We start from the raw sequence: 47153 nt of genomic DNA on the forward strand, positions 1-47153 counted from the left end.
ACCTCATCACCAATGGCGGGGTTTCCAGCCTGCCCGACATCCACGGCCTGGCCGACGACCGCCTCAAGATCCTGGTGGACGGCATGGAGATCACGTCGGCCTGCTCCAACCACATGAACCCGGCCCTGTCCTACATGGATTCCTCCAAGGTGGAGCGGGTCGAGGTGTGGAGCGGCATCACGCCCGTCAGCGCCGGCGGCGACAACATCGGCGGCGTCATTTCGGTGAAGTCGGCTCCGCCGGTCTTCGCCAAGGCGGGCGACGGGTATGTGGTGGGCGGCCGCGCCTCGACGTTCTTCAAGAGCGTCAACACCGGCCTCGGCGGCTCGCTGGCCGTGCACGGCGCCGACGACACCTACAGCCTGGGCTATGACGGGTCGTGGGTGCGCGGCCTCAATTACCAGGCGGGCGGCGACGGCCGCACGGTCCATTCCACCCGCTACGAATCCCGCAACCACGAAGTGACGCTGGGCGTCAAAGGCAATGCGGGGCTTTTGGTGCTGAAGGCCGGGCAGCAGGACATTCCTTTCCAGGGTTTCGCCAACCAACGCATGGATATGACCGGCAACAAGGGCTACCACGGCAACGGCCGCTACGAGGGCGAGTTCGACTGGGGAAAGCTGGAGGCCCGCGTCTACTGGCAGCAGGTCAAGCACTCCATGGACCAGGCCGCCAACGAGAAGGGCGGCCGGATGCCCATGCGCACCGACGCCACCGACCTGGGCTATGCGGTCAAGGGCGACATCCGGCTGTCGGATGCCAGGACCATCCGGGTCGGCCAGGAATTCCACCGCTTCATGCTCGACGACTGGTGGCCGCCGGTGTCGGGCAGCATGATGATGTCGCCCCTGACCTTCAAGTCCATCAACAACGGCACCCGCGACGTGATCAGCGCCTTTGCCGAATGGGAGGAGAAGTGGGCGCCGCAATGGACCACCCTGCTGGGCCTGCGCAGCGACACGGTATTGATGGATACGGGAGCGGTCCACGGCTACGCGACCACGGGCACCGAAGCGACCAATTCCGCCGCCTTCAACGCCCGCAATCATTCCAAGGTGGACGCCAATTTCGACCTGACCGCCTTGCTCCGCTACGAGCCCGGCAACACCAACACCAATGAACTGGGCTACGCCCGCAAGTCGCGTTCGCCCAATCTTTACGAGCGCTATTCCTGGTCGACCTCGTCCATGGACAGCCAGATGATCAACTGGTTCGGCGACGCCAACGGCTATGTGGGCAACCTGGACCTCAAGCCCGAGGTGGCGCACACCCTGAGCACCTCGGTGGCCCTGCACGATTCGTCTCGCCGGGAATGGGGCATCAAGGCCACTCCCTACGCCACTTACATCGTCGATTACATCGGCATCGACAAGGTGAGCAACAACGTGTCGGGTGGAACCAATTACCCGCTGCTGAAATTCGCCAACCACGACGCCATGATGTACGGCGTCGATGTCTCGGGCAGCACGTTCGTGGCCCGCGATACCGGCTGGGGCGACTTCAAGGTCACGGGCCGGCTGGGCTGGCTGCGCGGCGAGATGGTCAACACCGGCAAGGCCATGTACCACGTCATGCCCATCAACGGTAAGGCCGCCCTCGAACAGAGCCTGGGTGGCTGGACGTCGGCCATCGAGGCGGAACTGGTGGGAACCAAGGCCGGCGTGGACACGCTTCGCCAGGAGCCCAAGACCCCGGGCTATGCCCTGCTCAACCTGCGCGGCGGCTATGAATGGGAGGCGGTGCAGATCAGCCTCGGCATCGATAACCTGTTCGACAAGCGTTACTACCATCCGCTGAGTGGTGTGGATTACACCGAAATGAAGCGGACCGGCCGTGGCAGTACCAACCAGGCGGGCGCCCTGCCGGCCCCCGGCCGCTCGCTCAACGCGGGGGTGACGGTGAAGTTCTAGTATTGGAACCGAGGGGGAGCGATCCCCCCTCGGTCTCACTCGTAGGGCTGGGCGTTGACCGTCTCGACCCGCCAGCCGGCGGAAGTGGAGTCGAGCCGGGTCAGCGACAGCGGCTTGACCGCGAAACGCAGCGCCTGCTCGGGCTCGAGGTCCAGCGCCACCGCCAGGGCGGCCCGCACCGTTCCCGCATGCACCACCGCCAGGATGTCGCGGCCCGCCTGGGCGGCGGTGATCTGTTCCAGCGCGGCGCGCACCCGCCCGACCATGGCGGCGAAGCTTTCGCCCCCCGGGGGCGTCGCTCCGGCGGGATCGGCCCAGAAGGCGGCGAGGTCCGGGTCCTTGGCCGCTTCCAGTTCCATCCACGAGCGCCCCTGCCAGCGGCCGAAATCCTGTTCGGCCAGGTCGGGCTCGACCATGGGCGGCGGCAGCAGCAGGCCGGCGGCCTCCAGCGCCCCGGCGGTCTGGCGGCAGCGGATCAGGCCGCTTTCCACCAGCACCGGATTGACCGGCAGGGTGCGGGCCAGGGATCGGAACACCTCGTCCTCCGAGGTGTCGCAGGCCACGTCCAGGCGGCCGGTGATGCGGCCGTGGGGACAGGGAACGGGAGCGTGGCGCAGCAGCCACCAGCGCGTGGCGTTCTGACTCATGCAAGACCTCCGGCGGCGGCGAGCAGAATGGCGATCTCCGCCGCCTGCTGCACGGCGCCCAGCACGTCGCCGGTATAGCCGCCCAGCGCGCGCCGCGCCATCCAGATGACGGCTCCGCCGGCGGCCAGGGCGGCCAGCAGCGCCGCCAGGGTGCCGGGCAGGCCCAGCCCGGCCAGGCAGGCCAGCAGACCCAGGCCGGCGGCGGTGGCGGCGATGGTGGCGTCGGGGCTGCCGGCGCCGGCTCCCAGCCCGTCGGGACGGGCGGGCCCCATCACCTGCATGGCGGCGGGGATCAGGGCGCGCGACAGGGCCGAGGCCGCCACCAGGGCGGCGCATTGGCCCCAGCCCAAGGGAATGGCGGCCAGGGCGGCGGCCCTGAGGCCCACCGAGAAGACCAGGGCCAGCACACCGAAGGCGCCGGTGCGCGAATCGCGCATCACCTCGAGCCGCCGCTCGCGGCCGCCGCGCGCGCCCAGCCCGTCGGCCAGATCGGCCAGCCCGTCCTCGTGCAGCGCTCCGGTAACCAGCACCAGGGCCAGCACCGCCAGCAGGGCGGCGGCCAGGGGGGGGAGGACGCTTCCCGCCGCCCAGGCGATGGCGGCGGCACCCAATCCCAGCCCCAGCCCCACCAGGGGGAAGGCGCGCATGGAGCGCGCCAGATCGCCGATTCCGGCATGGGGCAGCGGCAGGCGGGTCAGGAACACCGCGGCCAGATGGGCATCGCCCAGCCAGGATCGCGGCGGCGGATTCTCGTCGATGACAGGTGACTCGCTCATGGTGATGGGTTATAGGACGACCGAGGCCGAGCCGCAATATGTTGGGGAGAAATTCCTTGAATTCGTCTATTTCTAGCGTTGCTCACATCCGCTCCCTGCTGGCCGGACTGCCCGGCCCCGACGCGGCCGCCTCCGCCGCCTGGGCGGCGCGCGAGCCCCAGCTGACCAAGCCGGCCGGCTCGCTGGGCCGCCTGGAAGAGGTGTCGGCCTGGCTGTCGGCCTGGCAGGGACGCCATCCGCCCCGCATGGAAAGCCCGGCGGCCCGGGTATTCGCCGGCAATCACGGCGTGGCGGCGCTGGGCGTCTCGGCCTTTCCGCCCGAGGTGACGGTGCAGATGGTGGCCAATTTCCGCCATGGCGGCGCGGCCATCAACCAGCTGTGCCAGACCTTCGGCATCGCGCTCGACGTGCTGGCCCTCGATCTCGACCGGCCCACCGCAGACTTCACGCATGGACCCGCCCTGGACGAGGCGGAGTTCTGCGCCGCCTTCCGGGCGGGCATGGATTCGGTGCCCGACGGCGCCGACGTGCTGGTGATCGGCGAGATGGGCATCGGCAACACCACGCCGGCGGCGGCGGTGTCGGCGGCGCTGTTCGGCGGCGAGGCCGCCGACTGGACCGGGCGCGGCACCGGCGTGGAAGGCGGCGCGCTGGCCCGCAAGATCGAGGTGGTGGGCCAGGGCGTGGTGCGGCACACGGGCCTGTCGCCGCTGGACACCCTGCGCTGCCTGGGCGGGCGCGAGCTGGCGGCCATGGCCGGCGCGGTGCTGGCGGCGCGGCAGAAGCGGGTGCCGGTGCTGCTGGACGGCTACGTCACCACGGCGGCGGTGGCCGCCCTGGAGGTGGAGGTCAAGGGGGCGCTGGACCATTGCATGGTCGGCCACGTCTCGGTGGAGCCGGGGCACAGGCGCCTGCTGGCGGCGCTGGGCAAGGTCGCCCTGTTCGACCTGGGCATGCGCCTGGGCGAAGGGTCGGGCGCCGCCCTGGCGGTGGGGGTGCTGAAGGCCGCCTGCGCCTGCCATGCCGGCATGGCCACCTTCGCCGAGGCGGGAGTGAGTGACAAGGGCGAGGCTTAGGGCCATAATAAAGCCCCGTTTTTCCAAGAGGCCGCCATGCAAAGCCAGAAGCCGTTCTTCGATGATATCGCCCGTGTCGCCTCCGGGGCGCTCGGCGCGTTGTCCGGCCTGCGCGCCGAGATGGAGGCGATGATGCGCCAGCAGTTCGAGCGCTTCACCTCCAGCCTCGACCTCGTCCCGCGCGAGGAGTTCGAGGTGGTCCGCGCCATGGCCATCAAGGCCCGCGAGGACAACGAGGCCCAGGCCGCCCGCATCGGTGAGCTGGAGGCCAAGCTGGCCGCCCTGGCGGCGGCTCCCGCCCCCGCCAAGCCCAAGGCGGCGCCCAAGCCGAAAGCCGCGCCCGGCGATTGAGGGGCATGACGGCCCCCGGGTTATCCACATAAATTCATAAATAGTCCGTAAATAAAGCCTTGCGCCGCCGCTTGGCGTTTGGGTAGGCTACCCCTTGTGCGAATACCGCAGGCGCGAACACAATCTTTTGATTCGCGTCGTCGGAATCGACGGTAGCCATGCCAAGGGAGGGCGCGGGCATGACCTTGACCGCCACGTATCAGGAAGAGCCCCAGATCAATCCCGTCGATCTTGTCGAGCAAGTGGTCGCCGCCAATGATTGGGCGTTCGACCGCCGCAACGACGAGGAACTGGCGGCCGAGGCTCCCGGGCAATGGTGCAATTACAGCCTTTATTTCGCCTGGCGCGAAGACATGGGCGCCATGCACTTCACCTGCGCCTTCGACATGAAGATTCCGCCGTCGCGCCGGGCCATGGTCCACGAATTGCTGGCCACCTTGAACGAGAAGCTGTGGCTCGGCCATTTCGGCCTGTGGGAGGACGAGGGCGTGCCCATGTTCCGCCACACCTCGCTGCTGCGCGGCGGGGCCGGGTTCTCGCCCGAGCAGGTGGAGGATCTGGTGGACATCGCCGTCACCGAGTGCGAGCGCTTCTACCCCGCCTTCCAGTTCGTCATCTGGGGCGGCAAGACGGCCGCCGAGGCCATCGCCGCCTCGCTGCTGGAGACCGTGGGAGAGGCTTGACACCATCCATGACGCATCTGTCGCATCGCTGGATTCGCGCCTGAATCCGGCGATGTTTGTTTCGACGGGGCAATGTGGTTTGATTCTCCCCCTGTCATGCTGAGCGCAGGCGAAGCATCTTTCAGCCACAGGCTGCCGCCGCACCTGCCTGAAAGGTCCTTCGCTTCGCTCAGGATGACACTGCCGGAATATCTGAGTGGAGGGTGCGATGACCAAGATTCTGCTGGTCGGGTGCGGCAAGATGGGGTCGGCCATGCTGGCCGGCTGGCTCGAACGCGGCATCGTTCCCGCCGACGTGGTGGTGGTCGAGCCCGCGGGTCCCCACCTGGGGGCGGTGCGGGTGGTGGCCTCCGACGCCGCCATTCCCCCGGATTTCGTTCCCGACGTGGTGATCCTCGCGGTCAAGCCCCAGGTCATGGCCGAGGTGGTGCCGCCCTATGCCCGCTTCGGCTCCGCCGTCTTCCTGTCCATCGCCGCCGGCAAGACCATCGCCTTTTTCCGCGACGCCCTGGGGGCGGAGGCCGCCATCGTGCGCGCCATGCCCAACACCCCGGCGGCGGTGCGGCGCGGCATCACGGTCTGTTGCGCCCCGGCCTCGGTGCCGGCCGAGGCGCGCCGGCTCTGCCAGTCGCTGCTGGAGGCGGTGGGCGAGGTGGGCTGGGTCGAGGACGAAAGCCTGATGGACGTGGTCACCGCCGTGTCGGGCTCGGGGCCGGCTTACATCTTCCTGCTGTCCGAAGCCATGGAGGCCGCCGGCCTGGCCCAGGGGCTGCCGCCCGATCTGGCGCAGCGGCTGGCGCGGGCCACCGTGGCCGGGGCCGGCGAGCTGTTGCGTCTATCGGCTGAAAGCGCGGCCCAGCTGCGCAAGAACGTCACCTCGCCTGGTGGTACCACGGCCGCCGCGCTGTCCGTATTGATGGCGGAAAACCGCGGGCTTCCCAGCCTGATGACCGAAGCGGTCGCCGCCGCCACCCATCGCGGGAGAGAGTTGGCGGGCTAACCAATCCGCCGGTGCGAATTAGGCATTTTGATATTATGCGCTGAGTCGGGTGTGACTCCGTTTGACTCGAAGATGCTCTCGCGATTATGTTCGCTGCACCGCAACATAAAAAACCGGGTTGGAGATTTCATCATGGCCGGCAAGCAGACTGAGCAGTTCTTTGATTTCGACGTCGCCAAGTACCTGGGCGACTTCAAGGTTCCCGGCGTGGACGTCGAGACCATCGTCGCCAACCAGCGCAAGAACATCGAGGCCCTGACCCAGGCGAACAAGCTGGCCTTCGAGGGCCTGCAGAACGTCGTGAAGCGTCAGGTCGAGATCCTGCGCCAGACCATGGACGAGGTGGCCCAGGTCTCCAAGGACTTCGCCGAGCCCGGCACCGCCCAGGACAAGGCCGCCAAGCAGGCCGAATTCGCCAAGGACGCCTTCGAGCGCGCCCTGGCCAATGCCCGCGAGCTGGCCGAGATGATCGCCAAGGCCAATTCCGAGGCCTTCGATCTGCTGAACAAGCGCTTCACCCAGAGCCTGGACGAGGCCCGCGAGGTCTTCGCCAAGGCCGGCAAGAAGTAATTCATCCGCCCTTCCGGGACGGATGATGCGATGGCCGCTCCCGCAAGGGGGCGGCCGTTACGTTTTGGCGTGCTCGATGGTGGGAGGCGGCGACAGCGGGATGGTGACGGTGACCGTGGTGCCGCGTCCCGGAATGCTGGCGATGGAAAGCGACCCGCCGTGCATCTCGGCCAGCCGCTTGGACAGGGGCAGGCCCAGGCCGGTGCCCGGCTCGGATTTCGCCACCTCCGACGGGTTCTGTCCGAATGGCGTCAGGGCGACGGCGACTTCCTCGGCGGTCATGCCCGTGCCGGTGTCGTTGACCGCGAAGACCATCTGGCTGCCGTCACTGTCCATCTCCAGGATGATCCGCCCCCCTTCGGGGGTGAACTTGACGGCGTTGGACAGCAGGTTGAGCAGGATCTGGCGCAGCCGGCGCGAATCGACCATGGCGGCGAGGTCGCGCTCGGTCCCGGTGACGGTGAGCGTGATGCTCTTGAGTTCGGCGCGCTGGCGGATGATCTCCGCGCACTCCTCCACCAGGGGAGGGATGGAGGTTGGGGCGATGTCGATCTCCGACCGGCCGGCCTCGATCTTGGACAGGTCCAGGATGTCGTTGATCAGCCCCAGCAGCAGGCGCCCGGACGCCTGCACGTGGCCGAGATAGTCGTGGCAGCGGGTCTGGCAGGCATGGCCGGGAATTCCGGTCATCAGCGCGTCGGAAAAGCCGATGATGGCGTTGAGCGGCGTGCGCAGCTCGTGGCTCATATTGGCCAGGAAGGCCGACTTGGCGCGGCTGGCGGCATCGGCGGCGAGGCGCGAGCGGGCCAGTTCGGCCAGGATGGCGTCCATGCGCGCCAGCTGCCGGACCAGAACCAGGGCCAGGGTGGCGATCACGGCTCCGACCAGCAGGGCGGCCGCCGCGATCATCAGGCCGTTCCGCCGCCAATCCTTCAGGACCGCTTCCTGTTCGATGGAGGCGACCGCGATCACCGGATGGCGGGGGGCGGCATGAAAGGCGTAAAGCCGCAGGCGCCCATCCAGGGGGGAAACGACCTCGCCGGTTCCGCTTTGCTCGGTCCTGGTCCGTCCGAAGGCCGGCAGATCGGCGAGGGACTTGCCCGTGAACCGGTCATGATCGGGGGTCCGGGCCAGGATGGTGCCGTCCGGCATGGCCAGCAGGGCGGAATCGCCGGCGGAACGGGCGGTGGCCTTGAGCAGCGACGACAGGTGTTCCAGGTTGATGGTGGCGGCGGCCACCCCGGCGAACCGGCCGTCCGGCGTCTCGATCCGCCGGCTCAGCACCATGATCCAGCGATTGTCGTTGCGGCTCTGGATCACGCCGCTGACGAACAGGGGCGAGGCCGCGTCGTCCAGGTGATGGCGGAAATAGGGGCGGTCGGACAGATCCACCGGCTTGTAGGGATCGGGCAGGTTGGTGGCCACGCGGGACATGCCGTCGGGGCCGATCACCAGCAGGGCGCGGGCCACCGGGGTTTCCACCAGCTGGCGCCGGAGAAAGGGCAGCAATCCGGTGGCCGCCTCCTGGTGCGCCGCCACCTCGCTGGCACCGAGCAGGACCTTGTCGATGGCCATGAAGTTGGTGGCGGCCGTCTCGGCCAGCAGGTGGGCGGTGTGGCGCAGATTGGTGTCGGCGTCGAACAGGGCCTCGCTGCGCAGCGCCGTGACCCAGAAGATGGTGCCGCCGGCCAGCATGGCCATCGCCGCCCCGAGCAGGGCGACCACCAGGAAGCGGATGCGGCGTGAGGTCGGGCGGCTCTGATCTGCAACGGGAATCGGCTGGGCCGCCTCGGGATACACCTGCAGCGCTCCGTCATTCTGACTGTCGCGGCGAGTTTAGCGCATCAGGGGGGGGAGAGGGAAACGGCGAAAGTCAGCTTCCGCCGATCAGGTCCAGCAAGGGCGCCCATTCGGCGGCGTAGGAACGGGCGCGGCGGTCGCCGGCCTCCAGCACCGTCGCGCCGGCGGCGGCGACGGCGGTGTAGATCTGGCTGTCGCGCAGGCGGGCCACCACGGGAAAGCCCAGGCCGCCGAAGAAGCCGTCCAGGTGGTCGCTGGCCTTGGTGCCCGGCCGCAGCCGGTTGCCCACCACCGCCACCACCCGCTTGTTCTTGCGCACCGCCTTGACCTTGGCGAGGCGCTCGAGGAAATGGGCGGTGGCGTCCTCGTCGAAGGCGCCGGGCAGCACCGGCACGACGACGATCTCGGAAATGTCGATCAGGTCCTCGACGTCCTTGTGGTGCATGGCGGCCGGCGCGTCGATCACCAGGCGGTCGAGGCCCTTGGGCGGCGAGCCCACGTCCTTGGACCAGTCCAGCCCGGCGATGGCCGGCAGGGTGGCGGGGCGGCGGCGCAGCCAGTTCAGGCTGGAGCGCTGGCGGTCGCAGTCGCCGATGGCGGTGGCCAGCCCCTGGCCGGCGAAGGCGGCGGCGATGTGGGTGGCCAGCGTGGTCTTGCCGCAGCCGCCCTTGATGTTTCCCACCAGCACCGTGCGCATGATTCGCTTCCCCTCCGTCGTGCCCGGAAAGCCTATCACAGCGGCAACCGCACGCGCGCCCGCAATCCGCCCAGCGGCGAGTCCTCCAGGACCACGTCGCCGCCGTGGGTGCGCACGATGTCCCGCGCGATGGTCAGGCCCAGCCCCACGCCGCCGGTGGCCAGATTGCGCGAGGATTCCAGGCGGGTGAAAGCCTTGAACACCTCCTCGCGCCGGTCGGCGGGGATGCCGGGGCCGTCATCGTCGATCAGCACCTCGGCCACCTCGCCGCGCAGGCCCACCCGGACCCACACATGGCCGCCATAGCGGATGGCGTTGCCCACCAGGTTGCCCAGCGCCCGGGACAGGGAATCGGGGCGCAACGGCATGACGATCTCGCCTTCGTGATGCAGGTCGATGACGGCGCCCTGGCGGCGGAAGCGGGAGACCACGTCGTCCACCAGGGCGGGCAGGTCGGTGGGCTCGGATTGCTCGCTGCCCTCGCCGCGGGCGAAGGCCAGATAGCCCTCGACCATGCGCTCCATCTCGGCGATGTCCTCCTCCAGATCGGCGCGGCCGTCCACCTCGCCCATGATGGCCAGCTGCAGCTTCATGCGGGTCAGCGGGGTCCTCAAGTCGTGGGACACTCCGGCCAGCATCTCGGTGCGCTGCTGGATCTGGCGCTGGATGCGGCTTTTCATCAGGTTGAAGGCCTGGGCCGCCTGACGCACCTCGCGGGCGCCTTCCGGCTTGAAGTCGGCGACATCCTGACCCTTGCCGAAGCGGTCGGCGGCCAGGGCCAGCTTGCGGACGCTGCGCACCTGGTTGCGCATGAACACCGTGGCGATGCCGAACAGCAGCATGGCGGTGCCCAGCATCCACAGGATGAAGACGTAGGTGGTGGAGGAGAACAGGCGCTTCTTGGGGGCGAAGACCTCCAGCATGCCGTCGGACAGCTGGACGCGGATCACCACCTCGCGCTCCAGCGTTTCGGTGTCGATGCGGTAGGGGCGCTGGACCCGCTCCTCCATGGCTTCGGCCAGGGCGCGCTCGAGCAGGCCGGAGGGGGCGGCGTCCGGCTGGTTGGGCAGGATGGCCCCGGGCAGGAAGCGGACGTCCAGCTCCATCCGGCCGGCGGCGATGGACAGGATGAGGCTGCGCTCGTCGTCGCCGGGAAAGGCGCGCATGGATTCGATGACGGAACCGATGTCGCCGGCCAGCCCCTTGGCGAGGCGCTTGGCCACCGTCTCCCAGTGGCTGCCGTAGAACACGTAGGTGGACACCAGCTGCAGCATCACCAGCGGCAGGATGATGATCAGCAGCGAACGCCCCAGCAGGCCCTGGGGGGCCAGACGCTTCAGAAGAAGACCCATATGGGACATGGAGCGTGTCCTCAGTCGGGGCGCAGCATGTAGCCCATGCCGCGCACCGTCTGAAGATAGCGCGGCATCTTGGGGTCGTCCTCGATCTTCTTGCGCAGCCGCGTCACCTGGACATCGACGGTGCGGGGATTGGCGGAGTTGCCGGTCCTGGCCGCCAGGTCGTCGCGCGACACCCCCTGGCCCGCCGCCTCGGCCAGGATGGCCAGCAGGTCGCGTTCGGCCTGGGTCAGGTGGACCGGCTGGCCGTCCTGGCGCAGTTCGGCGCGGTCCACGTCCCAGACGAAGGCGCCGAGGCGCAGTTCGCGGGCGGGCTCGGGTTCGTCGCGGGGGGAGCGGCGCAGGATGGAGGCGACGCGCAGCAGCAATTCCCTCGGCTCGAACGGCTTGGACAGGTAATCGTCGGCCCCGGCCTCCAGCCCCCTGATGCGGTCGTCCACCTCGCCCCTGGCGGTCAGCAGCAGGATGGGCAGGGTCCGTCCCTCGGCGCGCAGCGAACGGGTGAGCGCCATGCCGTCCTCGCCCGGCATCATGACGTCCAGGATCATCAGGTCGAAGGCGAGGCCGGCCATGCTCTGGCGCGCCTCGGCGGCATCGGCGGCGGTGGCGACCAGATAGCCGTTGTCGGCCAGATACTTGCGCAGCAATTCCCGCAATCGCCGGTCGTCGTCCACCACCAGGATGTGGGCGTCGTCCACCGCTCAGGCCCCCCGGCGCAGTCCGATGGTGCGGGCGGGAAAGCGGCCGCGGTCGCCTTCGTCCACCAGGCCCAGCATCACCTTGCGGAAGCCCTCCACCGCCTCGGCCCCGGCCTCGCGGTAGGCGCGGGCGATGCGGGCGCGCTGGCGCTCGGTCAGCAGCCGTTCCAGTTCGACGCCCTTTTCCGTCAGTTCCAGCAGGCGCTGGCGGCGGTCGCGCACCCCGGGACGCTGGACGATGAACTTCTCCGCCACCAATTGGCCGAGGACGCGCGACAGGCTCTGCTTGGTGATGCGCAGGATCTCCAGCAGGTCGCTGACCGTGATGCCGGGATGGCGGCCGACGAAATAGATGACGCGGTGATGGGCGCGGCCGAATCCGTACTCGCCCAGGATGGCGTCGGGCTCGGCCGTGAAGTCGCGATAGGCGAAGAACAGCAGCTCGATCCCCTGGCGCAGTTCCTCCTCGCGCAGGAACAGCGGATTGATGCCGGTCTTGATGTCGCTCATGGCGTGGTTAAGTCAGTCATGTTGACATATATGACCTATAAATGTTACGCCATGCAAGAGAGATTGGTAATTTTCCAACCTCCAGAGCCCCTGCCACCACCCAAATGGAACGCAACCACCATGTCAGTCCTTCCCTTCGACGATCGCGACGGCTTTCTCTGGCTCGACGGCAAGCTGGTCCCCTGGCGTGATGCCAAGATCCACGTGCTGACCCACGGCCTGCATTACGGGTCCTGCGTGTTCGAAGGCGAGCGGGTGTATGGCGGCAAGGTATTCAAGCTGCGCGAGCATTCTCAGCGCCTGATCGATTCGGGCCGTATTCTCGGCTTCGAGGTGCCGTGGACGGTGGAGGAGATCGACGAGGCCACCCTGGCCACCGTCAAGGCCAACAACATCGTCGACGGCTATGTCCGTCCGGTGGCGTGGCGCGGCTCCGAGATGATGGGCGTCGCCGCCCAGGCGACCACCATCCGTTTCGCCGTGGCCACCTGGTCGTGGCCCAGCTACTGGAGCCCCGAGGCCCGCATGAAGGGCATCCGCCTCAACGTCTCCACCTGGAAGCGGCCCCATCCCGAGACGGCGCCGACCGCGTCCAAGGCGGCGGGCCTCTACATGATCTGCACCATGAGCAAGCACAAGGCCGAGGGTGACGGATACGAAGATTCCCTTATGCTCGACTGGCGCGGTCAGGTGGCCGAGGCCACCGGCGCCAACATCTTCTTCGTGTTCGGCGACGAGTTGCACACGCCCACCCCCGATTGTTTCCTGAACGGCATCACCCGCCAGACGGTCATCGACCTGGCCAGGAAGCGCGGCATCAAGGTGGTGGAACGGGCCATTTTCCCCGAGGACATGGCCAAGGCGTCCGAATGCTTCCTCACCGGCACCGCCGCCGAGGTGACCCCGGTGCGCGAGATCGGGACCTATACGTTCACGCCCGGTGATATTACCCGCCAATTGATTACGGATTATGACGCTCTGGTGCGCGCGTAATAAAAAACGGTCGCAACGCCCTCCCATTTTCTGCTGAAAGTCAAATCCCGGTATTTGCATTTCGGGCCTTTCGTAATAGGCTCCGCAAGGGAAGTGGAATGGGCGTTGCGACCGGGTCGGGCCGGTCGCGTTTGAACGGGTGGGAGTCTCCGTGACGCACGCGTGGCAGAATCTTCGGCTTTCCAGCCGTTTCATGCTCATCGTCGGAGCCGGTGTCGTTATCCTGATCGCCGGCGTGGTCCTCACCATAGCCAGATTCGAGCGCGCCGAGTTGGAGCGCCAGTTGCAGCAGCTCTCGGCCAACGAGATGACCTCGCTGCACGCGCTGATTCAGAACGTGATGGCGAAGCGGCCGGAAGACGGCGACAACATCGGCATCGCCGTCTTCAACAACTGGTTCGATTCCCGCAACATCCACTATCCCGGCAAGGTGTGGAGCGCCTGGGGGCCCAAGGTGGCCGCCTACATGAAGGACGTCGAGCCCGACAAGCCGGCCAAGCTGCCCAAGGACGACGTCGATCGCGAGGCGTTCGAGACCAAGGTGCCGGTCGGGCGGTTCCAGGACGGCTTCTATCGCTATTCCCTGCCCATCGTGCTGGGGGTGACCGAGGGCGCCAAGGACGAGGTCTGTCACGCCTGCCACGGCGGCATGGGCATGCAGGACGGCGACGTCATCGCCGTGCTGTCCTCGTCGCTGTCCACCGCCGAATCCGAGGCCCGGCTGAACCAGGTGCTGACCTGGCTGGTGGTGGGCGGCGTCATCGCCACCGTGCTGGCGGTGTTCGGCGTGCGCCTGATCCTGAAGCGCATCATCGCCGATCCCATCGAGGACATGACCGTGCGCATGGAGCAGCTGGCGCGCGGCGACGTCTCGGTCGGCGTGCCGGCGCTGGACCGCCGCGACGAGGTGGGCGACATCGCCCGCGCCGTGCAGGTGTTCAAGGACAACACCATCGCCAAGCAGCAGATGGAGGCCGAGGCCCAGGCCGCCGCCGCCGCGCGCGAGCAGCGCATGCACCGGCTGGAGGACCTGATCGCCGCCTTCGACAAGGCGGTGACCGCCGTGCTCGATTCCGTGGCGTCCTCGGCGCAGCAGATGATCCAGACCGCCCGCAGCATGGTGAGTTCCGCCGATCAGGCGCTGGAAAAGGCGAATTCCGCCGCCCAGCAGGCCAGCGAGGCCAACCAGAACGTCAGCACCGTGGCCGCCGCCGCCGAGGAACTGTCGTCGTCCATCAGCGAGATCGCCCAGCAGGTGGGCATGTCCAACCAGGTGGCGGTCTCCGCCACCAAGGAGGCGGATTCGGTCAACACCAGGGTCCAGGGACTGGCCGGGGCCGCCGACAAGATCGGCGAGATCGTCGAGATGATCACCGGCATCGCCGAGCAGACCAACCTGCTGGCCCTGAACGCCACCGTCGAGGCCGCCAGGGCCGGCGAGGCGGGCAAGGGCTTCAACGTGGTCGCCTCGGAGGTGAAGAATCTCGCCCGCCAGACGGTGGGCGCCACCGAGGACATCGCCTCCCAGGTCGGCACCATCCAGAAGGAAACCGACAAGACGGTCCGCGCCATCCGCGGCATCAACACCACCATCTCCTCCATGGACGGCATCACCACCGCCATCGCCTCGGCCATCGAGGAACAGGGCGCCGCCACCCAGGAGATCGCCCGCAACATCGACCATGCCGCCTCGGGCACCCGCTATGTCTACGACAACATCACGGCGGTGACCCAGACCATCCACGAGACGGATCAGGCGGCCAAGGACGTGCTGGGGGCGGTGGAAACCCTGCAGCGCCAGGCCATGACGCTCCGGGCCGAGGTCGACCGCTTCCTGAACGGCATCCGCGAGGTGTGAGCGGGCCGTCGTTTGAACCGACGCGTCATCCCGACGGCCGCGGGGCGGAAGGATCTTTCAGCCGTGAGCCGCCGCCGCCATGGCGTGAAAGATCCCTCGGCTTCGCTCGGGATGGCCGGGCGGGTCAGTTTCATGGGTGCAAGGCCCTGAATGGGACGCAGGTCAGGGTGGCGGTGTTTCACCTTCCATTTCGGAGCGATTCCAGGTAACTCTGTGGGCTTCGAACAGGGGGTGTCCGTTCCATGAGCCTGCCCAAGACCGTGCTCGAATGTCCGCATTGCCAGCAGAGCAGCGATCACCGTGTTCATTCCTATGGGGACGGAACCGCCATCGTGTGGTGCGGTTCGTGCCATAACCCGCGTGAGCTGCTGATGGCGCAACTGCGCCGCATGGCCCGGCGCGACGGACAATCCCCGGCCATCGCCGCGGAATAGGCGGGTATCACATTGGAGGGGGCGCGTCCTCGTCGAGGATGCTGACTCCCTTTTCCTCCACCACCTCGATGCAGGCCTGGACCACCGCTGAATCATAGCGGCTGCCCGCATGGTCGCGCAGTTCCTGGATGGCCACGTCCAGGCCCAGGGCGGGCCGGTAGGGGCGGTGCGACGAGATGGCCTCCAGCACGTCGGCCACGGCGATGATGCGTGATTCCAGGATGATCTCGTCGCCCTTCAGCCCCAGGGGATAGCCGCTGCCGTCCAGGCGTTCGTGATGCTGACGGATCATGTCGGCCACCGGCCAGGGAAACTCGATGTCCTTCATGATCTCCCAGCCCATCTGGGGGTGCATGCGGATGACCTTGTGGACTTCGGCCGACAGCTTGCCGGGGCGCGAGAGGAATTCGGCGGGGACGTGGATCTTGCCGATGTCGTGCAGCAGACCGCCGGTCCGCAGGCCCTCGACGACCGCCGCCGACAGGCCCATGCGCTGGCCGATGGCGGTGGACAGCTGGGCGACCCGGCGCTGGTGGCCGGTGGTGTAGGGATCGCGCATCTCCAGCGTCAGCGACAGCGAGCGGACGGTCTGCAACAGCACCCGTTTCAGGCGTTCGGCGGTGACGCGGCGTTCCTCCTCCACCGCCTTGCGCTCGATGGCGTAGAGGATGGTCCGGCGGATCAGGTTGCCGTCCCCCTGGCCCTTGACCAAGTAGTCCTGGCAACCGTGCTGCAGGGCCAGCAGCCCCATGGATTCGTCGTCGAGGCCGGTGCAGATGACGATGGGCAGGGTCGGCGCGGCGCCGCGCAGCCGCTCCACCGTCTCGATACCGTGGGCGTCGGGAAGCGACAGGTCGAGCAGGACGGCGTCGGGCGGCTCGGCCGAGGCGGCGGCGATGGCGTCGCCCAGGGTGGCGGCCCGACGGCAGTGAAATCCACCCACTTCGTTCAGCAGCAATTCGATCAGGCGGGCGTCGGCCGGGTTGTCCTCCACCACCAGGAGATCCACGGGCCTCGATCGCATGTCGGTCATTTCGAGTTCCCGTTTCAGATGCATCGAGAACGCCTCTCGCTCGGCCGGACGGCATCGGGCCGAAACCCGAGCCGCTCTAATGTTGTGGCATAATGTGATGGGGATGTTAAGTGGGGCAGGAGTCTTGGCTGTCATGACGGGCATGACCTTGGTATGTGGTGTGGCTGGTTGCCACAAATGCTCTCGATAATTGCCAAGTCCCTGAAAAGGATGACAATTATATATATGAATCGCCTGTTTCATTGCTGTTTCGCATCGAGAAAATAGCTTTAAAAAGTGTTAATCTAGGCCTAATGTAATAGATGCATATTCAAAAGGCGTGGCTCGAACCTTACGGAGGCCGTCGATGCTCGCCCAGCCAGTCGTAGGAGGTGCGCCATGGGGGGATTCAAGCTTGGAATCGGCGGAAAGATTTGGGCGCTGGTCGCGCTGCTGGTGTTGGGTCTGGGCCTCCTGACCGTACAAAGCCTGAGTTCGTTGCGCGACACGCTGGTCGAGGACCGCCGGCAGGCCCTGAAGCAGCTGGTGGAAGCGGCCACGTCCATCGTCGACGGCTATCGGATCCGGGCCGCCAAGGGCGAGCTTGCCGAGGCCGATGCGCAGCACATGGCCAAGGAGACGCTGAGAACGCTGCGTTACGGCAAGAACGACTATGCCTTCATCAATACCTACGATTATCGCCCCCTGATGCATCCCCTGCGTCCCGAAATGGAAGGCCAGGACCAGTCGGGAATGAAGGACCCCAATGGCGTCTACGTGACCCGGAACATGATCGACACCGCCCGGGGGCAGGGTGGGGGATTCGTGCAGTATTCCTGGGCGCGGTCCAAGGATACGCCGCCCGTGCCCAAGCTGGTCTACGTCCATGATTACAAGCCGTGGAACTGGATCGTCGGCACCGGCGTCTACATCGATGACATCGACGAGGTCTATCGCGCCAAGATGGTCGAAATCGGTCTCAAGGCGGCGGCTCTGGCCGTCCTGGCGGCCGTGGTGGCGGTGCTGATCGCCAAGTCCATCACCGGGCCGCTGGGTCAGCTGGTGGGGCGCATGGGAGCCCTGGCCAAGGGCGAGATCGAGCACGAGGTCCAGGGCACCGGGCGGCAGGACGAGATGGGGGCCCTGGCCCGCGCCATGGAGATCTTCCGGGGCGGCGCCCTGGAAAACCGCCGTCTGCTGAGCGAGCAGGAAGAGCTGAAGCTGGCCGCCGCCCAGGAACGCAACCGGACTCTCCTCGGCATGGCCGATGGGCTGGAGCACCGGGTCAAGGCGGCGGTGGCGGCCATCGATCAGGTGGGCCAACGCCTCAGCGGTGCCTCCAGCGCCATGACCCAAACCGCCGAGCAGACCTCCGAGCAGACCAGCGCCGTGGTGGTCGCCACCGCCCAGACTTCCGGCAACGTCCAGACCGTGGCCTCGGCCGCCGAGGAACTGAGCGCGTCGGGCAACGAGATCAGCCGTCAGGTGGCGCTGACCGCCGACATCGCCCGCGCCGCCGCCGATGAGGCGGAGCAGACCAACGGCATGGTGTCGGCCCTGGCCGCCGCCGCCGGACGCATCGGCGAGGTGGTCCAGCTGATCGACGCCATCGCCGGCCAGACCAACCTGTTGGCCTTGAACGCCACCATCGAGGCCGCCAGGGCGGGCGAGGCCGGCAAGGGCTTCGCCGTGGTGGCGGGCGAGGTCAAGACCCTGGCCAACCAGACCGCCAAGGCCACCCAGGAAATCACCTCCCAGATCGCCGCGGTGCAGACCGAGACCACCCGGGCGGTCTCGGCCATCCGCCATATCGGCGAGACCATCACCCGGGTCGACGAGGCGACGTCGTCCATCGCCAGCGCGGTGGAGGAGCAGAACGCCGCCATCCACGAGATCACCCGCAGCGTGCAGGAGGCGGCTCGCGGCACCCGCGAGGTGTCCGACCATATCGGCAGGGTGTCGGAGGGAACCAACACGTCCCGCACCGCCGCCGAGGAGGTTGCCGGCTCGGCCCGCGAGATGGTGACCCAGAATGGTCTGCTGACCCGTGAAATCGACGGCTTCCTGCGGGAAATCCGGGCGCAGGCGGTGTGATCCGGACCGACGTGGGTCAAGCCCGGCCATGACGGGCGGCATGGTTTGGAGACGACGATGTGAAACGACAAGGGGCGCTTCCTCGCGGAAGCGCCCCTCTTCATGCCGTCTCGGGCTGCAAACCTACTTCAGGCTTTCGCAGAAGCGCTTGATGCGCTCGGCCGCCTTGGTCAGCGCCGCGTCCGAGGTGGCGTAGGAGATGCGGAAATAGGGCTCCAGGCCGAAGGCGGCGCCCTGGACCACCGCCACGCCCTCGGCCTCCAGCAGGGCGCCGACGAAGTCGGTGTCGCTGTTGATGACCTTGCCGTCGGGGGTCTTCTTGCCGATCACGCCGGCGCAGGACGGATAGACGTAGAAGGCGCCTTCCGGGGTGCGGCAGGTGATGCCGGGGCATTCGTTGAGCAGGCGCACGATCAGGTCGCGGCGGCGCTTGAACACCTCGGCGTTCTTGGGGATGAAGTCCTGGGTGCCGTTCAGGGCCTCCACCGACGCCGCCTGGCTGATGGAGGCGGTGTGGGTCACCGACTGGGACTGGATCATGTTGATGGCCTTGATGATGGCGGCCGGGCCGGCGGCATAGCCGACGCGCCAGCCGGTCATGGCATAGGCCTTGGACACGCCGTTCATGGTCAGCGTGCGGTCATAGAGCTTGGGCTCCACCTGGGCGGGGGTGCAGAACTTGAAGTCGTCGTAGACCAGGTGCTCGTACATGTCGTCGGACATGATCCACACGTGCGGATGCTTCAGCAGCACGTCGGTCAGCGCCTTCATCTCGTCCCAGGAATAGGCGGCGCCGGTGGGGTTGGACGGCGAGTTCAGCACCAGCCACTTGGTCTTGGGCGTGATGGCGGCTTCCAGGTCGGCGGCCTGCAGCTTGAAGCCCTTCTCCTCGGGGCAGCGCACGAACACCGGCACGCCTCCGAACATCAGGGCGATGTCGGGATAGCTCACCCAATAGGGGGCGGGGACGATCACCTCGTCGCCGGGATTGATGGTGGCCATGAAGGCGTTGAAGATCACGCCCTTGCCGCCGACGCCGACGGTCACCTGGTCGGGGGTGTAGTCCAGGCCGTTCTCGCGCTTGAACTTGGCGGCGATGGCCTGGCGCAGCTCGAGCGTGCCGGCCGGGGCGACGTACTTGGTCTGGCCCTTGTCGATGGCGGCCTTGGCGGCGGCCTTGATGTTGTCCGGGGTGTCGAAGTCGGGCTCGCCCGCGCCGAGGCCGATGACGTCGCGGCCGGCGGCCTTCAGCTCGGCGGCCTTCTGGGTCACCGCGATGGTCGGGGACGGCTTGATGGCGGAAAGCCTGTCGGCGATGAACGGCATGGGTGGGGTCCTCGAAAGAATGAGAGGGAATTCGCGGCTGGCGAAGGTACGCGCGCCCGCGCACGAGTGCAAGGATCATCCTGATTTTGTGATAGAATGGCTGGTCGGAGCGGGCTTCGGGGAATGAAGTCCGAACCTCCGATTGCCATCCCGCTCGGGAAGTGGAATCATGCGCGCCCATCACTCAGCCTGTGGAAAGTGCCGTTTCATGAGGATCGCCGCTGCCGTCGCCGCGTTGCTCGCTCTCTGTCTGCCCCTGGCCGAAGGTGCCCTGGCGGCGCCGAAGAAGGCCCCCAAGCCCGCCGCCGAGCCGCGTCATGCCGGGCTGGCCGCCGCCGCCGCCAATGGCGACAAGGAGGCGCAGTATCAGCTGGCCCTGGCCTATCGTGACGGCGGCCACGGGCTCAAGGCCGACGCCAAGGCGGCGCTGGTGTGGTTCACCCTGGCCGGGGCCGAGGGGCATGCCGCCGCCGCCGCCGAGGCGGCCAAGGCCTTCGAGGCCGGCAAGGCCGTCAGGCGCGACCTCAACGCCGCCGGCAACTGGTGGTACCGGGCCGGAACCGTGGGCGATGCCCAGGCCCGGGCCCGCTGGATCGAGCTGTTCATCGAGGGCGAGGTTCACGCCATCGGCTCGCGCGACGGCATCGCCTGGCTGGCCGAGGCCGCCCAGGGCGGCGATTTGAGCGCCATGATGGCGCTGGCCGACGTGCTGGAGCGCGGTCATGGCGTCGCCCCGGACCTGGGGCAGGCCGAGGCCTGGTACCGTCAGGCCGCCCTGCTGCATGGCGACGTGGAAGCCCGCTTCCGTCTCGGTCGCCTGCTGCTGTCGCGCCCGGCCATGTGGCGCAAGCCCGCCGAGGAGGAGTGGAACGTCAAGGAGGCCGAGCGCAAGAGCCATCCGTTCGGCGCGGTGTGGTACGCGGCCAAGCCGCTCAACGCCGAGGACGCCCGGGCGGTGCAACTGCGTCCCGGCATCAACGAGGGGGAGCGCTGGCTGCGCTCCGCCGCCCGCCGGGGCCACGTCGAAGCCCAGTATCTGCTGGGATCGGCCAAGGTGGCGGGGCTGGAACTGCCCATGGACATGGTCGAGGGCGTGGCATGGCTGGAAGCCGCCGCCGTCCAGGGCCATGCCGAGGCGCTGCTCGCGCTCGGCGATCTGGCCGCCAGGGGCCAGGGCTTCCACGGCAAGGACCCGGTGCGGGCCTATGTCATGTACGAACTGGCCATCGCCCAGGGCGAGGCGGGGGCCAAGGCGGCCCGCGACGCCGTCGCCAAGGGCATGAACCAGAAGCAGACGGCGCGGGCGCGGCAACTGGTGCAGGAACTGCGCGACCTCGCCGGGCTCTGATCGGGCCGGCGGCAGAAGGCGGCCGGGACGGCGGCGCTCCAGGCCGTGGCGGCAACACGGAGCGCGGGCGTCTCGCCCGCGGAAAGCCCGGTGGCGTCAACACTCGTCCAGCAGGGCCCGACCCGCCGTGCCGCCGTCGCCTTCCAGGCGTTGGGCGATGACCCGGGCCATGCCGTCGGCCAGCCGGGCTGCGCGGGGCAGGATGTCGGCGGCGGGGGCCGGCCCCGCCTCCTCGATCAGCCGGCACAGCCGGTTGCCCAGTTCGCTGACCAGGGGATAGCCGAAGGTGGCGGCCTGGCCCTTCATGTCGTGGCTGATGGTGAACAATCGGGGCAGCAGCAGGGCGAGGTCGGCGCCTGGCACCCGCGCTTCGTCCAGGCAGGCGCGCAGCCTGACGGCATCCGCCGCCGCCCAGTCGAGATAGCGGCCGGTCAGCCCCGCCAGGGCGGCTTCGGCCCGGGCCAGCGCCTCGGGTGACAGTTCGGGAAGATCGCCGTCTCCGGCCATGGAGGATTATTCCGCCGCCTGTTCCGCCGTCTCGGTGCGCCGGCGATCCTGCTCGATCAGCTCGGTGGCACGGGCGATGATCTCAACCGCCGAGATGGGCTTGGCGATGATTTCGTCGATGCCGGTCTCCACCGCCGATTCCAGCACCGCATGGTGCAGGGTGGGGCTGATGGCCAGGATCGGCACGTCGGCGCGACCGATCTCGCCACGCCGCAGCCGGTGGACGAACAGCACGCCCTCGGTGGGGTCGTCGGACCAGTCCATGATCACCAGATGGGGCGTGCGCGCCGCCACCAGGGCCTCGGCCTGCTGCGGCGTGCGGGCCTCGACCACCTCGTGGGCCGGCACCGCTCCCATCAGCGTGCCGATCAGCCGCCGCATATGGGCATTCGGTTCGATGATCAAGACGCAGACGCGCCGAACCATACCCCTCTCCCCCGAGACGTCGGGCGCATGGAGCCCAAGGCCCCGCACCGCGCATTTCCTTCCCTGTCCCGGCTCGTTGACCGGATATGGATGCATTCGTAGCTTATCCGGTGAATACCCTAACACCGCAGAAGTGCCGAGGGGAAGCGAGCCTCTAGTATTAGGTGGAATCACTGTAAGGGGATCGGCCGGGGATGGGACTTGCCTAACGTCCCGTCCGGAGTAACCATGGGGGGCATGATGAAGAAACTCCTCTCGCTGGGCGCCGCCGCCCTTGCCGCCCTGCTGGGCGGGTGCGGCGACGGCCCGTCCACGGTGCAGGGCGTCTATCGCAGCCCCGCCACCTGGAGCACGTTTTTCGCCGCCACCGCGCACGGGCCGCTGCTGCTCGAACTGCATGGCGACCCCTTCGGCATGCCGGCCGCCGAGTTGCGGGCGCGGGTGACCAGGGCCATGTCCGCCGCCATTCCCGCCCGCCCCTTCACCATGACCACCGATGTCCAGGAGGCCAGTCTGCCCAAGGTGCGGGTGGTGCTCGCCCTTGGGGTGCCGGCCTCGCTGGATGCCGCCGAACTGTGCGCCGGCCGGGTGGCGGTGTCGGCGGCCACGGCCGCGAGCGGGCGGATCGACGTCCTGGCCGCCTTCTGCGAGGGTGGCGCCATGCTGTCCTCGGTGCGCGGCTGGGTGGCCAAGGTGGACGGGGCGGACGATTCCCGCTTCACCCGCCTTCTCGGACAGATGATGCGGGAACTGGCGGGCGACCCCCAATGAGCGGCGAAGCCCGGCCGGAGGCGCTGCTTCCGGGGGACGAGGAGGATTTCCTGCCCTGATTCCAAATCGTGACATTTGATGAAGAATGCGTTAACGTGGTCTCCTAACCGTTCAGCCAGAAAGGCAGGACCATGGACGCATCATCCGTCGGTGCCGGGAATTCGGCGCTTTATCTTCAGCGCGCCGCCGCGGGATTGCAGGCGCCGCTGACGGCCATCAAGCAGGAAGAAATGGCCGCCCAGGCCATCGCTCAGGTGCTGACCCAGGGCGGGCAGACGGCGCAGCAGGCCGCCGCCGTCGCTGATTCCGCCGTCAAGAGCGGTGCCGTGGGCAAGATCCTGGACATCTCGGTCTAGCCGGACCTCCACGGGGGAGCCCGCGGGCATCGGCCCGCCCGGGCATCACCCCGAATCGGCATCTCTGGCCGCGTCGTCGATGGCGTGGGCCAGGTCGATGTCCTTCTGCGTCACTCCGCCCGCGTCGTGGGTGGACAGAGTGATCTCGACCCGATTCCAGACATTGAACCATTCGGGATGGTGATTCATCCGCTCGGCCGCCAGGGCCACCCGGGTCATGAAGGCGAAGGCCTCGGGGAAGCCCTTGAAACGCAGCGAGCGGCGGATGGCGTCGCGCCCCTCCGCCTCGCTCCAGCCGGCCAGCCCGGCCAGGGCGCTGGACCGTTGGTCCGCCGTCAGTGTCTTGCTCATCTCCGCACCTCATCGGAAGTATGACACAAAGAGTGGGGACCCCTGGTGCGGGCGGCAAGGACGGGGTAGATTTCCTATTACCATGAGCAGAGTGATGCCCCACCACAGCACGCCGCCCGGCCTGGCCGACCTGGAGACCATCGCCCAGGCCGCCTTCGCCGACATCCCCGAGGAGTTGCGCCGCTATGCCGCCGACGTGGTGATCCGCGTCGACGACTTCCCCGACGAGGAGGTGGAGCGCGAGATGGACCTGGAAAGCCCCTTCGACCTGCTGGGGCTGTATCGCGGTTCGGCCATGGACATCCATGCCTTCGGCGGCGCGCCGGGCGACGTGGACATGATCTTCCTCTACCGCCGTCCCATCCTGGATTACTGGTGCGAGACCGGCGAGGACCTGTCCGTCCTGGTCAAGCACGTGCTGATTCACGAGATCGGCCATCATTTCGGCCTGTCCGACGACGACATGCAGCGCATCGAGGATGAAGCGTGAGCAAGCGCAGGACGGCCACCCATCCCGCTCCGCTGCCGCCCGCCGACCTTTACCGGGTGTGCGATCCGGCGCGGTTCGATTTCGCCACCACCGCCGACCTGCCCGACGAGGCCGGCGAGCCGGGGCCGGCGCTCGGCCAGGATCGCGCCGTCGAGGCGATCCGCTTCGCCATCGGCATGCGCCACCGGGGCTTCAACCTGTTCGCCCTGGGCGAGGAGGGAACCGGGCGGCGCAACCTGATTCTCGGACATCTGCGCGAGGCCGCCGCCGCCCGCCCGCCTTCCGACGACTGGGTCTATGTGGAGAATTTCGCGGAAGGCGCCCGGCCCCGGGCCCTGCGCCTGCCCGCCGGGCGGGGCCGCGCGCTCGAGCGCGACATGGCCCATCTGGTCGACGAACTGGGCCACGCCTTGCCCGCCGCCTTCGAGGCGGAGGAATACCGGGCGCGCCGTCAGATGGTGGAGGCCGAGGCCAAGCAGCAGCGCGAGGCCGCCTTCTCCGCCATCCAGGAGGATGCCGAGGCTCACGGCATCGCCCTGATCCGCACCCCCATGGGGCTGGGACTGGCGCCCGCCAAGGGCGACGAGGTTCTGCCTCCCGACGAGTTCAAGCAACTGCCCGACGAGGTGCAGAACCGCCTGCGGGCCGAGATGGAGCGGCTGCAGCACCGTCTGGAGGGCACCATCAAGCAGGTGCCGCGCTGGGACCGCGAGATGCGGGCCCGGCTGCGCGAATTGGAGCAGGACGCCGTCGGCCGCGCCATCGCCCATCTGATGGACGATCTCAAGGGCGACTGGTCCGACCTGCCCGAGGTGCTGGCCTATCTCGACGAGGTGGCCCGCGACGTGGCGCTCAACGCCCAGGATTTCCTGCCCGAGGCGGAGGAGTCCGAACGCCACGAGGGCCGCCCGCGCGGCCCCGCCGGGCGGTTCCGCCGCTACCGGGTCAACGTGCTGGTCTGCCGCGAGGGTGATACCGGCGCTCCGGTGGTGATGGAAACCTATCCCACCCAGCCCAACATCATCGGCCGGGTGGAGCACATCGCCCAGTACGGCACCCTGATCACCGATTTCAACCTGATCAAGGCGGGCAGCCTGCACCGGGCCAATGGCGGCTATCTGGTGCTGGACGCGCTCAAGCTGCTGATGCATCCCTTCGCCTGGGAGGATCTGAAGCGGGCCCTTCGGGACCGCGAGATCCGGATCGAATCCCCCGGCCAGGCCATGGGGCTGATCAGCACCCTGTCGCTGGAGCCCCAGCCCATTCCCCTGGACGTGAAGGTGGTGCTGGTCGGCGACCCCATGCTCTATTACCTGCTCAGCCACAATGATCCGGAGTTCGGCGAGCTGTTCAAGGTCTCGGCGGATTTCGACTGGCGCATGGACAGAAGCGAGGCCAATACCGCCCTGCTGGCCCGCTCGGTGGCGATCCTCGCCCGCAAGGAGGGCCTGCGGCCGCTCGATCGCGGCGCCGTGGCCCGCGTGGTCGAGCAGGCCTCGCGCGAGGTGGGGGATTCCACCCGCCTGTCCACCCACATGGCCAGCCTGGCCGATCTGGTGCGCGAGGCCGATTACTGGGCGGGGGAGGACGGCGCCGACGTGGTGTCCGCCTCCCATGTGTCCCAGGCGGTGGCGGCCTCGGTCCGCCGGCTCGACCGGGTGCGAGACAACGTCCAGGAGGAGATGCTGGCCGGCACCGTCAACATCGCCACTTCGGGCGAGGCGGTGGGCCAGATCAACGGGCTGGCGGTGCTGGAACTGGGCCGCTTTTCCTTCGGCCGCCCCACCCGGGTGACCGCCCGGGTGCGCTTCGGCAAGGGCGACGTGGTGGACATCGAGCGCGAGGTCCAGTTGGGCGGCCCCATCCACGGCAAGGGAGTGATGATTCTCTCCTCCTACCTGGCGTCGCGCTATGCCACCGAGCTGCCCATGGCGCTGTCGGCCACCCTGGTGTTCGAGCAATCCTACGGCGGCATCGAGGGCGATTCCGCCTCGTCCACCGAGCTTTACGCCCTGCTCTCCGCCCTGGCCGACCTGCCCATCCGCCAGAACCTGGCGGTGACCGGCTCCATCGACCAGTTCGGCCGCGTCCAGGCCATCGGCGGGGTCAACGAGAAGATCGAGGGCTTCTTCGACCTGTGCCGGGCCAGGGGCCTGGACGGCAGCCACGGCGTGCTGATTCCCGCCGCCAATGCCAGGCACCTCATGCTGCGCAAGGACGTGGTCGAGGCGGCGCAGGCCGGCCTGTTCGCCGTCTATCCGGTGGAAACCGTCGATCAGGGCATGACCCTGCTGACCGGAATGCCGGCCGGCGAGCGCGATGCCAAGGGCAAGTTCCCGCCGGGCTCCATCAACCGCCGGGTGGCGGCCCGCCTGGGCGCCTTCATGCGCCGCGCCGAGGATCTGGCCGCCCCCCGGCCCGCCAACGGCATGGGCCGCAACGGGGTCGGCGGGTGATGCGAGCCTGGGCGCTGGTGCTCGCCGCCCTGCTGCTGGCGGCGACCGGGGCCATGGCCAGCGAGCTGCGGGTGCTGACCCGCTCTTCCTACCTGTCCCCCGAATTGCTGCGCAAGTTCGAGCGCGAGACCGGAATCTCCGTGGCGCTCACCGTGGTGGCCGACCACGATCAGGTGATCGGCCGCCTGCGGGGCGGGCGGTCGGGCCTCGACATCGCCTTTTCCCCCGATTACCACGTGAGCGGCCTGATTCGCGACGGGCTGATCGAGCGGGTGCTGGCCGACCGCCTGAACGGCTTCTGGAACGTCGAGGATCCCTGGCGGTCGCGCTCGTTCGATCCACGCAACGAGTACACCATTCCCCATCAGTGGGGGACCACCGCCTTCGCGGTGGACACCTCCATCCATCGCGGCGACATCGATTCGCTGCGCCTGCTGTTCGAGCCGCCGCCCGAGGTGGAGGGCCGCATCGCCCTGCTGGACGAAGGCGAGATGGTCCAGCTGGCGCTGGTCCATCTGGGCGAGGCGCGTTGCACCATGGACGAGGGCAAGCTGGAAAAGGCCGCCCGCCTGCTGGAACCGCTGCTGGCCCGCAACCGTCTGGTGGCGGCCGAAGGGGTGGTGGCCGCCCTGTCGGACCCGGCCATCGTGCTGGGGGTTGCTTGGAACGGCGACGCCATGCGCGCGCGGGAGAAGCGTCCCAGCCTGGCCTACGCCTATCCGCGCGAAGGCAATCTGGTGTGGACCGACGTGGTGGTGGTGCCGAAGAATCCGCCCAACCGGGCCAATGCGATGAAGTTCCTGACCTTCATGCTGAAGCCGGAGAACGCCGCGCTGGATTCCAACTTCAACGGCTATGCCAACATGATCCGCGGCAGTGAACGGTTCCTGGCCGCCTCGGTGCTGGGCGCCCCGGAAATGGTGGCGCCCTGGCCGGCCAAGGTCGGCTTCATTCCCTCCTGCCCCGAGCGTGTCCAGCGCCGCCATGGCGCGGCGTGGACGGAGATCAAGTCGCGGGCGGGACAGCCGCCGGCCGGGCGGTGATCACTTCACCGCCAGCGGGCGCGACAGGGTGTAGCGGCTGCCGTCGTCGTCGAACCAGGTGAAGTCCAGGGTGCCGCCCTCGCTGGCGGTGATGAAGAAGCTCAGGCCCGGATTGGCGGCGATGCCAGGATGAAGCTCGGCCGTGAACACCACGCGGCCGTTCAGCGCGCAGGTGAAGCGGTTGATGATCCGGCGCGGCAGCGGCACGCCGTTCATGTCCTTGCGCTGTCCCGATTCCATGTCGTGGTCGATCAGGGTCTTGATCTCGATGATCTCGCCCTTGGCGGCGCTTTCGGGGACTTTCACCTTGGGAGTGGGCATCGCTTCAGCCTCCGCAGCCGCCGACGGTGACCTTGACCTCGCGCCGGGTCTCCCAGGCGCTGCCGTCGGACAACAGGGCGATGGCGCGCACCTCCTGGGTGCGGGCCAGCCGCAGGCGCCCCGACACCTCGGCCTTGCCGGTGGGGGTGAAATGGAAGCTGGCCACCTGGGGGGCGGGGTTGTCGTGGGCCAGGATATGAACCTCCCGGACGTAATTGCCCGGGACCATGGGATGGTCCACCGAGACGGTGAACGGCACGGTGGCGCCGTTGTCGGCGATCTCGGGAAGCTTCAGATGGATCTTTCCCGCCTGGGCCTTGGCGCCGCCGGTCAGGCGCGCCGCCGCCGCGTCGGCCTCGGCCCGGCTGGCCAGGGCGGCTCCGGGGGCCAGGGCGAGGGCGCAGCCCGCCACGGGAAGGCCGAAAACCAGGGCGCGGCGCCGATGGGAAAGCGGAGGCATGGCGGTCCTTTCATTCCTGATGGTGAATGGGCGTGCCCTGAGGCACCTTGATCCGTAGGCCGGGTGTGGGAATCTCGGCGATGAAGCGCCCCTGCTGCAGGGCGGAGCGCCGCTGCAGCAGGCGGGCGTGACTGAGCAGCAGCGCGCCGCAATTCAGCGCGAACAGGACGATGCTGGCCCGCATGGCGAAATTGCCCAAGGGCGCCATCAGCGGGATGGCGAACAGCAGCGGCAGCAATGCGTAAAGGAAGGTGTCGCGCCAGCGCTTGGCGTAGACCACCGCCGAGGCCAGGGCCGCCACCGGCGACACCAGCACCAGGTCCACCTTGGCCCTCAGCACCACCTGGGCGGCGAGGGCGGCGTAGGCGGGGGCCAGTCCCTCGAAACTGGCGATCAGCGCCAGCCCGTCGCTGCTGGGCGTGAAGGTGGCGCGCAGGGCCTCCACCGGCCAGTGGGCGCGGGGAATGGCCGGGCGGATTTCCTTGTAGACGGCTCGGGAAAACTCGGAATCGGGGCGTAGCAGCTCGCTGACCATGAGGCGGGGAGCGGTCCTGGATGTTGCCGAAGCCGTACTGTGCCATGATGGAGGCATCGGGGCCAAGCGGCATGGGAGGATGGGTGATGCGTGGATGGCTGATGGCGTTGCCGCTGGTGCTGGCCGCGCACGCGACCTGGGCGGCCGACGCCGTGCGGAGCGAGCAGGCGCTGGAGATTGAAAGCCGTCCGGGGGTCAGGACCGCCTTCTATCTGAGCGAGCCCGCGCGTGCGCCCGCCGCCATCGCCATCCTGCTGGCCGGTGGCGATGGCAGCCTGGGGATAAAGCCGGGCGAGCCGGTCGCCGACCCGGTCGCCTTCGGTCGGGGCAATTTCCTGGTGCGCTCGCGCTGGCTGCTGGCCGGCCGGGGCATCCTGGTGGCGACCATGGATGCGCCATCGGACCAGGGCGGCACCCTGACGGCGCAGTTCCGCCTGTCGCAGGACCACGCCGACGACATCGCCGCCCTGGCCGGCTGGCTGAGGCAGCGGAGCGGCGGCCTGCCGGTCTGGCTGGTCGGCACCAGCATGGGGACGCTGTCGGCGGCCAGCGCGGCGGTTCGGCTGGGCGGCCAGGTGGACGGGGTGATCCTGACCTCGTCCATCACCCGGGGGCACCGCAAATACGCCTATCCCGCCAACGGCGTGCTGGGCCTGGGGCTCGACGGGATCGCGGTTCCCGCCATGGTCGTCGCCCATTCGGCCGATGCCTGCGAGGTCACGCCGCCCGATGACGCGGCCGGATTGCTGGAAAGCATGGCGAAGTCGCCCCGGCGCCGATTGCTGATGGTCGATGGCGGCGCCCCGGCGCGCTCCGCCGCCTGCCAGGCCATGTCGCCCCACGGCTTCTTCGGCCGCGAGGACGAGGCCATCGCCGGCATGGCCGAATTCATGATTCCGCCAGCATCCCGCTGAACACCCTTTCGGCCGGAAAGGCGACCGTCACCCTGGTGCCCTGGCTGGGCTGGCTGTGGATGGTCACCGAGCCGCCATGCATCTCCATGATGGCCATCACCATGGGCAGGCCCAGGCCGGTGCCTTCGTGGCGGCGGGCGATGCGGGCGTCCACCTGGACGAAGGGCTCCATGGCCAGGGCGATCTCGTCGCCGGTCATGCCGATGCCGCTGTCGGTCACGTGCAGGTCCATCCCGCCTTCCGGCGGAAGGCTGGCGGAGATGCGCACCGTTCCGCCGTGCGGGGTGAACTTGACGGCATTGGCCAGGAGATTGATCAGCACCTGGCGGATGCGCCGTTCGTCGGCCATGACCTGCGGCAGGTCGCGGGGAAGATCGGCGATCAGTTCCAGTCCGGCGGCGCGGTCGCGCATCAGACGGATGGAGGCTTCCACCAGCGGCGCGATGTCCATGGGCCGGTCGTCCAGCTCCATCTTGCCGGCCTCGATCTTGGCCAGGTCCAGGATGTCGGTGATGATGCTGAGCAGATGGCGGCCCGAGGCGGCGATGTCGCCGGCATATTCCCGGTAGCGGTTGGGGATGGGGCCGAGGACCTGGGAATACATGGTCTCGGCGAATCCGATGATGGCGTTCAGGGGGGTGCGCAGTTCATGGCTCATGCCGGCCAGGAACTCGCTCTTGGCGCGGCTGGCGCTTTCGGCCTGTTCCTTGGCGGCCAGCATCTGGGCCTCGGCCTGCTTGCGCCGCTCGATGTCCTCGGTGACGCCGATCAGGTACTCGATGCGGCCCTCGCGCCACAGGGCGGACAGGGTCAGGTTGACCCAGGCGATGGAGCCGTCCTTGCGGATGTAGCGCTTCTCCATGGCGAAGCTCTGGCGCTCGCCGCGGATCATGGCGGCGATTTCCTCGGCGCCCAGCCCCCGGTCCTCCGGATGGGTGATGTCGAGGGTGGGGCGGCCGATCAGGTCCTCGGGCTCGTAGCCCAGCATGGCGGCGAAGCGGCGGTTGACCCGGATGAAGCGGCGGTCGGGGCTGGCGTGGCTCATGCCGACGGCGGCCTGCTCGAAAGTGGTGCGGAAGCGGTCCTCGCTGTCCTTCAGCCAGATCTCGCGTTCGTTCAGCGCGCCCACCATGGTGTCGAAGGTGACGCACATCTCGCCCACCTCGCCCAGGCCGCCGCCCGCCCGGGCGGTCATGTCGCCGCCCCGCACCAGGCGCATGGCGTCGGCCAGCCGGCCCAGCGGGGTGAACAGCAGCCGGCGGCTGGAATACCACAGCAGCAGCACGGCGCCCGATCCCGCCACGGCGAAGGCGATCACCGCCATGCGCAGGAACTGGCGCTCGGCCCCGCCCACCATGTCGACGGGAACCGTCACCGCCAGCATGGTCTCGGGCGCCAGACGGCCCAGGGGCGCGATGCCGAACACCGACGTCTCGCCGGTAATGGCGGTGGCGATGAACGAGCCGCCGATCCCCCGTGCCGCCGCCGCCTTCAGCTCGGGCACCGGGGTGATGATTGGCGCGGATTCGGGCAGGGGCGGCACCCGGGCCAGGACCGTCCCGTCGGTCCTCAGCACCAGCAGGCGCGCTCCCTCGGGCAGGATGGGCGGAGCCACCGCCTTGGCCAGATGGTCCAGCGAGCGGGCGGTGGCCACCACGCCGCGCGGCGTGCCCAGCCAATCGAGGACGGGATAGGCCATGGGCAGGGCGGCACGGCCATCCCGCAGCAATTCGTACGGGGCGGTGGCGAAGCTTCCCGTCTCCAGGGCCCGATCAACGTGGGCGCCCTTGGCCAGCCAGGAAATGTCGCGGCCCAGGCCGATGCTGCATCCCACCCGTCCCGAGGCATCGGCGCGCATGAAGCCCTCGTGCCCCTCGATGGCCAGCAGGAAGTGGCGGTAGTGATTGCCGCATTCCTCGTCCTCGGGATCGGTGGCCAGGGCGGCCAGCGCCTCGCGCGAGCTTTCCAGGCCGCGGTCGTGGATGGCGGCGGCCATGCGCGCCTGGATTTCCACCTGGGCCGCCGCCGCCTGCAGCGACAGGGTCTCGGCCAGATGGGCGATCACCGCCAGGGTGCCGAGGAAAATGCAGGGAACGAGGCCGAGCACCACCACCTGAAACAGGTGGCCTTGCGCTCCGCCCAGCCAAGTCAGGGTCCGTTTGCCCCTGTTCCCCATCCGGCCCCGATCCCCCAGATGACATTCATGCCCAGCGGAAAGCTACCATATGGCGCCGCCAAACCAATACCGGCAATCCGACATTACGGATGAACGCCGGCCCGATTGAGGTCGCGCATGGCCTGGTCCAGGCCTTCCAGCGTCAGGGGATGCATGCGCCCGCCCATCAGCTGCTGGATCATCTGGGTGGAGTGGGTCCATTGCCAGCGCGCCGGGGGCGCCGGATTGAGCCAGACGGCGCTGGGCCACTGGTCGAGCAGGCGGCGCATCCAGACGTGGCCCGGTTCCTCGTTCCACTCCTCCACCGCGCCGCCCGGCATGGTGATCTCGTAGGGGCTCATGGCGGCGTCGCCGACGAAGATCAGCTTGTAGTCGGACGGGTAGGTGTGGATGACGTCGAGCGTGTGGGTGACGTCCTGGTGGCGGCGGCGGTTGTCCTTCCACAATCCGCCATAGGGGCAGTTGTGGAAGTAGTAGTGCTCCAGGTGCTTGAACTCGGAGCGCACCGCCGAGAACAGCTCCTCGCAGGTGCGCACGTGCTCGTCCATGGAGCCGCCGACATCGAGCAGCAGCAGCACCTTGACCTTGTTGTGGCGTTCGGGCCGCATCTTGAGGTCGAGCCAGCCGCCGGCCCGCGCCGTCGAGGTGATGGTGCCGGGCAGGTCCAGCTCGGTGGCGGCGCCCTCGCGGGCGAAGCGGCGCAGCCGGCGCAGCGCCATGCGGAAGTTCCGCGTGCCCAGCTCGATGCCGTCGTCGAGATTGCGGTAGACCCGCTCGTCCCACACCTTCACCGCGCGGCGGTGCCGCGATTCGTTCTGGCCGATGCGCACGCCCTCGGGGTTGTAGCCATAGGCGCCGAAGGGCGAGGTGCCGGCGGTGCCGATCCACTTGGAGCCGCCCTGGTGGCGTTCCTTCTGCTCCTCCAGCCGCTTTCGCAGGGTCTCCATCAGCTTCTCGAAGCCGCCCGCCGACTGGATCTGCTCCATCTCCTCGGGCGTCAGGTGCTTTTCCGCAAGCCGGCGCAGCCATTCCTCGGGGATGGCGGCCTTCAGCGCGGCGGCCAGTTCGTCGCCGGCCCCGACGATGCCGTTGAACACGCGGCCGAACACCCGGTCGAACTTGTCCAGGTTGCGCTCGTCCTTCACCAGGCACGAGCGGGCAAGGTAGTAGAAGGTGTCGACGCTCATCTCGGCCACGCCGTCCTCCAGGGCCTCCAGCAGGGTGAGGTATTCCTTCAGGGTGACCGGCACCTTGGCGTCGCGCAGTTCGAGGAAGAGGGTGAGGAACATGGGGCCTCAGCCGCCCTTGGCCCGGGTCCAGGCGGCGTAGCGCTGGTCCTCGATCAGGATGTGGCCCTTCAGCCACGACCACAGGAAATCCTTCAGGCGGGTGTCTGCCGGATCGAAGGGCCGGTCGCGGAACTGCTTGAGCATGTCCGCCACCTGATCGGCGAAGTCGTCATGCTGGACCCGGTGGGCATCCAGGCCGGGATAGCCGATGGCCTCCAGGTGGGTCTCCTCGCGGTCGAAGTGGCCGGTGGTGTAGTCGAGGACCGCGTTGAACAGCTCCAGGAAGTCGGGGTCCGCCTGATCCAGGTCGTTGATCATTTCGATCAGCTTCTGGTGGTCCCTGTCCAGGGCGGCGTTGCCCACGCTCATGGCCTCGGTCCACGAGATGACGGTCATCAGCGTCCCTCCCGCCGGTTGAGGAAGGCCAGGCGCTCGAACAGGTGGACGTCCTGCTCGTTCTTCAAGAGCGCGCCGTGCAGCTTGGGGATCAGGGAGGCCTTGTCCTTGGCGCGCAGGTCTTCCGGCGACAAATCCTCGGACAAGAGCAGCTTGATCCAGTCCAGCAGTTCCGAGGTGGACGGCTTCTTCTTCAGCCCCGCCACCTCGCGGATGTCGAAGAAGGCGGTCAGCGCCTCGTGCAGCAGGGCCGGCTTGATGCCGGGGAAATGCACGGCGACGATCCGCTCCATGGTCTCGCGGTCGGGGAAGCGGATGTAGTGGAAGAAACAGCGGCGCAGGAAGGCGTCGGGCAGTTCCTTCTCGTTGTTGGACGTGATGATCACCATGGGCCGCTGCGCCGCCTTGACCACCTGCTTGGTCTCGTAGACATGGAACTCCATGCGGTCCAGTTCCAGCAGCAGGTCGTTGGGGAACTCGATGTCGGCCTTGTCGATCTCGTCGATCAGCAGCACCGGCGGCGTCGGCGCCTCGAACGCCTCCCACAGCTTGCCCTTGACGATGTAGTTGGAGATGTCGTGGACGCGGCTGTCACCCAGCTGGGAATCCCTGAGGCGCGCCACCGCGTCGTATTCGTAAAGGCCCTGCTGCGCCTTGGTGGTGGACTTGATGTGCCATTGCAGCAGCGGGCGGCCCAGCGACCTGGCCACCTCGGCGGCCAGCACGGTCTTGCCGGTGCCCGGCTCGCCCTTGATCAGCAGGGGGCGCTCGAGCTTGAGCGCGGCGTTGACGGCGACCAGCAGATCCTCGGTCGCCACGTAGCTATCGGTACCCTTGAACGACATGGGCTCACTCCTTCTCCAGGAGAAAGGTAGGTGCCGCGGGCAAATCGGTCAAGAAATGCCGAATTCAACCGCATCCCTATCCCGTCATTCCGACGACCGCAGGGAGGAGGAATCTCGGTCTGGACGGAAGCGAGCCTGGGCGGAGAAGGCGTTCAAGCGGAGATCCCTCGGCTTCGCTCGGGATGACGTTGCTTGCTCAAAAAAGAAAAAGCCCCGGCCTTGGGAGGGAGGCCGGGGCTCGTGGCCGTCGTCGCAAATGTCCGGAAGCAGCGGGATGGGGGGGAGAGCCCCGGACACCATAAAGCGGCGGCGGTCTTATTCGATCCAGACCGGGTGAGGTGGGAGGAACCTCACCGGGCCTTTACGGATCGAAGTTAGGCGGCAACCTTGGTCAGCGCGGCGAAACGGGCCTGGATCGGCTCGACCGCGGCGGTGAGCGCGGTGGTCGACAGCTCGGCCAGCTTGCGGCCGTCGGCGATGGCGCTCTCCAGGGTCTCGCGGGCCAGCTTGCCCTGCAGGTCGGCCAGCTCGGCCGGGCTCTTCACCGCGAACAGCGCCTTGACGGCGGCGTCGGCCTTCTTGACGTTCTCGGCGATCAGGGCCTGCTGGGCCTTGGCGATCTCCTCGAAAGCCTTCACGGTGGCGGCGCCCGACTTGGCGAAAGCGTCGGCGTTTTCCTTGCCCAGGGCGACGAACTTCTCGAAACCGTCGATCTTGATGGTCATGTGCGTGATCCTTTTAAAGGGTGGGGCGCGTTGTGCGCTGCAACATGACGCCAATCTAACAGAACCATGCCGCAGTGCAACATGATTTTTGCGCTGCAACATAACTGTCTTGCATGGAGGGGGTGCAAAAATGCAAACGCCCCCGGAATCCATGGATTCCGGGGGGCGTCGGATGGGGCCCTGTCATCCTGAGGCGGAGCCGAAGGATCTTTCAGGCAAGGGCTTCAGGCTGAAAGATGCTTCACGAGGCTCAGCATGACATTCCGGCGGGCCTACCGCGTGGCGGCCACGTCGCGCAGCACGTTCATCTCCATCTGGGCCTCGGTCAGGCGGAAATTGACCGCGTCGCCGATGGAGACGATGCCGATCAGCTCGTCCTTCTCCACCACCGGCAGGTGACGGATGCGGCGTTCGGTCATCACGCCCATGATGGTCTTGACGCTGTCGCCCGGCGCGCAGGTGACCACCGGGCTGGACATGACGTTGCGCACCGGCATTTCCAGGGCGGCCTTGCCGTACTGGGCGAGGCCCTTGACGATGTCGCGCTCGGACAGCACGCCCTGCAGCTTGCCCTTGGCGTCGCAGACCACGGCGACGCCGACCTTCTTGTTGGTCAGCAGCGCGGCGGCATCGGCCACCGAATGCTCGGGACGGATGGTGAAGACGACGCTGCCCTTGGTCTTCAGGATGGATTCAACGGACATACTGGTCCCCCTTGATCTGACTGATATTGTTATTGCGGAGGGGCGACCGGTCGCAGACCCCCTACCTTCGAATGATGTCAGTCTGGAACCGAAGCCGAAGAAATTCAAGCCGTCATCAGTGAGTATGGCTCAGGCTGACCCCGCTGGCCGCCAGCTGCTCCGAGAGGGTGGCGCGCAGGCGCTTCAGCCCCTCGGGGCTGGCCGCCTCGCAGCGGGCCACCAGCACCGCCTGGGTGTTGGAGGCGCGCAGCAGCCACCAGCCGTCCGGGGTGTCCACCCGCACGCCGTCGATGGCGGAGAAGGCGGCACCTTCGGCTTCCAGCCGCGCCCTGACCTCGGCCACCACGGCGAACTTGCGCTCCTCCGGGCAGTCGAAGCGCAGTTCCGGGGTGTTGACCATGTGGGGCAGCTTGTCCCGGCGCTGGCCGATGGTCTGGCGATCCCAGCGGGCCACGATGCCCAGCAGGCGGATGGCGGCGTAAAGGGCGTCGTCGAAGCCGTAATAGCGGTCGGCGAAGAAGATGTGGCCGCTCATCTCGCCGGCCAGCGGCGCGCCGGTCTCGGCCATCTGGGTCTTGATCAGCGAGTGGCCGGTGCGGCCCATGACGGCGTTGCCGCCCATGCGCCGCACCTCGTCGAAGAACACCTTGGAGGCCTTGACGTCGGCGATGATGGTGGCGCCCGGCAGGGCCTTCAGCAGATCCTCGGCCAGGATCACCAGGATCTGGTCGCCATAGAGGATGCGCCCCTCGGCGTCCACCACGCCGATGCGGTCGCCGTCGCCGTCGAAGGCGATGCCCAGATGGGCGGATTCGGCCAGCACCTTGTCCTGCAGCGCCACCAGATTGTGGGGCTCGGTGGGGTCGGGATGGTGGTTGGGAAAGCGGCCGTCGATCTCGCCGAACAGCACGGTATGGGTGCCGGGCAGGCGCTTGACCAAGGCGTGCAGCACCTCGCCGGTGGCGCCGTTGCCGCAATCCCACACCACCCGCAGGTCGTGCTTGCCGTCGTAATCGCCGGCCAGGCGGGCGACGTATTCCTCGAACACCGAATCCTCGACCACCTTGCCTTCGCCCGCCGCGAAGTCGCCCTTGGCGGCGATCTCGCCCAGGGACTGGATGTCGGGGCCGAAGAACGGCTTGCCGGCCAGCACCATCTTGAAGCCGTTATGGGTGGGCGGATTGTGGCTGCCCGTCACCATGATGCCGCCATCGGCCTCCCGGACCTTGGCGGCGAAATACAGCATGGGGGTGGGGCCGCGCCCGATGCGCCGCACGGTGCAGCCCGAAGCCATCAGGCCCCGGGTCAGCGCCTCGGCCATTTCCGGGCTGGACAGCCGCCCGTCCCAGCCCAGGCAAACCACATGGCCGCCATTGCGGCGCACCCGGGTGCCGAAAGCCCGCCCGATGGCTTCGGCGTCGGCGGCGAACAGGGTCTCGCCGCAGATACCGCGGATGTCGTATTCGCGCAGGATGGTGGGGTGGAAGGTGTGTGCGGTCATTACTTTTTCTTTCCCTTTATGGCGGCGAGGGTCAGGTCAATTTCCTGCAAAATGGATATAACCGCTTGGTTAGTTGAGTTACCCCAGGCAATAGACAAGTCACCAAGGATACGACCCGTGACCTCGGCATATTCCGGAAAGCTTCTTAATTCGTAGACTGCTGCAACTTGACAGGGGGCGAAAGGTGTCGGATCACCCGCCTTACCAGCCGTAATCTCATGAATAAGTCTGTGGTATGTTCTGAACCGCCGTTGTTTCTGATCGTCCATGCGGATGTCGATGTAACGCCATGTCGAATACACCAGGGACGCAACAGCTACGACAAGAGATAAAATCGTGGCGATGGCGGCTGAGTTTTCCAGCATGTCGATATTCTTTCTGCAGGCGATATGAACGAACCACACAGAGATATAGAGGCACAGAGAGGCCTTTCAAATTGGCGTCGTCCAACCTCCCCTATCGTCATGCCCGGACTGGTTCCGGGCATCCACGCCATCCCGCACCATCAACGTTTCAATTGCGGCACCGCGTGGATCGCCGGGCCAAGCCCGGCGATGACGGGTTAGAATAATCCCTTCGTGCCTTCGTGCCTTCGTGGTGAATCTTTTTCTTACGTAATCACCGTCGGTTCGGTCCGCCCGGTCCTGGCCTCGATCTCGGCCAGATCGCGGGCGATCTTGATGAGGTCGGCCAGGGCCACCTGGGGATCGAGGTGGTGCTTGGCGGCGTCGGGTTCATAGCGTTCGATGTAGACGCGCAGCGTGGCGCCCTCGGTGCCGGTGCCCGACAGGCGGAAGACCACGCGGCTTCCGTCCTCGAACACCACCCGGATGCCCTGCTTCTTCGAGACGGAGCCGTCGACCGGATCGGTGTAGGCGAAGTCGTCGTTGAAGGCGACGGTGTAGGTGCCGAGCTTTTGGCCCTTCAGCGAAAGCCCCCGCAGATGCTCCATCAGCCCCTCGGCGGCGGCGGAATCGATGCCTTCGTAGTCGTGGCGGGAATAGACGTTGCGGCCGTATTCCGTCCAGTGGGCGGTGACGATGTCGGCGACGCTTTGCTTCCTCACGGCCAGGACGTTCAGCCAGGCCAGCACCGCCCACAGCCCGTCCTTCTCGCGCACGTGGTCCGAGCCGGTGCCGAAGCTTTCCTCGCCGCAGAAGGTGGCCTTTCCGGCGTCCAGCAGGGTGCCGAAGAACTTCCAGCCGGTGGGGGTTTCCCAGGCGGGGATGCCCAGCTTCGCCGCCACCCGGTCGGGGGCGGCGCTGGTGGGCATGGAGCGCGCGATGCCCTTCAGGCCGTTGCGGTAGCCGGGGCAGAGCGTGGCGTTGGCGGCCAGCACGGCCAGGGAATCCGACGGCGTGACGTAGAAGTCGCGCCCCAGGATCATGTTGCGGTCGCCGTCGCCGTCTGACGCCGCGCCGAAATCGGGGGCGCCGGGCCCCGTGAGCGCCTCGACCAGATCGTGGGCATGGACCAGATTGGGGTCGGGGTGGCCGTGGCCGAAATCCTCGAGCGGCACACCGTTCATCACGGTGCCGGCAGGGGCGCCCAGGCGGCGCTCCAGGATCTCGGTGGCGTAGGGGCCGGTCACCGCGTGCATGGCGTCGAACTTCATGCGGAAACCGCTCGCGAAGGCGGCCCGGATGGCGCCAAAGTCGAACAGGCTTTCCATCAGTTCGGCGTAATCGGCGACGGGGTCGAAGACCTGGACCTCCATGCCGCCCAGGTCGCGGCTGCCGGGCGTGTCCAGGTCCACATCCGCCGCCTCGAGAATCTTGTAGCCGTCGATCACCTGGGAGCGGGCATGGATGGCCTCGGTGATGGCCTCGGGCGCCGGTCCGCCGGCCGGGATGTTGTACTTGATGCCGAAATCCTCGTCCGGGCCGCCGGGATTGTGGCTGGCCGACAGGATGATGCCGCCGAAGGTCCTGTACTTCCTGATGACGCAGGATGCCGCCGGGGTCGAGAGGATGCCGCCCTTGCCGACCATCACTTTGGCAAAGCCGTTGGCGGCGGCCATCTTCAGGATGGTCTGGATGGCGGTGCGGTTGTGGTAGCGGCCGTCGCCGCCCAGCACCAGGGTCTTGCCCGCGATGTCGCCGATGCTGTCGAACACCGACTGGACGAAATTCTCCAGGTAGTGGGGTTGCGCGAAGACCTTGACCTTCTTCCGCAGACCCGAAGTGCCGGGCTTCTGGCCGGAAAAAGGAGTGGTGGCGATCGTCTTCACTGCGGCCATGGCGCCGGTCTCCCTGCCTGCGGAACTGCTCTGGCGTTGATGGCCGATGGCGGGGCGGGTGTCAATGGCGGCAAAGGGCCGGGCGGGAGTTCGGCGGCCAAGCCGGGCCGCCCCAACGCAAGACGATCATGCCTGTTGAGTAAATCCCGCAATGAAATACACTGCCTCATCATGCGCAATCCGAGGGCGTGGAATGGGCGGTCAGGCGGCAATGGACGTGTTCGAACCGGCGGCGCTGGCGGCGGCGGAGATGGTCTTTCCGGCGGGCGACCTTCCCTTTCCGCCCATGCCGATGCCGCGCTATCAGGCCATGGCCAGGGGCACGTGGCGGCTGGACCGTGCCTTCATCATCGCGGCGCCCGGCTACTTCACCGGTCCCCGGCCTCTCACCTGGATGAACGCCATCCTGGCCCGAGATGGCACGCCCTGGATGAGTCTGGTGCCGGGCGAGATGGAGAGCCAGATGCCCCATCTGGGGGCGGCGCGCGGCACGGTGGTCATCTGCGGGCTGGGCATGGGGGTGATGGCCTTCGCCGTCTCGGCGCTGAAGGCGGTGGAACGGGTGGTGGTGGTGGATCTCGATGCCGAGGTGATCGCCATGCTCACCGAGGCCAGCGGCTTCGATTCCTGGCCGCAGCGGAGCAAGCTGGAGATCATCAACGCCGACGCCCGCGAGGTGCGGGTGGAGGGCGTGGACTTCCTTTATGCCGACATCTGGCCCTATTACCGCATGGATTGCATGCAGCCCGACATGCGGGCCATCCACCGCAACATTCCGGCGCCGTCCTGCGGCTATTGGGGGCAGGAACTGGACATGGTGGACCGGGCCAGGGCGCTCGGCGTGGCGGTGGAGAACTTCTCCATGGCCGAGGTGGACGCCTTCATCGCCGAGAGCGGCCTGCCGCTGATCGGGCGCGAGATTCCCGGCTATGCCGAACTGTGCCGGCAGGCGGCGGTCAACCCCGCCATCGGCGCCAAGCGGCGGCCGATGGCGGAAGGGTGACCTACGGCCGTCCGATGCTGGTATAGGCGAAGCCCATCTCGGCCATCTCGTCGGGCGCGTAGACGTTGCGCAGGTCGACGATGGCGGGCTGGGCCAGCAGGGACTTGACCTTTTTCAGGTCCAGCGCCCGGAACTCGTTCCACTCGGTGATGATCACCGCGCAGGCGGCGCCCGGCATGGTGGCGTAGGCGTCCTTGCAGTATTCGACCGAGGCCGGGAGCAGCTTTTTCGCCTCTTCCATGCCCTCGGGGTCGAAGGCCTTGACGGTGGCGCCCGCCTCGATCAGGGCCTTGACGATGTCCAGCGACGGCGAGTCGCGCATGTCGTCGGTGTTGGGCTTGAAGGTCAGGCCCAGCACGGCGATGGTCTTGCCCTTGACCGACCCGCCGCAGGCCGCGGTGACGCGCTCGGCCATCTGCTTCTTGCGCTCGTCGTTGACGGCGACCACCGTCTCGACGATGCGCAGGGGGGCGTTGAAGTCGCGCGCCGTCTTGACCAGGGCCAGGGTGTCCTTGGGGAAGCACGAACCGCCGTAGCCGGGGCCGGGATGCAGGAACTTCTTGCCGATGCGGCCGTCCAGGCCGATGCCCTTGGCCACGTCGTGGACGTCGGCGCCCACCTTCTCGCACAGATCGGCGATCTCGTTGATGAAGGTGATCTTGGTGGCCAGGAAGGTGTTGCCGGCGTACTTGATCAGCTCGGAGGTGCGCCGCGACGTGAAGACGATGGGCGTCTCGATCAGGTAGAGCACGCGGTAGAGCTGCCTCATCACCTTGCGGGCGGCGTCGGATTCGGTGCCGATCACCACGCGGTCGGGGCGCATGAAGTCGTTGATGGCCGAGCCCTCGCGCAGGAACTCGGGGTTGGACACCACGTCGAACCGGGCGTCGGGGCGGCGCTTCCGGATGATGGCCTCGACCTCGTCGCCGGTGCCCACGGGCACGGTGGACTTGGTGACCACCACGGTGTAGCCGGTCATGGCGTCGGCGATTTCCTCGGCCGCCGCGTAGACGTAGGAGAGGTCGGCATGGCCGTCGCCGCGCCGGGACGGCGTGCCCACGGCGATGAACACCGCGTCGGCGTCCTTGACCGCTTCCTTGAGGTCGGTGGTGAAGCTGAGGCGGCCGGCCTCCACATTGGCGGCCACCATGTCGTCCAGGCCCGGCTCGTAGATGGGCATGATGTTCTGGTGCAGCTTCTCGATCTTGCCGGCGTCCTTGTCGACGCAGACCACGTCGATGCCGAATTCCGAGAAGCAGGTTCCCGACACCAGGCCCACATAGCCGGTGCCGATCATGGCGATGCGCATGACGCTTTAGTCCTTAGCCGTGAAAACGGGTGATCAGATCGCGGGCGGCCTCGGCCATGTCGTCGCGGGCCAGGGCGAAGGCCAGGTTGGCTTCCAGCCAGCCCACCTTGTCGCCGCAATCGTAGCGGGTGCCCTCGAAGCGCAGGCCGTGGAAGGGGACCATGCCGATGGTCTGGCTGATGGCGTCGGTCAGCTGGATCTCGCCACCGGCGCCCTTTTCCTTCTTGTCCAGCACGTCGAACACCGCCGGATGCAGGATGTAGCGCCCGATGATGGAGAGCGTCGAGGGCGCCACCTCGGGGTCGGGCTTTTCCACCAGGCCCTTGGCGCGGGCCAGGCGGCCGTTGTCGTGCTCCACGTCCAGGATGCCGTAGCGCTTGGTGTGCTCGCGCGGCACGTCGGAGACGGCGACCACGTGGCCGCCCACCTCGGTGTGGACGGCGGCCATCTGCTTCAGGCAGGCGGTCTTGGAGAGGATCAGGTCGTCGGGCAGCAGCACGGCGAAGGGCTCGTCGGCCACCAGATCGCGGGCGCACCACACGGCGTGACCCAGGCCCAGGGGTTCGCTTTGCCTTGTGTAGGAAATCTGCCCCGACTTGGGCATCCACGAGGTCACCGCCTCGACCAGATCGAACTTGCCGCGATCCTTGAGGATGCGCTCCAGCTCGGGGTTGTGGTCGAAATGGTCCTCCAGCGCGTTCTTGCCGCGGCCGGTGACGAAGATGAAGTGCTCGCAGCCGGCCGCCGCCGCTTCTTCCACCGCGTACTGGATCAGCGGCTTGTCCACCACCGGCAGCATTTCCTTGGGCATCGCCTTGGTGGCGGGCAGGAAGCGGGTGCCCATGCCACCCACGGGGAACACGGCCTTGCGGACTCGACGAGTCATCGATCACTCCTGAAGCTTTGTCTCGACCACCGGCGCGCGCAGCCGCGCCTTGTTTCGGTCGCGGCATGTTTTGCCATGCCCGCGCGACGGAAGCAACGGTTTGCCCCTGTATATTTATCCCAGGAGGATGTCACGGGCCTGGTTGAGGCGCGCCGCGATCCAGGTCGATCCCCCGGCGTCGGGGTGATTGGCGCGCATCAGCCGGCGGTGCGCCTCGCGGATTTCGTCCGGGGTGGCGCCGGGGGAAAGGCCCAGAATTTCGTAGGCCTGGGCCTGGGTCATGGCGGTGTCGGCGGGCGGGGCGGCGGGCGGCGGCGTGGCGCCGGCGGCGGCGGCGCCCCCGGTCATCCGGCGGAACGCCCGCCACAGCTGATGCAGGCGCATGGCCCGGCCGATCCAGGGCGACAATCCGGCGAGGATGGCGAACAACCCGGCCAGCTTGCCGGTGATGACCAGGGCGATGCCGCCGATCACCAGGGCGGCGAGGATGGCGCCGATCAGCGCCTTCTTCGCCCGGTCGGGCGGGGCCTTCGACCACCAGCGCACCGCCCACCACAAGGCGAGCAGTCCGCCGACCGCCAGAAGCAGGCGCAGCACCACGGCCGGCGGCTATTCGAAATCGAAGCTGGCGCCGCCGTCGGTCAGCTCGAACAGGCGCCGCACGCTGCCGGCCGCGCCGCGCAGGGTGAGGTGGCGTCCCTTGCCGACGATCTCGTCCTTGGCCAGATGCAGCATCCCCAGGCCGACGGAATCCACCCGCGCCACCTTGGCCAGGTCGAAGATGACCCGCGACGCCGAAATGGAGTTGATGTCGGAGATCAATCCGTTCATCAGGCTGGTGGCGGTATAGTCCATGGTCCCGTCGAGGCGGACGGTCAGGGTGTCGTCCTGGTGGAGATGGAAACATTCATGGGATGCTCGAATTCCTCGATCTGATGGCCGACGATTATGCTACGACTTCACCCATAGCTCCAGGGGCTGATTGAGGCGAATTGTGTCGTGTCTCTAGGTAGTTACCACGAGATCGCCCTTGGCGAGTCCGTGTCTTCGCGGTAAAACGAACGAGTGATCGTAAAGGGTGGAGGTAGCATGTCCGTTCTGCTGTGGCAACCGTCCAAGGAGCGTACCGAGGCTTCGGCGCTTGCCCGGTTCATGCGCGAGGCCGATTCCCGCTTCCGGACCGGGGCGGCCGATTACCGGGCGCTGTGGCGCTGGTCGGTGGACCGGCCCGACCAGTTCTGGTCCCTGATGTGGGAGAGCGCGGGGATCGTCGGCGACGGGCCGGGCGCGCTTGTGGTGGACGACGCGGACCGCATGCCGGGCGCCCGGTGGTTTCCCGAGGCCCGGCTGAACTTCGCCGAGAATCTGCTGCGCCGCGCGGACGACGGCGACGCCATCGTCTTCTGGGGCGAGGACAAGGTCAGGCGGCGGCTGTCCTTCGCCGAGCTCCACGCCCTGGTGTCGCGCATCCAGCAGGCGCTGGCCGCCGCCGGAGTGGGGGTGGGCGACCGGGTGGCGGGCTACATGCCCAACATGCCGGAATCGGTGGCCTTCATGCTGGCGGCGGCCAGCCTGGGCGCCATCTGGTCCTCGGCCTCGCCCGATTTCGGCGTCCAGGGCGTGCTGGACCGTTTCGGCCAGATCGCGCCCAAGGTGCTGGTGGCGGCGGAAGGCTATTTCTATTCCGGCAAGAGCCACGACTGCCTGGAAAAGCTGGCCGCCATCGTGCCGGGCATCCCCTCGCTGGAGCGGGTGGTGGTGGTGCCCTACACGAGGGAGGCGGCGGACATATCGGGCCTGCCCAAGGCGGCGCATCTCGGTGATTTCCTGGCGCCCTTCGCCGCCAAGGCGGTGGAGTTCCTCCGGCTGCCCTTCGACCACCCCCTTTACATCATGTATTCCTCTGGCACCACGGGTGCGCCCAAATGCATCGTCCACGCGGCGGGCGGCGCCCTGATCCAGCAGTTGAAGGAGCACCGGCTGCATTGCGACGTGAAGCGCGGCGACCGGGTGTTCTACTTCACCACCTGCGGCTGGATGATGTGGAACTGGCTGGTGGCCGGCCTGGGGGCCGAGGCCACCCTGTCTTCTCTATGACGGCAATCCCAGCCATCTGGGCGGCAACATCCTGTTCGATCTGGCCGATGCCGAGGGCATGACCCTGTTCGGCACCTCGGCCAAGTGGATCGACGCCATCGCCAAGATGGGCCTCGAGCCCGCCAGGACCCATTCCCTGAAGACCGTGCGCACCATCTGTTCCACCGGCTCGGTGCTGGCGCCCGAGGGCTTCGACTACATCTACGCCAAGGTGAAGGCCGACGTGCAGCTGGCCTCCATCTCGGGCGGAACCGACATCATCTCGTGCTTCATGCTGGGCAATCCGCTCGCGCCCGTGTACCGGGGCGAGATCCAGGGGCCGGGCCTGGGCATGAAGGTGGAGGTGTTCGACGAGAACGGGCGCGCGCTGGCGGGCGAGAAGGGCGAACTGGTCTGCACCAGGGCCTTCCCCTCCATGCCGGTGGGATTCTGGAACGACGACGACGGCGCCAAATACCGCGCCGCCTATTCGAGAAGTTCCCCGGCGTGTGGTACGCACGGCGACTGGGTGGAGGTGAACCCCGAAACCGGGGGCATCATCGTGTTCGGCCGCTCGGACGCCACGCTGAATCCCGGCGGGGTGCGCATCGGCACCGCCGAGATCTACCGTCAGGTGGAGCAGATCGACGACGTGCTGGAAAGCCTGGTGATCGGCCAGGACTGGGCAGGGCGACGTCCGCGTGGTGCTGTTCGTGCGGCTGCGCGACGGGCTGAAGCTGTCGCCGGAGCTGGAGGCGCGCATCAGGAGCCGCATCAAGGACAACACCACGCCGCGCCACGTGCCGGCCAAAGATCGTCCAGGGCGGCCGACATCCCCCGCACCAAGTCGGGCAAGATCGTCGAGCTGGCGGTACGCGACGTGGTGCATGGGCGTTCCGTCAAGAACAAGGAGGCCCTGGCCAATCCGGAAGCCCTGGAGCTGTTCTCCGGGCGTCCCGAATTGGAGGCGTGACGGCGATCGACTTTGGCGATAGCCTTTTCGTCCAAGTGGTTTGACGGGAGGGGCTTTGATGGATCGTCGTTCATTCCTAAGGGGGGCCGGCGCCGCCGCCTGCCTGTGCGGAACCTGTGGCGGCTCCATTGCCGGGGCGGTGGCGGCCGAGGGCGCCCATTGGTCCTATGGCGGGCATGGCGGCCCCAAGGAATGGGCACGCTGTCGCCGGAATACGCCGCCTGTTCCATGGGGCGCGAGCAATCGCCGGTGGATCTCACCCGGCCCGTCGCCGCCATCATCGGCGATCCCATGACCGCCTGGCGGCCGGTTTCCTTGCGCGTCCAGAACAACGGCCACACCATCCAGGTGGATTGCGCCGGCGGCGGCACTCTGATGCTGGACGGCAAGTCCTTCGACCTGCTGCAGTTCCACTTCCATCATCCCAGCGAGCACAGCGTGGACGGGGCGTTCTTCGACATGGAATGCCATTTCGTCCACAGGCGGCCGATGGCGACTGGCGGTGCTCGGCGTGATGATCGCCAAGGGCACCCCCCACCCGGCTGGAGGCCATCTGGCAGGTGATGCCGTCCAAGGGCGGCGAGACGGCCACGGCGCCGGCCATGCTCGATCCCTCCATGCTGCTGCCCCGGGACCCGGTGACCTTCCGCTACGCCGGATCGCTGACCACGCCGCCCTGTTCCGAGGTGGTGCAGTGGGTGGTCTACCGTCAGGCCATCACCGCCTCGGCCGAGCAGCTGGCGGCCTTCGCCAGGCTGTTTCCCAACAACGCCCGCCCGGTTCAGCCGCTCAATCGCCGCAAGCTTCTGCTGGACGTGATGTGAGATGACGATGTCCCGTCGGCCCGTTCTCGCCATCACCTCCCTCGGCGCCCTGGCCCTGCTGGGGGGCTGCGCCGCCTCGCCCCAGCCCATGGAGGGGGAAGCCTGGCATCACGGCACCTGGATCGTCACCGACGCCTTCGCCTCGGGCGCGGTGAGCGATGGCGGTTCCGCCCCGCGCGGCCAGCCGGTCTCCATGGAGGCGGAGCGGGCCGGCGACGCCGCCGGACGCGTCTGCCCGTCGCCGCGCTACGGCCGGGACCATGCGCCGCTGGCGGCGGTAACCGGCGCCGCCGCGCCGGACTGGCCGGGCCTGGGCGACAAGGTCGCCGTCCTGCGCGTGGAGTGCGGCGGCAAGCCCTTCGCCAGCTATGCGGTGATGAAGGACGGTGCCTTGCTGACCCGTTACGGCCCCTGGGTGCTGCGACTGGAACATGGA

At 67.8% G+C, this 47153-nt stretch carries 48 protein-coding genes and 2 pseudogenes; 22 read left to right on the plus strand and 28 right to left on the minus strand.

The features are described 5' to 3' along the window. Nucleotides 1-1910, plus strand: a 1910-nt coding sequence (locus ACV4UZ_RS03545; protein ID WP_491599565.1) for a TonB-dependent receptor, incomplete at its 5' end; no start/stop codon positions are given. 35 nt (nt 1911-1945) lie between these two features. On the opposite strand, the gene ACV4UZ_RS03550 is transcribed toward ACV4UZ_RS03545, so the two are convergent. Both ACV4UZ_RS03550 and cobS read right to left on the minus strand, forming a co-directional pair. Then, a complete protein-coding gene (locus ACV4UZ_RS03550) occupies nt 1946-2557 on the minus strand; it encodes a histidine phosphatase family protein (RefSeq protein WP_491599566.1) in 612 nt (203 codons plus the stop codon). Then, on the minus strand, nt 2554-3333 hold the full coding sequence (cobS, locus tag ACV4UZ_RS03555; protein WP_491599567.1) for an adenosylcobinamide-GDP ribazoletransferase: 780 nt from the start codon (nt 3331-3333) through the stop codon (nt 2554-2556). The genes ACV4UZ_RS03550 and cobS overlap by 4 nt, the downstream gene beginning before the upstream one ends. A gap of 38 nt (nt 3334-3371) precedes the next feature. On the opposite strand from cobS, the gene cobT reads away from it, so the two are divergent. The 5 genes from cobT (at nt 3372) to ACV4UZ_RS03580 (ending at nt 7013) form a co-directional block, all read left to right on the plus strand. Further along, nucleotides 3372-4409, plus strand: coding sequence for a nicotinate-nucleotide--dimethylbenzimidazole phosphoribosyltransferase (cobT, locus tag ACV4UZ_RS03560; RefSeq protein ID WP_491599568.1), 1038 nt, complete (start codon nt 3372-3374; stop codon nt 4407-4409). A gap of 36 nt (nt 4410-4445) precedes the next feature. Then, nucleotides 4446-4760 (plus strand): accessory factor UbiK family protein, encoded by a 315-nt coding sequence (locus ACV4UZ_RS03565; protein WP_491599569.1) that lies wholly within the window; start codon nt 4446-4448, stop codon nt 4758-4760. A 179-nt stretch (nt 4761-4939) separates the two neighbouring features. Then, a complete protein-coding gene (locus ACV4UZ_RS03570) occupies nt 4940-5443 on the plus strand; it encodes a type III secretion system chaperone family protein (protein WP_491599570.1) in 504 nt (167 codons plus the stop codon). A 208-nt stretch (nt 5444-5651) separates the two neighbouring features. Next, nucleotides 5652-6443: a pyrroline-5-carboxylate reductase gene (gene proC, locus ACV4UZ_RS03575; protein ID WP_491599571.1), complete on the plus strand. Its 792-nt coding sequence runs from the start codon at nt 5652-5654 to the stop codon at nt 6441-6443. A 132-nt stretch (nt 6444-6575) separates the two neighbouring features. Then, the gene (locus ACV4UZ_RS03580) at nt 6576-7013 is read left to right on the plus strand and encodes a phasin family protein (RefSeq protein ID WP_068428145.1); all 438 of its coding nucleotides are present in this window, start codon (nt 6576-6578) and stop codon (nt 7011-7013) included. Nucleotides 7014-7070: 57 nt separating this feature from the next. On the opposite strand, the gene ACV4UZ_RS03585 is transcribed toward ACV4UZ_RS03580, so the two are convergent. From ACV4UZ_RS03585 to ACV4UZ_RS03605, 5 genes are all read right to left on the minus strand, one after another. Next, a complete protein-coding gene (locus ACV4UZ_RS03585) occupies nt 7071-8813 on the minus strand; it encodes a sensor histidine kinase (RefSeq protein ID WP_491599572.1) in 1743 nt (580 codons plus the stop codon). Between the two features lie 73 nt (nt 8814-8886). Beyond that, entirely contained in the window at nt 8887-9510 is a 624-nt protein-coding gene (locus ACV4UZ_RS03590) for a ParA family protein (protein ID WP_491599573.1), read from the minus strand. A 35-nt stretch (nt 9511-9545) separates the two neighbouring features. Next, the gene (locus ACV4UZ_RS03595; protein WP_491599574.1) at nt 9546-10871 is read right to left on the minus strand and encodes an ATP-binding protein; all 1326 of its coding nucleotides are present in this window, start codon (nt 10869-10871) and stop codon (nt 9546-9548) included. 11 nt (nt 10872-10882) lie between these two features. After that, complete coding sequence (locus ACV4UZ_RS03600; protein WP_491599575.1) at nt 10883-11566, minus strand: response regulator; 684 nt, start codon at nt 11564-11566, stop codon at nt 10883-10885. Between the two features lie 3 nt (nt 11567-11569). Continuing rightward, nucleotides 11570-12076, minus strand: coding sequence for a MarR family winged helix-turn-helix transcriptional regulator (locus ACV4UZ_RS03605; protein WP_491599576.1), 507 nt, complete (start codon nt 12074-12076; stop codon nt 11570-11572). Between the two features lie 120 nt (nt 12077-12196). Between ACV4UZ_RS03605 and ACV4UZ_RS03610 the strand changes: the two genes are divergently transcribed. The 3 genes from ACV4UZ_RS03610 to ACV4UZ_RS03620 all read left to right on the plus strand — a co-directional run bounded on the left by ACV4UZ_RS03610 (nt 12197) and on the right by ACV4UZ_RS03620 (nt 15361). After that, nucleotides 12197-13069 carry a branched-chain amino acid aminotransferase gene (locus ACV4UZ_RS03610; protein WP_491599577.1) on the plus strand — a complete coding sequence of 291 codons (873 nt, stop codon included), beginning with the start codon at nt 12197-12199 and terminating at the stop codon, nt 13067-13069. A gap of 193 nt (nt 13070-13262) precedes the next feature. Beyond that, complete coding sequence (locus ACV4UZ_RS03615; RefSeq protein WP_491599578.1) at nt 13263-14927, plus strand: methyl-accepting chemotaxis protein; 1665 nt, start codon at nt 13263-13265, stop codon at nt 14925-14927. 242 nt (nt 14928-15169) lie between these two features. Next, nucleotides 15170-15361, plus strand: a complete 192-nt coding sequence (locus tag ACV4UZ_RS03620) for a hypothetical protein (protein WP_491599579.1) — start codon at nt 15170-15172, stop codon at nt 15359-15361. A 7-nt stretch (nt 15362-15368) separates the two neighbouring features. Here the strand turns inward: ACV4UZ_RS03620 and ACV4UZ_RS03625 are convergent, their stop codons facing one another. After that, nucleotides 15369-16385, minus strand: a complete 1017-nt coding sequence (locus ACV4UZ_RS03625) for an HD domain-containing phosphohydrolase (protein WP_491599580.1) — start codon at nt 16383-16385, stop codon at nt 15369-15371. 387 nt (nt 16386-16772) lie between these two features. On the opposite strand from ACV4UZ_RS03625, the gene ACV4UZ_RS03630 reads away from it, so the two are divergent. Beyond that, a complete protein-coding gene (locus ACV4UZ_RS03630) occupies nt 16773-18467 on the plus strand; it encodes a methyl-accepting chemotaxis protein (protein WP_491599581.1) in 1695 nt (564 codons plus the stop codon). Between the two features lie 123 nt (nt 18468-18590). Here the strand turns inward: ACV4UZ_RS03630 and ACV4UZ_RS03635 are convergent, their stop codons facing one another. Continuing rightward, nucleotides 18591-19793, minus strand: coding sequence for a pyridoxal phosphate-dependent aminotransferase (locus ACV4UZ_RS03635; protein ID WP_491599582.1), 1203 nt, complete (start codon nt 19791-19793; stop codon nt 18591-18593). 208 nt (nt 19794-20001) lie between these two features. Between ACV4UZ_RS03635 and ACV4UZ_RS03640 the strand changes: the two genes are divergently transcribed. Next, nucleotides 20002-21141 carry a tetratricopeptide repeat protein gene (locus tag ACV4UZ_RS03640; RefSeq protein ID WP_491599583.1) on the plus strand — a complete coding sequence of 380 codons (1140 nt, stop codon included), beginning with the start codon at nt 20002-20004 and terminating at the stop codon, nt 21139-21141. 96 nt (nt 21142-21237) lie between these two features. Here ACV4UZ_RS03640 and ACV4UZ_RS03645 read toward each other — a convergent pair whose 3' ends face one another. Further along, entirely contained in the window at nt 21238-21648 is a 411-nt protein-coding gene (locus ACV4UZ_RS03645) for a peptide ABC transporter substrate-binding protein (protein ID WP_491599584.1), read from the minus strand. Between the two features lie 6 nt (nt 21649-21654). Next, complete coding sequence (locus ACV4UZ_RS03650; protein ID WP_491599585.1) at nt 21655-22074, minus strand: response regulator; 420 nt, start codon at nt 22072-22074, stop codon at nt 21655-21657. A 237-nt stretch (nt 22075-22311) separates the two neighbouring features. On the opposite strand from ACV4UZ_RS03650, the gene ACV4UZ_RS03655 reads away from it, so the two are divergent. Continuing rightward, complete coding sequence (locus ACV4UZ_RS03655) at nt 22312-22845, plus strand: hypothetical protein (protein WP_491599586.1); 534 nt, start codon at nt 22312-22314, stop codon at nt 22843-22845. Between the two features lie 131 nt (nt 22846-22976). Beyond that, the gene (locus ACV4UZ_RS03660; protein WP_491599587.1) at nt 22977-23201 is read left to right on the plus strand and encodes a hypothetical protein; all 225 of its coding nucleotides are present in this window, start codon (nt 22977-22979) and stop codon (nt 23199-23201) included. Between the two features lie 45 nt (nt 23202-23246). Here the strand turns inward: ACV4UZ_RS03660 and ACV4UZ_RS03665 are convergent, their stop codons facing one another. Continuing rightward, nucleotides 23247-23552: a 4a-hydroxytetrahydrobiopterin dehydratase gene (locus tag ACV4UZ_RS03665; protein ID WP_491599588.1), complete on the minus strand. Its 306-nt coding sequence runs from the start codon at nt 23550-23552 to the stop codon at nt 23247-23249. 94 nt (nt 23553-23646) lie between these two features. Here ACV4UZ_RS03665 and ACV4UZ_RS03670 point away from each other — a divergent pair, with 94 nt between their 5' ends. The 3 genes from ACV4UZ_RS03670 to ACV4UZ_RS03680 are packed head-to-tail and all read left to right on the plus strand — an operon-like array spanning nt 23647 to nt 27541. Then, nucleotides 23647-24042, plus strand: coding sequence for a metallopeptidase family protein (locus ACV4UZ_RS03670; RefSeq protein ID WP_491599598.1), 396 nt, complete (start codon nt 23647-23649; stop codon nt 24040-24042). Further along, complete coding sequence (locus tag ACV4UZ_RS03675; protein ID WP_491599589.1) at nt 24039-26498, plus strand: Lon protease family protein; 2460 nt, start codon at nt 24039-24041, stop codon at nt 26496-26498. Before ACV4UZ_RS03670 ends, ACV4UZ_RS03675 begins: the two co-directional genes overlap by 4 nt. Next, the gene (locus tag ACV4UZ_RS03680) at nt 26498-27541 is read left to right on the plus strand and encodes an extracellular solute-binding protein (RefSeq protein WP_491599599.1); all 1044 of its coding nucleotides are present in this window, start codon (nt 26498-26500) and stop codon (nt 27539-27541) included. Before ACV4UZ_RS03675 ends, ACV4UZ_RS03680 begins: the two co-directional genes overlap by 1 nt. On the opposite strand, the gene soxZ is transcribed toward ACV4UZ_RS03680, so the two are convergent. The 3 genes from soxZ to ACV4UZ_RS03695 are packed head-to-tail and all read right to left on the minus strand — an operon-like array spanning nt 27542 to nt 28857. Next, nucleotides 27542-27862, minus strand: a complete 321-nt coding sequence (soxZ, locus tag ACV4UZ_RS03685) for a thiosulfate oxidation carrier complex protein SoxZ (RefSeq protein WP_491599590.1) — start codon at nt 27860-27862, stop codon at nt 27542-27544. 4 nt (nt 27863-27866) lie between these two features. Continuing rightward, nucleotides 27867-28322: a thiosulfate oxidation carrier protein SoxY gene (soxY, locus tag ACV4UZ_RS03690; protein WP_491599591.1), complete on the minus strand. Its 456-nt coding sequence runs from the start codon at nt 28320-28322 to the stop codon at nt 27867-27869. A gap of 10 nt (nt 28323-28332) precedes the next feature. Next, nucleotides 28333-28857, minus strand: coding sequence for a hypothetical protein (locus ACV4UZ_RS03695; protein ID WP_491599592.1), 525 nt, complete (start codon nt 28855-28857; stop codon nt 28333-28335). A gap of 86 nt (nt 28858-28943) precedes the next feature. On the opposite strand from ACV4UZ_RS03695, the gene ACV4UZ_RS03700 reads away from it, so the two are divergent. Continuing rightward, a complete protein-coding gene (locus ACV4UZ_RS03700) occupies nt 28944-29771 on the plus strand; it encodes an alpha/beta hydrolase (protein WP_491599593.1) in 828 nt (275 codons plus the stop codon). Here ACV4UZ_RS03700 and ACV4UZ_RS03705 read toward each other — a convergent pair. The 9 genes from ACV4UZ_RS03705 to ACV4UZ_RS03745 all read right to left on the minus strand — a co-directional run bounded on the left by ACV4UZ_RS03705 (nt 29746) and on the right by ACV4UZ_RS03745 (nt 39646). Further along, nucleotides 29746-31947, minus strand: a complete 2202-nt coding sequence (locus ACV4UZ_RS03705; protein WP_491599594.1) for a sensor histidine kinase — start codon at nt 31945-31947, stop codon at nt 29746-29748. The two genes, ACV4UZ_RS03700 and ACV4UZ_RS03705, sit on opposite strands and share 26 nt — an antisense overlap. Before the next feature lie 83 nt (nt 31948-32030). Beyond that, nucleotides 32031-33236, minus strand: coding sequence for a vWA domain-containing protein (locus ACV4UZ_RS03710; protein ID WP_491599052.1), 1206 nt, complete (start codon nt 33234-33236; stop codon nt 32031-32033). A 6-nt stretch (nt 33237-33242) separates the two neighbouring features. Then, entirely contained in the window at nt 33243-33632 is a 390-nt protein-coding gene (locus tag ACV4UZ_RS03715; RefSeq protein WP_491599051.1) for a bacteriohemerythrin, read from the minus strand. Further along, the gene (locus tag ACV4UZ_RS03720; RefSeq protein ID WP_491599050.1) at nt 33632-34477 is read right to left on the minus strand and encodes an AAA family ATPase; all 846 of its coding nucleotides are present in this window, start codon (nt 34475-34477) and stop codon (nt 33632-33634) included. Before ACV4UZ_RS03720 ends, ACV4UZ_RS03715 begins: the two co-directional genes overlap by 1 nt. A gap of 374 nt (nt 34478-34851) precedes the next feature. Further along, on the minus strand, nt 34852-35202 hold the full coding sequence (locus ACV4UZ_RS03725) for a phasin family protein (protein ID WP_491599049.1): 351 nt from the start codon (nt 35200-35202) through the stop codon (nt 34852-34854). Between the two features lie 272 nt (nt 35203-35474). Beyond that, nucleotides 35475-35906, minus strand: coding sequence for a CBS domain-containing protein (locus tag ACV4UZ_RS03730; RefSeq protein ID WP_491599048.1), 432 nt, complete (start codon nt 35904-35906; stop codon nt 35475-35477). A gap of 115 nt (nt 35907-36021) precedes the next feature. After that, nucleotides 36022-37407 carry a phosphoglucomutase/phosphomannomutase PgmG gene (gene pgmG, locus ACV4UZ_RS03735; protein ID WP_491599595.1) on the minus strand — a complete coding sequence of 462 codons (1386 nt, stop codon included), beginning with the start codon at nt 37405-37407 and terminating at the stop codon, nt 36022-36024. Then, complete coding sequence (locus tag ACV4UZ_RS03740) at nt 37407-37772, minus strand: hypothetical protein (RefSeq protein WP_491599047.1); 366 nt, start codon at nt 37770-37772, stop codon at nt 37407-37409. The genes pgmG and ACV4UZ_RS03740 overlap by 1 nt, the downstream gene beginning before the upstream one ends. A 245-nt stretch (nt 37773-38017) precedes the next feature. Beyond that, entirely contained in the window at nt 38018-39646 is a 1629-nt protein-coding gene (locus ACV4UZ_RS03745) for an alpha-D-glucose phosphate-specific phosphoglucomutase (RefSeq protein ID WP_491599046.1), read from the minus strand. A 193-nt stretch (nt 39647-39839) separates the two neighbouring features. Here ACV4UZ_RS03745 and ACV4UZ_RS03750 point away from each other — a divergent pair, with 193 nt between their 5' ends. Beyond that, nucleotides 39840-40649 (plus strand): hypothetical protein, encoded by an 810-nt coding sequence (locus tag ACV4UZ_RS03750; protein WP_491599045.1) that lies wholly within the window; start codon nt 39840-39842, stop codon nt 40647-40649. 1 nt (nt 40650) lies between these two features. Here the strand turns inward: ACV4UZ_RS03750 and ACV4UZ_RS03755 are convergent, their stop codons facing one another. The 4 genes from ACV4UZ_RS03755 to ACV4UZ_RS03770 all read right to left on the minus strand — a co-directional run bounded on the left by ACV4UZ_RS03755 (nt 40651) and on the right by ACV4UZ_RS03770 (nt 43699). After that, the gene (locus ACV4UZ_RS03755; protein WP_491599044.1) at nt 40651-41958 is read right to left on the minus strand and encodes a UDP-glucose dehydrogenase family protein; all 1308 of its coding nucleotides are present in this window, start codon (nt 41956-41958) and stop codon (nt 40651-40653) included. 13 nt (nt 41959-41971) lie between these two features. Beyond that, on the minus strand, nt 41972-42844 hold the full coding sequence (galU, locus tag ACV4UZ_RS03760; RefSeq protein ID WP_491599043.1) for a UTP--glucose-1-phosphate uridylyltransferase GalU: 873 nt from the start codon (nt 42842-42844) through the stop codon (nt 41972-41974). Nucleotides 42845-42958: 114 nt separating this feature from the next. Next, nucleotides 42959-43441 carry a DnaJ domain-containing protein gene (locus ACV4UZ_RS03765; protein ID WP_491599042.1) on the minus strand — a complete coding sequence of 161 codons (483 nt, stop codon included), beginning with the start codon at nt 43439-43441 and terminating at the stop codon, nt 42959-42961. 12 nt (nt 43442-43453) lie between these two features. After that, nucleotides 43454-43699: an STAS domain-containing protein gene (locus ACV4UZ_RS03770; RefSeq protein ID WP_491599596.1), complete on the minus strand. Its 246-nt coding sequence runs from the start codon at nt 43697-43699 to the stop codon at nt 43454-43456. A 234-nt stretch (nt 43700-43933) separates the two neighbouring features. On the opposite strand from ACV4UZ_RS03770, the pseudogene ACV4UZ_RS03775 reads away from it, so the two are divergent. From ACV4UZ_RS03775 to ACV4UZ_RS03790, 4 genes and pseudogenes are all read left to right on the plus strand, one after another. Further along, nucleotides 43934-45893, plus strand: a pseudogene (locus ACV4UZ_RS03775) (acetoacetate--CoA ligase). Nucleotides 45894-46085: 192 nt separating this feature from the next. After that, on the plus strand, nt 46086-46457 hold the full coding sequence (locus tag ACV4UZ_RS03780; RefSeq protein WP_491599597.1) for a carbonic anhydrase family protein: 372 nt from the start codon (nt 46086-46088) through the stop codon (nt 46455-46457). Beyond that, nucleotides 46457-46717, plus strand: a complete 261-nt coding sequence (locus ACV4UZ_RS03785) for a carbonic anhydrase family protein (protein ID WP_491599600.1) — start codon at nt 46457-46459, stop codon at nt 46715-46717. The genes ACV4UZ_RS03780 and ACV4UZ_RS03785 overlap by 1 nt, the downstream gene beginning before the upstream one ends. A gap of 7 nt (nt 46718-46724) precedes the next feature. Then, nucleotides 46725-47153, plus strand: a pseudogene (locus tag ACV4UZ_RS03790) (hypothetical protein); the annotation flags it as partial.

Source organism: Paramagnetospirillum sp. (assembly GCF_058402745.1).

Excerpts from the sequence above, each read along its gene's own strand:
- ACV4UZ_RS03550 (WP_491599566.1), bottom strand. The coding sequence starts at position 2,557 with ATGAGTCAGAACGCCACGCGCTGGTGGCTGCTGCGCCACGCTCCCGTT.
- cobS (WP_491599567.1), bottom strand. The coding sequence starts at position 3,333 with ATGAGCGAGTCACCTGTCATCGACGAGAATCCGCCGCCGCGATCCTGG.
- cobT (WP_491599568.1), top strand. The coding sequence starts at position 3,372 with ATGTTGGGGAGAAATTCCTTGAATTCGTCTATTTCTAGCGTTGCTCAC.
- ACV4UZ_RS03565 (WP_491599569.1), top strand. The coding sequence starts at position 4,446 with ATGCAAAGCCAGAAGCCGTTCTTCGATGATATCGCCCGTGTCGCCTCC.
- ACV4UZ_RS03570 (WP_491599570.1), top strand. The coding sequence starts at position 4,940 with ATGACCTTGACCGCCACGTATCAGGAAGAGCCCCAGATCAATCCCGTC.
- proC (WP_491599571.1), top strand. The coding sequence starts at position 5,652 with ATGACCAAGATTCTGCTGGTCGGGTGCGGCAAGATGGGGTCGGCCATG.
- ACV4UZ_RS03580 (WP_068428145.1), top strand. The coding sequence starts at position 6,576 with ATGGCCGGCAAGCAGACTGAGCAGTTCTTTGATTTCGACGTCGCCAAG.
- ACV4UZ_RS03590 (WP_491599573.1), bottom strand. The coding sequence starts at position 9,510 with ATGCGCACGGTGCTGGTGGGAAACATCAAGGGCGGCTGCGGCAAGACC.
- ACV4UZ_RS03595 (WP_491599574.1), bottom strand. The coding sequence starts at position 10,871 with ATGTCCCATATGGGTCTTCTTCTGAAGCGTCTGGCCCCCCAGGGCCTG.
- ACV4UZ_RS03605 (WP_491599576.1), bottom strand. The coding sequence starts at position 12,076 with ATGAGCGACATCAAGACCGGCATCAATCCGCTGTTCCTGCGCGAGGAG.
- ACV4UZ_RS03610 (WP_491599577.1), top strand. The coding sequence starts at position 12,197 with ATGTCAGTCCTTCCCTTCGACGATCGCGACGGCTTTCTCTGGCTCGAC.
- ACV4UZ_RS03615 (WP_491599578.1), top strand. The coding sequence starts at position 13,263 with ATGCTCATCGTCGGAGCCGGTGTCGTTATCCTGATCGCCGGCGTGGTC.
- ACV4UZ_RS03620 (WP_491599579.1), top strand. The coding sequence starts at position 15,170 with ATGAGCCTGCCCAAGACCGTGCTCGAATGTCCGCATTGCCAGCAGAGC.
- ACV4UZ_RS03625 (WP_491599580.1), bottom strand. The coding sequence starts at position 16,385 with ATGCGATCGAGGCCCGTGGATCTCCTGGTGGTGGAGGACAACCCGGCC.
- ACV4UZ_RS03630 (WP_491599581.1), top strand. The coding sequence starts at position 16,773 with ATGGGGGGATTCAAGCTTGGAATCGGCGGAAAGATTTGGGCGCTGGTC.
- ACV4UZ_RS03635 (WP_491599582.1), bottom strand. The coding sequence starts at position 19,793 with ATGCCGTTCATCGCCGACAGGCTTTCCGCCATCAAGCCGTCCCCGACC.
- ACV4UZ_RS03640 (WP_491599583.1), top strand. The coding sequence starts at position 20,002 with ATGAGGATCGCCGCTGCCGTCGCCGCGTTGCTCGCTCTCTGTCTGCCC.
- ACV4UZ_RS03645 (WP_491599584.1), bottom strand. The coding sequence starts at position 21,648 with ATGGCCGGAGACGGCGATCTTCCCGAACTGTCACCCGAGGCGCTGGCC.
- ACV4UZ_RS03650 (WP_491599585.1), bottom strand. The coding sequence starts at position 22,074 with ATGGTTCGGCGCGTCTGCGTCTTGATCATCGAACCGAATGCCCATATG.
- ACV4UZ_RS03655 (WP_491599586.1), top strand. The coding sequence starts at position 22,312 with ATGATGAAGAAACTCCTCTCGCTGGGCGCCGCCGCCCTTGCCGCCCTG.
- ACV4UZ_RS03660 (WP_491599587.1), top strand. The coding sequence starts at position 22,977 with ATGGACGCATCATCCGTCGGTGCCGGGAATTCGGCGCTTTATCTTCAG.
- ACV4UZ_RS03665 (WP_491599588.1), bottom strand. The coding sequence starts at position 23,552 with ATGAGCAAGACACTGACGGCGGACCAACGGTCCAGCGCCCTGGCCGGG.
- ACV4UZ_RS03670 (WP_491599598.1), top strand. The coding sequence starts at position 23,647 with ATGCCCCACCACAGCACGCCGCCCGGCCTGGCCGACCTGGAGACCATC.
- ACV4UZ_RS03680 (WP_491599599.1), top strand. The coding sequence starts at position 26,498 with ATGCGAGCCTGGGCGCTGGTGCTCGCCGCCCTGCTGCTGGCGGCGACC.
- soxZ (WP_491599590.1), bottom strand. The coding sequence starts at position 27,862 with ATGCCCACTCCCAAGGTGAAAGTCCCCGAAAGCGCCGCCAAGGGCGAG.
- soxY (WP_491599591.1), bottom strand. The coding sequence starts at position 28,322 with ATGCCTCCGCTTTCCCATCGGCGCCGCGCCCTGGTTTTCGGCCTTCCC.
- ACV4UZ_RS03695 (WP_491599592.1), bottom strand. The coding sequence starts at position 28,857 with ATGGTCAGCGAGCTGCTACGCCCCGATTCCGAGTTTTCCCGAGCCGTC.
- ACV4UZ_RS03700 (WP_491599593.1), top strand. The coding sequence starts at position 28,944 with ATGCGTGGATGGCTGATGGCGTTGCCGCTGGTGCTGGCCGCGCACGCG.
- ACV4UZ_RS03705 (WP_491599594.1), bottom strand. The coding sequence starts at position 31,947 with ATGGGGAACAGGGGCAAACGGACCCTGACTTGGCTGGGCGGAGCGCAA.
- ACV4UZ_RS03710 (WP_491599052.1), bottom strand. The coding sequence starts at position 33,236 with ATGTTCCTCACCCTCTTCCTCGAACTGCGCGACGCCAAGGTGCCGGTC.
- ACV4UZ_RS03715 (WP_491599051.1), bottom strand. The coding sequence starts at position 33,632 with ATGACCGTCATCTCGTGGACCGAGGCCATGAGCGTGGGCAACGCCGCC.
- ACV4UZ_RS03720 (WP_491599050.1), bottom strand. The coding sequence starts at position 34,477 with ATGTCGTTCAAGGGTACCGATAGCTACGTGGCGACCGAGGATCTGCTG.
- ACV4UZ_RS03725 (WP_491599049.1), bottom strand. The coding sequence starts at position 35,202 with ATGACCATCAAGATCGACGGTTTCGAGAAGTTCGTCGCCCTGGGCAAG.
- ACV4UZ_RS03730 (WP_491599048.1), bottom strand. The coding sequence starts at position 35,906 with ATGTCCGTTGAATCCATCCTGAAGACCAAGGGCAGCGTCGTCTTCACC.
- pgmG (WP_491599595.1), bottom strand. The coding sequence starts at position 37,407 with ATGACCGCACACACCTTCCACCCCACCATCCTGCGCGAATACGACATC.
- ACV4UZ_RS03740 (WP_491599047.1), bottom strand. The coding sequence starts at position 37,772 with ATGCTGGAAAACTCAGCCGCCATCGCCACGATTTTATCTCTTGTCGTA.
- ACV4UZ_RS03745 (WP_491599046.1), bottom strand. The coding sequence starts at position 39,646 with ATGGCCGCAGTGAAGACGATCGCCACCACTCCTTTTTCCGGCCAGAAG.
- ACV4UZ_RS03750 (WP_491599045.1), top strand. The coding sequence starts at position 39,840 with ATGGGCGGTCAGGCGGCAATGGACGTGTTCGAACCGGCGGCGCTGGCG.
- ACV4UZ_RS03755 (WP_491599044.1), bottom strand. The coding sequence starts at position 41,958 with ATGCGCATCGCCATGATCGGCACCGGCTATGTGGGCCTGGTGTCGGGA.
- galU (WP_491599043.1), bottom strand. The coding sequence starts at position 42,844 with ATGACTCGTCGAGTCCGCAAGGCCGTGTTCCCCGTGGGTGGCATGGGC.
- ACV4UZ_RS03770 (WP_491599596.1), bottom strand. The coding sequence starts at position 43,699 with ATGGACTATACCGCCACCAGCCTGATGAACGGATTGATCTCCGACATC.
- ACV4UZ_RS03780 (WP_491599597.1), top strand. The coding sequence starts at position 46,086 with ATGGGCACGCTGTCGCCGGAATACGCCGCCTGTTCCATGGGGCGCGAG.
- ACV4UZ_RS03785 (WP_491599600.1), top strand. The coding sequence starts at position 46,457 with ATGCCGTCCAAGGGCGGCGAGACGGCCACGGCGCCGGCCATGCTCGAT.